This window comes from Croceifilum oryzae (genome assembly GCF_030814315.1).
Taxonomy (GTDB): Bacteria; Bacillota; Bacilli; order Thermoactinomycetales; family Thermoactinomycetaceae; genus Baia; species Baia oryzae.
Genome location: NZ_JAUSUV010000007.1, coordinates 1 through 57,671 on the forward strand (window position 1 = coordinate 1; position 57,671 = coordinate 57,671).

Sequence of the window (57,671 nt, forward strand, 5' to 3'; positions counted from 1 at the left end):
CACTCGTTCCCATCCCGAACACGACCGTTAAGCCCTCCAGCGCCGATGGTACTTGGACCGCAGGGTCCTGGAAGAGTAGGACGTCGCCAGGCATACATAATAAAACAAAGCATCCAGCTTATAGTTGGATGCTTTGTTTTATTATGTAAAGAACGATAAACATAGGTCCCCATATAAACGTATTTTATGATGCTGAATAAAGTAACGAAAAACAGTTTGTTGCTATTGCTCGGTAGATTTTTTTCCTAATGAGGGGGCTAGAGATCTATACGCGTAAAGAGACTGGATCTTATCGGATTCTAAAACAAACAAATTGCATGGTAGTGAATAAAGTAGGGAAGTTCTGAGCGACTAGGATAGTGTTATTCTAAAAGTTATTTTCATGATTGAAACATTCTACTTAAGCTCAAGATTTGTAGTGTCATATAGCTGACTTGTGGCCTGTGGGAAAATGAAGGTTTGTATATAATTAGATGTTTTATTCGATTACTAGCTTATAACGAAAACAATAGCTTGCTGCAGTCGTTTTTCTATCTTCTATAGTGCTTTACATATCGAATGTAGGATTAACTCAGTCAGAATCGCAAGCAAGACGTTCCTAATGATCCGTTCAGTGAAAAAGATATGGAGTTCTCTAGATAACTAGGATGTTGGCTTAGAAGCGGCTATGATTGATGATATGCTATTAACAAGCCGGTTTTTAGATGAGCTCTCTTGAGATAGTATGGTTGGTATGTTAATTCAGTTTTTGTAATTTCGATAAAGTAAATTAAGGACGTTGGAAGTGCTGAAAACCCTTAATTCATCTTACTGACGACATAGTAGAAGGACTCTCGGATAACTCGGATCCTGCATTTTTATATAAAAATTTCTATTTCTTGTTGACATTATCCTTAAATCGCAGTACTATATTATTTGTGAGTTGTTACTGGATTTCAATCAGAGCACAACAAACAGTTAAGATGAATATGATATTTGGAGAGATGTCCGAGTTGGTCGAAGGAGCACGATTGGAAATCGTGTAGGCGGGCAAAACCTGTCTCGAGGGTTCGAATCCCTCTCTCTCCGCCAGATGGTTCGGTAGCTCAGTCGGTAGAGCAGAGGACTGAAAATCCTCGTGTCGGCGGTTCGATTCCGTCCCGAACCACCATAAGAAATGTGCTGGCATAGCTCAATTGGTAGAGCACCTGACTTGTAATCAGGGGGTTGTGGGTTCAAGTCCTATTGCCAGCATCCTTTATAAGATTGTAGTAAACAGTAAGTGAAATGCACTTGTGTGGTGAAGTAATTTCAGCTCAATCACCATTAATAATGCGCTGGCATAGCTCAATTGGTAGAGCACCTGACTTGTAATCAGGGGGTTGTGGGTTCAAGTCCTATTGCCAGCATTTTCGTAGGGGTGTAGTTTAGTGGTAGAACAGGAGTCTCCAAAACTTCTAGTGTGGGTTCGATTCCTACCACCCCTGCCATTTTTTATTTGGCGACATAGCCAAGTGGTAAGGCAGAGGTCTGCAAAACCTTTACCCCCGGTTCAAATCCGGGTGTCGCCTCCAAATATAAAAAGCTTGCTTGTGGCTTTCAAAAAGTCGCAAACAAGCTTTTTTATTGTTTATACGGATAATACTTTCTGATATGAGGCGTTTAGTTTTGCTACCTGTTCTTGAAATAATGATACCAACTGATCAATTTCTGTAACTAATTGATCAGAGTTGTCAGTAGGAAGAGGATTACTCTTGATAATGGCTTGGATTGCCTCTGATTGATTTTGAAGGAGTTGTTCGTATTTTGTTGCAATGGATAACTCCGTCTGGATACTTGTTTCAAAATCAGTAAGGAATTGCTGAGCAGGTTTTTGAATAGAAGGATCTTTTAATGTAGTTGCTTGTTGTTTGACCTGTTGGAATTTCTCTTTGACGCTTTCTACTGCTTTTTTATATTCCGTAATTTGAGATTTGGCCTGATTCACTTTAGGGATCATATTTTGCTCTAGATCTGTTACTTTTTGATTGGATATGGTTTTTAGTTTTGCCTCCTCTACCGATGCAGCCATTTTTTGAAGCAACATATCATTTTGATTTTCTTGTTGGATCATTTCATTCATACTCGAAACAATCGGCTGTATAGAAGATTCCCTTTTCATTACCTCTTGGGCAGATTGGCTCATTTTACAGCTGGTCGCTGTGATAAGAATGATACTAAAAATGAGTAAAAGGAGAAGATATTTTTTCAATGTTATTCAGTCCCTTCTATATAATTTGTACTAAGCCTGTTGGGTGATTAGATATTAGATGTAAGATAGGGGAAGCACCGATAAAAAATCCAAGGATAGCAATTTTTCTATGTAGTGTGTCGTCAGTAGCATGAGATGTTCTTAATCTACTTGTTACTGTGTCTTTCGTGCCTTCCTATCTACGTAGATGTGAATGGACTGTGCCTCTGTATAGGTTTTCTAATGGGATTCAGTACATTTGATTCACGGTGGAGTAATTCATCCAACAAGCTCGATTCTGTACAATCAATCAGAACATCTTATCTACGAGTATATGAGCGCAAATCGAATAGATTCCTTTTTTATGAATAAAAGTACAGAAAGATATTGCATTGTGTTTTGTCATATGGTAAGATTATTTTCGTTGACAAGTTATATGTGCCCTTAGCTCAGCTGGATAGAGTGTCTGACTACGGATCAGAAGGTCGAGGGTTCGAATCCTTCAGGGCACGCCATTACTCTTTGAGTAGAGAGATTAAATTATATAATGAGATGTGCCCTTAGCTCAGCTGGATAGAGTGTCTGACTACGGATCAGAAGGTCGAGAGTTCGAATCTTTCAGGGCACGCCATTTACTCTCTTAGGGTAAGGAATTGAATAATGTAATTAAGATGTGCCCTTAGCTCAGCTGGATAGAGTGTCTGACTACGGATCAGAAGGTCGAGGGTTCGAATCCTTCAGGGCACGCCAAATGAACGAAACCCCGCTTACGCCAGAAACCCTTGGTATAAGCGGGGTTTCGCTATGTATGTAGGCTTGTAGATGTTGTGAGAATAGACTGGATAATTCATATTATTTACCTACTTCTGGATAAATGTGCTATTTAGTGTTATCTAATTCTATCTAATGTTATTAAGTGCGTGATCATTTTGTGATCGGGAGTGTGATCGAACCCGTGATCAATCGGTGATCGGTTTGGTGATCGGTTTGGTGATCACTCGACGGTCAGTCAGAACGTCACATGGATAAAGAAGCCATAATTAGCCCTAATGTGGGTGTGAATCGAGGCTAAGTTTTGTCTGAAGTTTGTCTGTTTGAAGCTAATTAGAGCTACTATGAAGGAGCCTTTCATGGAAGAGATATCTGATAAAAGGAGTATTGTACATCTTAATAGTTGAATACTATAATGTACGCATATCAATTATATGGAAAAGAAGGGTTAACACATCATGGAAGGCTCATTTTTTAGTAGGTATAGAGGATATTCATGGAAATATCTTCGAAAGGATCTCCTCGCCGGAACGATTGTAGGTATCATTTCCCTCCCGCTGGCTATGTCTTTTGCCATTGCTTCGGGAGTGAAGCCTGAGTATGGAATTTATACTACGATTATGGCGGGTGTGCTGATTTCACTGTTAGGTGGTTCGAGATTTCAAATTGGAGGCCCGACGGGGGCTTTTATTCCGATTCTCTTAGGGATTGTGCTCACATATGGATATGAAAACTTACTGCTTGCTGGCTTGCTAGCGGGAGTCATGCTGTGTTTGATGGGGATTTTTAAACTGGGTTCATTTATTAAATACATTCCACAACCAGTTATCATCGGATTTACTGCAGGAATTGCGGTTATTATCTTCACAGGGCAAATTGCCGACTTTTTGGGTTTGACGGGAATGGAAAAGCATGAGCAATTTATTGCAAATATCGCAGAAATCATTGATCATCTTGGCTCGATTAATCCATATAGTGTCACTACTGCTATGATTTGTTTGGGGATTATGTTGCTTACAACAAAGCTATTTCCCCGAGTTCCAGGGTCATTAATCGGTTTAGTCGTTTCCACCGCCATAGCAATGTTATTTTTTTCAGACCATGTTCCTACAATCGGTACTGTATTTGGTTCGATTCCGAATACTCTTCCATCATTCCACATGCCTGATATTACGTTAGAGCGAATTCAAATGTTGTTGGCTCCTGCTTTTGTGATTGCCATCTTGGGTGGAATCGAGTCTCTGTTATCTGCTGTTGTGGCAGATGGAATGACACACACAAAGCATAATAGTAATCGTGAGTTGTTGGGTCAAGGGGTCGCAAACATTATCACGCCTATGATCGGTGGAATCCCAGCTACCGGCGCCATTGCTCGGACAGCCACTAATATTAAAAGTGGAGCTGTGTCCCCCATCTCGGGAGTGACTCATGGATTATTTGTTCTTTTGACGTTGCTATTACTGGCTCCTTACACAGCACATATTCCACTGGCAAGTATGACTCCTATCTTAATGGTAGTGGCTTGGAATATGAGTGAACGAAAACATTTTATACAAGTGCTAAAAACAAAAACAGGAGATTCCCTTGTATTACTAGCAACCTTTTTCCTCACTATTTTCACAAGCCTGACTACAGCGGTCGGCATCGGGCTTCTTTTGTCCGTTCTTCTGTTTGCCAAGCGTATGAGTGCCATGCTTGTGATGAGTAAAGTGCTTCCTGACCATAATAACAATCATGAAAAAGTGTTGCCCCATGTTGTCAATGCCACTCATGATTGTCCGCAAATTAGCATTTATACAGTTGAAGGTCCTATTTTCTTTGGAACGGCTCAGTCGTTTGAACAGAATGTTGCGAAAGCGATTTGCTGTAAACCGAAAATCTTCATTTTGCGTTTGAGACAAGTTCCTTTTATGGATGTAACAGGGGAAGCATCTTTTCGGCTTTTTCTTCATTCATTACAAAAGCAAGGTGGCTTATTGTTAGTATCAGGAATGATCCCTTCCTTAAAAGAAACCTTTCAAAAAAATGGATTGGTCCACGAAATTGGAAGCAAACATTTCTTTGATCATACAGGAAAAGCCATTGATTATGCGTTAGAGAAAATCGAGATGAACAAATGTATCGGGTGTAAGCATTTTGTTTTTCATGAATGCGTAAATTTCTCTCGCAAGAAAGAGAATGCATCGTAACCATTATAAAATTAATAAAATGGATAACTGATATGCTCCCTTCCAGCCACGATTACATGGTAGTGATCGTGGTTGTTTTGCGTCTTAATCGATACAAGAGGAATTACTAATGTGCAAGAAATATAAAATGGAAGCCTATATTTAGTGGATAATATTCTGTTAAATCATATGGGCTTATTATTTAAAGAATTATATGATCATTCCATAAACTATTGAGGAGGTGATAGGAATGAGTATCAAATTGATTGCAGGTCAACTGGTCCGTGAATGTTGCTTTACTCCAAAATGCCAAGGGATCTGTTATGTAGAAGACGGTGTTACTTACTGCACCCAATGCGATGGACAAGAAGGAAAGCCAATTAAGTAGAAATAAGTTTTCTAGCACCTGTGTTATGCAGGTGCTTTTTTGCTATACTATTCTTACATCTGATTTTGGGAGTGGTAATGGTGATAGCTTCATATGAATCCTTTTTGAATGGACTAAAACCGTCTACGTATGTGAATCTGGACATCCTTTCTCAACCAGAGTTAATTCCAGCATTGAGAGAATATCCATCTTGGAATGAGTGTGAGAATTTCTGGATGTTTTTTCGGTCAGAAAGCCAAAGAGAGCAGTTTCTAAGCAAGTATCTTAATGCGAATGATTCAGAGCAACATCGGCTCTTGGGAATAGAATTGGGTTTTCCTCCGAAGGCAGTGGACTTCTATGTAAAAATGGCTTCACAGTATGCAGCGAACCCAATCGGAACTGATAGGTGGTATTTTGCGAATAAGGTAGGAGTTCACTACCATGGTTATAACTTTGCTAGTCGTATTGATGATCTAGAGGAAAATATAAAGTGGCTATGGGAGACTTACCAAATTGTTGATGTAGCGGAAGTTCGTTTTAATAAAGAAAGTTATTCCATTCGCTATTTGAGCGATAGTGATTTACATAAAGCAGTAGAGGAAATCGTGCATGAGAGAGTACCAGTATTAGAAAGTGCGATTTGAACAAATAAGACCTCTGTGAATTTAAGACCTCTGTGAATTCTAATAAAAGAGTAGCTGTGATTGTGATCACAGTTACTCTTTTTATGTTATTGCTACTTCTAAGTTGCTGTCTGAAAGGCATTACTAAAGTTCTTTGCTGCATCTTCCTGAATACTTTTCATTACATGGCTGTATACATCCAGCGTTATGCTTGTCTTACTGTGTCCGAGTCGTTCTGATACCACCTTTGGATGTTCTCCTAGAGTCAGCATAATGGTGGCATGTGTATGCCTAGTGTCGTGAAAGCGGATGCGTGGTACTCCAGCCTTTTCTATCGTACTCCAGAAGTGTCGTCGGAGGTTACTAGGGCCTATAGGAGTGCCTTTTTTGGTACAAACGACTAGGTTGTTTTCTTTATAAGCTTGTCCAAGCCAGTTTTTGTTTCGTTTCTGTTCCCGCTGTCGCTTTTCGAGTGCGTCCACTATGTTTTCGGTAATAGCGATTGCTCTTCGGGAGGCTTTGGACTTGGGGTCTTCAAAAATGGTTCCTTCGCTGGTACAGGACAATCCTTGTCGTATGCGAATCATCTTATTTTCTAAGTCGCAATCTTCCCACCGAAGTCCAAGTATCTCGCCCATCCGCATTCCCGTGTAAATGGCCAAGAGGTAAGCAATATGAAGGGGATGCTGTTCCGTATGTGTTAGAAAAATCTTAGCTTCTTCAATGGACCAAGTCTTTTGTTCCTTATGTGATATTTTTGGAGGACTGGTGATTTTTACAGGGTTGGAGCGGATCAGCTTCCATGATACCGCTTGATCGAGAGAGCTGGAGAGAATGACATGCATATGTTTTACGTATTCTGCGGAGAGTCCTTCTGCTGACTTTTTCGCATAGAAATTCTGGATGTGCATGGGAGTGAGTTTATCTAAAGGGATATTGCCTAACTCTGGAATGAGTTTGTTATCAATAATGTACTTATAGGAGTCGTATGTTTTCAGTCGTACTCGTTGCTTGGCGGTGCTTTCGATCCAATCCAGTAGGTAGGTTCCAAGTGTACATTTGGTTGGTTCTACATACGTTCCCTTGGATACTTGATGGATGATTTGATTACATGCTTCCTCGGCTTCTTTCCTCGTTTTGAAACCTCGTCGTGTAGCTTGTCTCCTCACTCCGCGTTCATCGAGTCCGATATCAACTCGAAACATCCAAGTATGTCCTTCTCGTTTGCTTTCTTTTTTGAAAGATCCTTTCACGAAATCACCTCTAAAATAAATATGATTAATTAGTCACATTATAAACTAATCATGACTAATTAATCAACTGTGAATAGAGGACACAAAAAAGTGTGACGTAATGGCCACACCTTCAACAAAATGATCCACTCCTTATTTATCTATTTACTCACCCAAATGGATTTAATCATTACCGTTCGGGTCAAACTCTACAGAAACGACTTTGGCTAACACCGAAAATGAATCATCTTGTGGCCGGATAAAAATAGGGGGGTATTTCGGATGATCGGCTGATAAAGTAATGGCTTGTTGTTCGTCCAAAAAAACCCTACGAATCAGCATGTGATCCTGATGAATAACAGCATAGATCTTCCCCGATTCAATCGATCCATCGCTCTTAGATCCATCTTCTTCCTTTTCGATCAGCTTACAGAGAATTTTTGACCCTTTTCCTATATTTGAGCCCGACATACTATCGTCGTTCGTGATGATATAGATATATTCACCATGTGTTAGTTTTTCTGCAGGTGTCCACTCATAATCGACAGTATCGTGTAGCAGATCGACAACCTTTGTTCGGATCAAGGGTAATTTGGTATAGCTATCAATTGAGTGATCAATGCCTTTTTGTGGAACTCCCCAAACATTCCCGAAGTCTTGGAAGATGTCTTTGCGGGCAGCTGCCATGCGGTTGAAATAATGAAGAACAAAATCAAACTTTTTCTCAAAAGGGAGAGTGTTAATTTTTCCATAAATTGAATCCATTTCTTGAAACAACTCATCATCCTCTTGATCTTGATTGGCAAAAAAGAATGCAACCATTTTTGCGTAGTTATCGATATGCTGAAAAAAATGTTCCAGAACCTTTCTTGCTTCCGCAGGAGCTTTTTCTACATAACCTGCAAATGCAAGTTTGTCAGGATCCCCCCCTGTTACTTCCGCTAGTAATCGATTCACCTCATCGGATGCAGGATATTTTGGATTGTTCCTCAACTTGGATAGATAGGATCGATCAATTTTGATTCCCCGTTCGTTCATTCGATTGGCAATCTCGCTTAAGGATAAGCCACTCCTTCTTATATACTCATCGACTAACTCTGAATAGCTCATTACACTTCCATCCTTATTTAAAATGCTCCTAGTAGAAGCATCATTTTATAAACATAGTATCATGATGTTGAAAATTAATTCAACACTTTTTGATTAAATGATCGTTTAGTCATTGACAGTCTCTTTTGTGAATTGTTATAGTCTATCTACATTCATTTTTTGTGACTATAAAATCACTAAAGATGAATTGATTATCACAAACACATAGGAGGATTACATGAAATATGATCAGATGTTAAGACAATCTATTCGGGAAGCAGATCTTTCTTTAGCTCAGATTTGTCGCCGGTTACAAAAGAAAGGAACGAGGTTGGATAAGGCAATTTTAAGTAAACTTCAAAATGGAAAGTGTCCACCAGCGAAAGACGAAGTGAATATTGCTTTAGCCGAAGTCTTGGAGATGGATCCAGTACCATTTCGAATTGCTGCGGTTCAGGAAGTGGTACCGAGTGAGCTCATCCATCTTATCAAGGAGACACACACTAGATAAGGTGAATTGGCCTCCATTCCATACAATGGATCACAGCGTACTGGATGATATTCGTTCCTTGATAACCAAATATTATGATGGAAAACAGGAGGATGTATGAATGCAACCAGATCAATATCCAGAGATCTTAAAGGTAGATCATATTGCGAAAATACTGGATATCTCCAAAAGGAGAGCATATGAAGTGATGGAGTATAAAGGATTTCCACTTATCCGAATAGGACGTTTGAAGAGAGTGGAGAGAGAAGCATTTTTTCAGTGGATCAAAAAAGAAGCGAGACAAGAGGAAGAAGTGATCTGGGTAAAACGAAAAAGAACCTGCTAGAAAAAAGCAGGCCACAGATCATAAATAAAAAATATGTCCATGCCAGCGTACCATGTCCGATTGGCTTCGTAAAGGAAACAATTATGGTATAGGAAGGAAGTTTACATTGAGATTGGAAAGCTCCGAAGTTCAAGTGTGGACGTGGAGCATTGTGAGTTGGATTGTAGCTGTGGTTTTACTGAACTCAATTTTGAGTTGAGTTATTACTGAGGTGGGACAGTCAGGAATTTAACATAGTATTTTCTAACCAAAGACGACTCATGTTTTTCGTATGAGGAGATATCTGGAAAACAGCAAACATGTCATTTGTGATATTGAATTTCTAGATTGTAACTCTTACTTCACAGAATCCAATTTTGGATTCTGGATCTAGTCAATAATAGGACGATTTATCGATTCACTTCTACAAATATCCAAGATGTGCGTGATATTCAAGAGCTTGAATGTAGCGAAAAATTCTCACTCCACAATATTGAGGAGTCAGATTATATGAAAGTAAGGAGAATCAAAATACCTCCGTGATATACGAGAAGTGGGCTGTATTCAGAGCTTTAACGCGCTCAACTTTGAGCCGGTTAACTATCTAGGCAAAAAGGCGAGTTCAGAGAAAGTATATTTTAGCAAAAACGGACTTATGTTTCTCGTAATAGGCTACCGAGGCTCAAAGTGGCGGATTTTAATCTCCTCAAAATTGAGGAGATCTCCCGCACAGATCTGAGATGGGTTACTGGAGTGTATATGAGAGATGAACCACAGAACGTGAAGAATTAAATACATCCCCATTATAGGAGGAAGATTGTATATGTATAATAACCAGATAGTATTTGTCGAAGATAACCAAATGGTAACGGATTCATTAACCGTAGCGGAGGTATTTGGAAAGCGTCATGACAATGTTGTGCGTGATATTCAGGCACTTGATTGTAGCAAAGAATTCTCGCTCCTCAATTTTGAGGAACGCGAAGACACTTATCATATCAACAACCGTCGTACTTTATATCATCTAACAAAAGACGGACTCATGTTCCTTGTAATGGGCTATCGTGGATCGAAGGTAGCCAAAATGAAAGAGAGATATATTCAAGAGTTTAACCGTATGGAACAGTACATCAAAAGTGGTGGCTTCCGTGTTCCTAATACCCTGCAAGAAGCCTTACTTCTGGCGGCCAACCTTGAAGAAGAACGCTTGTTACTGGAAGAGAAAGTGAACGAGCAGGCTCCAAAAGAGGAGTTTCACAACAAAGTCCTTAGGCCAGGAGAGCGACGAAAAGCGTGTGAATCTCTACATTGAATAGGAATGAAAGCCAGAGATGATGAGATCGTCAGAACCAGAGTAACTAGAGGAAAAGAAAATGTACATTTTATGTTGCAGGGCGGCTTCGGTCGCCTTTTCTCTTCCGTACATAAATCATCAAAGGAGATAACCGATGGAGACGGAGTTACAACTATATGAAATTAACACCCCTTATATCCATATCCCAAATGAATTAAAAGAGTTGGATCAATGGGTGCTCTATAATGACTCCAAAGCACCGATGCAAGTGGACAACACATTTGCGAAACCAAATGATCCGTCCACATGGAACGACTACTGGGCGGTACTAGAAGCTAAGAAAAATAGATCGCGTGATTTTCGGGGGATTGGCTTTGTTGTTCAGAAAAGCAACGGTTACGTTCTAATCGATATCGATCAATGTAGGGATCGAGAAACAAGTGCCATTCAGGATTGGGCAGTGGAGATTATCCAGAAATGTAATAGCTATACCGAGGTCAGTCCGAGCGGTACCGGCGTGCATATATTTGTCCGAGGAAAGAAGATAAGGAACGGCAATAAAAAGCGGCTACATAACGGAGCCATCGAGATATATGACGAGAGACGATATTTTACTATGACCGGACATCATGTAGCTGGGACACCGACGGAGATTATGAACAGGAGCCAAGAAATCGCAGATATTTGTAATACGTATCTAACGGATTCGTCTCCTGGAAAAGAAGTCCCAAATGGAATAACTCCTTCCTTAACGGATGCTGAAATTATAAAGAGAGCTTCGAATGATAAGAATGGAACCGAGTTTCAGCGATTTTTTTTCAGCGGTCATGGTGAGGATGAAAGCAGTTCCGAAATGATCGTTTGCAATCACTTAGCCTTCTATACCCAGGATCCTGACCAAATCTATCGCATTTTACAAAATAGCATGCTCGTACGCGATAAATGGGACAAGCCGATCCGTACCGGTGGAGAATCATACATCATGTACACCATCCAGAAAGCAATTGAGAGTACGACCCATCACTATGATCCAACCATCCATACCCATCCCCCTGTTTTGGAGGAAGAGGAAATAACCAGCCCACGCCAGGTTGAGGTATTGCCCTTTCCAGTTGATATCTTCTCAGCCCCTGTTCGAAACTTTATTGAGGAAGTGACTCGAAGTATTAATATTCCTACCGATCTTGTTGCCCACCACGTTACTCCTGTTTTGGGAACTGCTATTGGAAATGTAGCAGAGGTTCAGATATCCAATGGATTTGTTGGAAAGAGCAACCTTTATTCCCTGCTTCTTGCCCCATCTGGCTCAGCCAAGACCCCCGGATTTAATCATGCGGTTGCCCCACTTAAAAAAATACAGCGCAAGATGTATCAGAAATATCGAAATGAATGGGACTTCTATGAGATGGAGCTTCAACAGTACCAAACGGAAAAATCGCAATGGAAAAAAGGCGAAGAGATCCCCGAACCGCCAAAAGAACCCATCCTCCAAGAAATTTATGCAGAAGATACAACCACAGAGGGGCTAAAAGAAACTCTTTACAACAATAAGCGAGGCATCATTTTGCTACATGATGAAATGCGCGGACTTTTTAACGGGCTAAACCAGTACCGAGGTGGGAAGGGGAACGATGCCGACTTCTATCTCAAATTATGGAACGGTGATGATATCAAGGTGAACCGGAAGGGAGATCGTCCGAAATACATCACGGAACCATTCGCAGCGATGGCAGGAAGTATTCAGCCAAGTGAGTTTAATAAATTAGGAATTGTGAAGGATGACGGGGACGGCTTTTTATCTCGTTTCCTCATTAGCTACCCAGAAGTTCCGAAGATTCGTGATTTAGTTTGGACAAGCCCTGATCCAAAAACAATCGAAGAATACGAGGAATTTGTCCAAAAACTGGAAATGATTCCATATGGAGAGAAGCCAATCCCCATTTTGGTGAATTCAGAAGCCGAATATCAATTAAATGTCTGGCATTTTACTCACATTCGAGAGTCCCACGCTCATGATCCGGATACGCGTATGGCTTGGAATAAGATGCTAAATCATCTCTTGCGTATTCTCTTGATCATCCACGTCATGCGGCATGTAAATGGAGAAGTTGAATTAGAGCTCGCGGATGAAGAGAGCATGGATCGTGCGATTCGGCTTATTGAATACTACAAGAGTCATGCGATTAAGGTGTACGCGAAATCAAAGAATATTAACCCGCAAGATACCATCTTAGAAAAGATGGCAGAGTATGTGGAAGCGTGTGGTGGTCAGTTGAGCGCACGGGATGCCCAGCGGAACAAAGGAAACTTGTTTGGAAAAAAGAAGAAAACCGTTCTAGCTAACCTGCAAAAGCTAGTTGATGAAGGATATGGAACGATACAGAAAGAGAAAGCCGGAAAGAGCAATCGGGAAGTATGGATATTTCATTTGTCGTAGGTTTGTCGATCATTTGTCGGTGACCTTTTCGACAAGGAAACGCTTGGTATATCTAGGTTGAGGTCATTTGTCGATTTGTCGCTATCTAGTATATATATCTGTTTTTAAATATATATATACCCACACAAATAGAAAGGAAAGTCTTACTATATAGATCGACAAATGACAAATCGACAAATCGAGGGAAATCCCTTATATATCAAGGGATTTACTGAAAATGAATCTACGACAAATGAAATGACAAACGAAAATCCTCCCATATCAAAACAGCAGTAAACCTTACAGTATCAAGGCTTTGTGAGCTTTTACGAATGTTCGACAAATGAAAAATAGGCGGTGAAAAATGAACAAGGTACTGGAGAAAGAGCTACGAAAGATTGGATGGCTCATCTATCCAAATGATGAAGCCCTTCAAATTCAACTTAGCCGCAATCATCATATCTTTATCTTCAAGGAAGGTGAGGGGTGGATCGTGTGGACCACTACCTATCAAGACAGCCAACAACCGGTTAAAGAGAAGGTTAGGAAAGTTACGAGAGACATATACCTCGCGATCGAGGATGCGCATAGCTATATAGAGTGGTATCGAAAGAATGTGCAACACAAGGAATGGAAAGCTCCACAGATAGAGAGATTGGGGGAGTCAATTAATGACAGAGCTAGAGTATCAACAGGCACTTGCTAGACTCATCAAGGGAGCGGAGTACCTGGAGCGTACCGACCTTACACCCAAGCAACGTGAGCAAGCGGACAAGCTTTATGATGAGCTAACTAGGAAAATACTCATCTATCAGGGGATGGAGTGGGCCATTTATGATCCGAATAAAAAATAGGGATTCTACTTGACACTAATAGGATAGATATAGATATGAGGAATCACAACGAGGGATATATTAGAAATAACAAGGGGATCATAAAAATGAAATTTTGTCAAGTTGACAGATCTGACAGAATGGACAGTTTAGACAAAAGTGGTGATGATCTCTTTGATTCTGTTACAATGGGATCACGATCCGGAATATCGTATATGGGTGGGCCAAATGGCTCGCCTTTTTTTATTGTCTATTTGAAGGGTGATGAAAAATGGATATGCAAAAGATTTCTGTAGATCAGTTCAATCTAGCAAACAAGTGGAAGAATTTACAACTCCAAGGGTTCCCCGGTAGGGATTTTTACAGAGCGAAAGAAGAAGGAACTTCTGACATACGATTATTATCTCGGGAGGCTAGTGATGCAGTAAGACTGTTTATGGAACAGCAAAACGAATGAATATATAGAATAAGGAAGGTGAAGAGAGATGCCAGGTGGTAGACCAGAGAAGCTAACACCAGAAATACAACAGAAGATCGTGGATTCTCTTCGTATGGGAAATTACATTGAGACAGCCGCGGCGTACTCTGGGATAAGCAAGAGTACCCTGTATGATTGGTTGAAAAAAGGAGCTCGTGAGGAAAATGGAAAATATAAGAATTTTTCGGACGCAGTTCAAAAAGCAATGGCTGAGGCGGAAATGAGGGACGTGGCCGTCATCTCCCAGGCATCTAAAGAGAACTGGCAGGCATCGGCATGGAGGTTGGAACGGAAGTATCCGAATAGATGGGGACGGAAGACGCAACACGAGATCAGTGGCAAGGATGGGAAACCTATCGAGATTGCACCTAAACAACTATTGGCAGATAAGTTGGAGCAGTTGGCCAAGAAGAGAGAAGAAGAAAAGCCCTAGTCTATAAATGGCTAGGGCTGGTGTTGTGATAGTTTTAGATGGCGTGAAGGATTTCTCTAATAAGTTTTTCGTGGTTGCAAATTTCAGTGGTGTTAAATGCAGCTACTGGAGTAGAAACCCCGGATTTTAAAATTAACATGATTTCATGTTTTTGGTAGTAGAGGATGGTGATGTCTCGTAAGGTATACACCTCATGTTCTAATTTGTGTACAGCTTCGAATAGTTGATTGTAGCTTCGGCATTCTCGGATTTTAACTTCCAATTGGTATTCCTCCTCTTATGCCTATAGTGGCTAGCACTGGATCATTTCAGATCAATTCGTTGAAAGCGTATATACTGGTTTAGTACTTCTAAAGCTGCTTGATGAGTATCGCATTCAAAGGCTTCTTCAGCCATTTTCTTAGCTGTCGCTTCCAATCCAGTATTTTCTAGGGCGACCCGGGCCATATGGATCACCTTAGCGGTGTTACTTGGCAAATCTCGATTCAATAGGATTACAGTCGGTTGGTACAATGGTATCCCTCCTATATAGTGGGTATTTCATTCACATGATAGCGTGATTTCATATGTACATCAACTTATTAACGCATTAACGTAACAAAACACTCATTTTGTTACGTTAGATAAGATTATTTTTTAATTAATAACCTTAATAAGATTATTTCCCCTACGGTCTTAAGCTAATGCGGTGATGTAACCACTAGGAGGGACGAAAAATGCTAAACAAAAATGACGATCAATATGTAATAAATTGGGAACTTATGAGGAGCAAGTGATATTCTTAAACCTCTCCCAATGCCCGCAACTACTAGCAATAAACTTTGAAGAATCCTACCAGAAGTAGAAACTCCCTATCTGTACTTTGTCCTTCGATTAAGAATGGAGGGCTTTTGTGTGGATTGCTTGATTATGAGTTACACTACTTATAAACTGGGGATAAGAATCATCGCACGGAAAGGGGTGTCAGGATGGGGAAATCAATAAATGAGATGGAAACCTATACCTATGCGGACTTAAAGAAATTGGATTCCGCAGAAGGGGAGCATTGGGAGCTAGTGAACGGAACGCCATATTTGCAGGCAAGACCCTCATATCGCCATCAAGAGATTGCTGGGAACCTCTTCTTTGTCTTCAAACAATATCTAAAGGGAAAGAAATGTACGGTTCACCAAGAGTCTGAGGTGAATTTATCTCCCGCAAAAGAAGAGGATGAGATTATAACTCTTGTGGTTCCAGACCTCTTTATAACGTGTCATCCTGAAAAGATCGATGGCCAGAAATTTAATGGGGTACCTGAGTTGATCATTGAAATTCTCTCGAAGGATTATCGAAAAGACCGGTGGAGAAACTTCAATCTGTATCGAGATGCAGGAGTAAAAGAATACTGGATTGTGGATCAATACCGAAATAGTGTAGATGTTTTTGTTCTAAGAGACGGTGAATTCAAATTACATGGATACTATGGATTAGGAGAAGGAGAAGAAAATATCATTCGGGTAAACATCTTGGAAGACTTAGAAGTCCATGTAAGTGATATTTTTGCTCAGTAGGTGGATCATGAAAAAACACACGTGGGTACAGGGTCAACTACTTCAAACCAACAAAACATTCTCTCATCTGAAAATGAAGCAGAGAGAATGGATTATCAACACTATGAGAGAGAATTGTATGGCTGTACTTGAAAAGAAAAGGAAGCCACTCAGTAAGGGAGAGAAGGAAACGATTTTGCTAGAGGTGCTCGATTCCATAAAGCAACATGGCATCTGGATTCCGGAACATGAGGTAAGCAACGTTTTCTCGAAGAAAGTAGCAAGATATCAAAGGAAATTTTTGGGCGAGATTAGCGATGAAACCAATACCTGTTAGAGACGATAGAACGTTCTACTAGTATAGTAGCTAGATGGAGCGTTCTATTTTTGTTGGTTTTAACAGGGAGGTTAGACGTATTTGGATGAAAATTCAATCTCTCGCTCTTTCTATTAGTATTTTGTCGGGGGAAGAACAAGAACTCCTCGCCTCTCTATTGGCAGGAGGTGGATTTGGTAAGCTGAGTATGTCATCGATTAAGTACGATCAGGAAGGGTAAAGAGATTGGCTCTCGTTGCTTCTACTCCAGCCGATGCACGGGATGTGATGATTCAAGGAGAGAGTGGTATTCTTACGATTAGTCTTCCTCTGAGTGGAAGTATCCGCAGGAAAGATGGGATATATTAATGTTCGGCTTGCGATTCGACGTAAATCCATGGGCGGCGGTCATTACAATCGCACCGAAGCCAACTCATCTAATTCAATCTATCGTCAGAGTGGTGGCGATTAGATAAAAAAGAATGCCAAAGATTAAATTCGTAACCTTATAATTGATAACGTCTGCATTACTAGTTGGGTGTGGAGACAAAAGCAATCAGGCAGATTCAATAAAGAAGCCGGAAACCAAAGAAGTTACAGTTAAAGAGGTTATGAATCAAAAAATGAGTTCTGCCAAGAAAACAGATGATATGATAGTGGACATGAATGGGAAATATCATATAGAGATGCCAGGGGTTAATCTAGATGGGAATTTCAATGCTAAAGTTGAAAGTACTTCTAATCCGAAGGCTACCCATGTGAATGGGAGTTACGAAATAATGGGGAAGAAGTTAGATATGGAAGCATATGTTTTTGATAAAAAAGAAACTTACTTCAAGATGAGCGGCCTTCCTGATGCACCAGAGGGATGGCATAAATCAACCAATCCACCAAAAGAATTGCAATTTGAAGATGCGCCTAATCAATCAAAGAACAGCTTAGAAGCCATTGATAAATCATATGCCGCCTTTAAAGATGATCCAGATTCCTACACGATCAAGAAAGAAAATGGTACATATGTTGTTACATTTGATTCATCCAAGGTAAAGAATCCAGATCAATTGCGTGAGGTTTTAAATATGCAATTGATAAAGGACTTAAAGATGGAGGATTAAAGGACAAGATACAAAGAGATCAATTGAAAATTGACCATATTAAACAAGTATTCACTCTTGATGAAAAGACATTAGAGGTAAGAAAACTAGATGAAAAAATGGCAATTTCGATCGAAGATCAAGAACAAGGAATGAAGTGGGAGTACGATAATACAATGAACTTCAAAGGTGCTCCGACATCTCCGATTACCGTGCCGGAAGATGTGAAAAAGCAGGCCAAATCATTAAAAATATAACCATCTTGTGTAGGAAAGAAAGACTACTATGTCCAAAAAATAAACCTAATGTTCTATAAGCCACGCCCCTCAAGAGGGGTGGAGATCATCGAAATGGAAACGGTGGATGGTTTGATCATTCGTCTACCATTGCTAGACATAATGAGAGTAAGGATTGGCGACGATGTAACATTTTTTTGTGGCAAGAGCTACGATATTTTTTCAGATAACAAAAAAGGCCACCGCACATGACCTGAGTGAACCTAAAATCGTACGTAGGAGATAGACAAAACAGAGCATTTCTTAGTATACCATGGATATAAAAAATGAACTGCATCTCCAACACGGGTGCAGTTCATTTTCGTAGCTACTCTGTAATAACGACCGTTCCCCCACAATTGGCCGACACCTTTTTATTATCGCTCCATTCGCTTCTAACTTACTATTGTATATTTGATTGGTTATAATGGAGACAGGGTTGCGGAATCTTCAGACGTTGCGAACCAATGATTCGTCACTGAGAAATTCTCTCTTCACGAGAACGCGACTGTCTATTTTTATTGGATAACAACATACATTGTAAGAATACGCCAACAAAAGCAAGTACCGCAAAAAACGACCAAGATAAGGAAATATTTCTTGTTAATAAGTATCCTACAATGAAGGGACCGATTGCGTTACTGATTCCATAAAGGAGCTGATAACTCGAAATGCTTTGCCCTCTTTTCTCGGTGGGTCCCAATTCCCCCACAATCGTTGCAGACGCTGGATAAAAAAGTTGTTCTCCACAACTAAAGAGAAGAATTCCGACGAAAAGAAGTGGAACAAAAAAATTCAAGTGTACAGATCCTAAAAACGCACTTCCTAAGAAAATGGTATAAGATAAGCCTAAAATAGCCGAACCGACAATCATTTTTTGCAAATCGCTTAAGCGACGTGTAAAAAACAGCAAAGGAATCTGAAGGACCAGAACGGCAAGACTATTTACTGTAAATAACACACCAGAAATCCAGCTAAGGTCTGGACTTATTTCCTTTGTAAAAGCTGGTACTGTGAAAACTAAAGCAACGTACATAAAGGTAATCGGAGCAACTGCTACTAAAAAACGGATTAAGTTTGAGTCGTATGAAAATCGAATCGTCCAAGCTTTTTTGGGAGTTGGTTCTTTTTTTACAATTGGTTGGTTTTGTAATGGGATTTTTGCAATCAACACTGCTGCAATAAGAAAACTGATTGCATCTATGAATATTAACAGCTCATAAGTAAATGGTGTATTGAATACTGCTATGACACCTGTACCTAGGATCATCCCTAAAGAATTTCCTAAATTTCGTAAGCTCCGAGAACCTCCAAACCACATCGTTCTATTCTCACTGGGAACAAGTTGTGAAATGAGCGCTTGGTTCGCAATTGGCCATGCCCGCTGTCCCCAGATAATAATGGTCGCTGCGATCGTCACTCCCCAAACATTATGGAATATCAAATATCCAAGAGTTCCGATTCCTCGTAATACAAAACTTGCAAGAGCAGCAGGCTTTGTACCTAATCGATCCACGACCATACCGCAAACAGGAATGGCAAGTATTCCAGCCAATGCACTGATCGATAGCATTTGACCTACTTGTTCCAACGAAAGACCACTCGTCTTTAGAAAAAAAAGAACTAAAAATGGCATGGTTAATCCTGAGCCGAACGAATCTAGAAACAATGCTCCTAGAAGGGGTACACTCCAAGGTTGTGAATGAACTACTTTCTTTATTGTCGAATACTGAAACCAGGAACTCAATACGATTTCCTCCTACCCTAGTATCTTTTGCTCATCTGTAGAAGAAAGGGCTTTTGGCAGGACAATTTTAAAATCTGTCGGTAGGTTTTCATTTAACTCAATGCCAGCGCGAGCATAGGGACCTATTTCATCTTTTTGTCCAGCTCCTGTTACATACATAGGCACTTCATGTACACCATCAATACCAAGTTTTGATTCAACTAAACTTTCCTTAAAAGCTCCCGTCATGAATACTCCTAATTTATGTGCTGTTCCCGTTAATAAAAAGTTTTGAGCATAGTGAGTGGTCTCATAGTGCATAAGTCGATATATGCGTCCGCCTTTGTATTTCCATTTAAGTCGATCTATAACACTTGTATAAAAAATTGTTACTGATGCATCCAGAAAGTAATCTTGGCCATACAATGCTTCATTCAAAAATGATTTTACATCATCCTCCTTAGAAAGAAGATGTAGGGCGTGGTGTTTTTGGCAATAATGATAAATACCTCTTTCCAGACCTTCACAATTATTTATGACTGGATATAATTCCGTTGCATGCCGGCCTCCAGGCGAAGGAGCGACCTTCTTTGCAACTTGTCCAAAGAAACGAGTCGAATTTGTGAAGAGGATTCCGCCTGTATAATACAGAAGATCGGAAAGTTCATGTAGCTTGATTGATTCTGGCAAAAAGTTTCGATAGGATCTTCGAAGTGTTAAAGCATCAGAGAGGGTCATGTTTGACAAGGTGCTAGGTTTAGGTAAAGTGATATTTGATTTTTCGCAGTTGCATTTATATGTGGGAGGGGGTGGTTCGGAAGATTTCATAAATTCCTCCCCCAGTTCATCGGCCGACCTATATTTGGCATCACGGCTTTCCAGATGGGCAAACCAAGTGGATTCTCCCCACTCTGTCCATTCCCTAACTATTTCCGAGGCTTTTGATTGTTTTTGTTCGTTCGCAGGAATGAGAACACCGACATCAATCAATCTATTAACGATAGCTTGTATTGTATTTTTGGAAATGGTCTTCTCTAGTCTGGGCAAAGTCTCTTCAGGGTTTCCTGTGAATGCAGAGACGACACACATGACTTTTGAGTCAACCTTGAAACGACGGCGTTGAGAGGGTAGTCTCAATTGAGGCTTTCTATTGGAGTAAGTAATAACCAAGTCTGATGCAAGTTTGTATTCATGAATTTCTTCCATTGATTTCTCTTTCCCCTTTCGCTAGCTATGCTCCCCTATAGGGAGTCGAATCTCGATTCCTTCGGGTAGTACTTGTGCATATTCAATATCTGATCGTGTATTCTCATCAGGCACGATATGGCCGATACCGGAGACGTACATTGCAACTTCACGAATCCCACAAACACCCAATTTCTCTTCTATAACACTATCCTTGAAAGCTGCAGTAACAAAACAGCCCAAATCAAGAGCAGTACCAGTAAGTAAAAAGTTCTGCGCGTAATGGCCTGTTTCTAGATGCATGAGCCGATAGACCCTACTGGTCTTATATTTCCATTTTAAACGATCTAAAACACTTGTATAAAAAACTGTAACTGCGGCATTCAGGAAGTAGTCTTGCCCATATAGGACTTCGTTTAGAAATGGTTTCACGTCTTCCTCTGCCTCAATAAGATGTAAAGCGTGATGTTTTTGACAGTAATGGTATACACCACTTCGTAAACCTTCACACGCATTTACAATCGGATATAACTCTGTTGCATGTCGTCCACCCGGAGAAGGAGAGGGCTTCTTGGCTACGATTCCATAAGAGTGTGTGTCATTTGTGAAGAGAATCCCACCAGAGTAAAATAGAACATCGGCTAAGTTTTGTAATGAGATTGGTTTTTCAGAAAAACGTCGACAGCTTCTACGTTGCATAAAAGAATTGACCAAGGTTTGATCTAAAAGTTTACTGGGAGTCGGTAGTTTGGTGCTAGATGATGTACAGTTGCACTTGAAATATTGTGGTGGAGGAGATGATGTTTTTCTGAATTTATCAACGTTTTGCAAGCGACCTTCTTCAGTGGTTTCAAATTTTGTATCTTTTGTTTGCAGATGAAGGAACCAAGAGGATTCGTCCCAGTCTTGCCATTCCGCTACGATTTGCTCAGTGGCCAAATTGTGATCTGTTTCCCTGTCGATGAGAATTCCATTTTTGACTAAATGGTCGATAATACTTGTTACCATTGATTCTGAAAACATCGGTTGCAAGCTTGTATCTTCACTTGAAAACATGGAGATAATCTCGCATACCTTCCAATCAACCTTAAAAGTGCGTTTTACAGACGGTAGAATCAATTGCGGTTGCCCATCTGGATAAGTGATGACTAAATCAGGTGCTAAATAATAACGGTTCGATCGTGACATTTTCTCAAACCCTTTCCCAGAATAGTGAGAACCACCTGACATCAATCAGGTGGTTCCGCTCATGCCAACCATTAGTCGGACGGATGCATATTAATGTCCAGTTCTTTCTGTTCGTCAAAAACAAATGTCTCTTCGTTTACTGTATTTACTGTATTATCCAATTTTTTCACCTCCTATAAATTACTTGATAATTATATTAACTAGATGGTAGTATTAAGTCAATATAAATTATAATTTTCTACTAAATTACTGTGAAAATATATATATATCGATCACATAGTTTGTTGTGTCCGATAAGAATTAGTCTCGGTGTGTCGGGTAATGGGAGGAACATCTATGATGAATTTGGTTCGAATGAACGAAGAACAATATAAAAAGTTCTTCGAAGAGACAGTCAGAGAGTATGCTGAAGAAAATGTAAGGGAAGGCAGATGGACGCCATCAGAGTCGATTGAACGAGCGACCAAAGAAACAAATGAACTATTACCTAAAGGGCTCCAAACAAATGGACATTTTCTGTGTTCATTGCATCATGAAGTAGTAGGTGTAATAGGTACGGTTTGGTATGCAGTTAAAGAAAACAAGGGCGAGAAATCAGCTTTTATATACAGTATTCAGATATATGAAGAATTTCAAGGCAAGGGATATGGAAAGCAGGCGTTTACTGCACTTGAAACTGACTTTGCCTCGATGAATGTAAGTTCAATCGGGCTACATGTTTTCGGACACAACAAACGTGCGTATCAGTTATATACCAAGATGGGATATATTCCAACAAGCATTAGGATGAAAAAACATCTCGGACGCAAGTGAAAACTAACTCGTATTTACTAGAACGATAGCAAATCGGGAACAATCACTGGTCTATTAAGTAGTCTTCCGAAATTTAACTATGATCCATAATTAGCACTTTGAGAATCTTTTATTATGGATTCAAAAATTTTCGATACTATGACAATGGCGAGGTTTTATCCTTGGGAGAGGAGTATAGCGATGAACATGTTCACACATTGGTGGCTGTTCGAGTTGGCACCGGTGTCCGGAGTACTTCGGACGGTCTTCTACACTGGGTTGCTTGTGTTGTGTATCGTTGACTTTCCGTCGCCTCTGCAGGCGGCGAAGATCATGGGTAGCACCGAGCGCGCCTTTTACACCCCGGTTCTGGCGTTGCGGCTGTTGGGCCTTAGCTGGGTTAGTCCCCAGATGTTGTCGGTCGTGGCTAAGCTGACGATTGCAATGTGGATTGCGGCCGCGACCGGGTTCGCCCAGCCGGTCGCTGGGATACTGACATTCTTGGGTTTCGCATTCCTGCACATGGTCAATGCTGGTGCGCTAGGCGCCCACCACTCGAAGCACTCGGCACTGTACGCGTTGCTAGCCATGTGTTTCTCGGTGTCCTATGACTTCTCCCTGGACGGTCTGCTCGCCCATTACGTGAACTGGCCGCTACTGGTGCCCGATCAATCGGCGTTCACTTCGGGATTCGCCCCGCTATTATTGCTATTATTCCTTTCCTACACGATGTTCGCCGGCGGCGTGTCCAAGCTTCTCTACGGTGGTCTAGGGTGGTTAAATGGTGGTGCATTGCGGTTCTATATCAAGTACTCGCCATCCCGCTGGCCTCTCATGACCAGACTACTGGTGGGGAACTCGGGGCTGTGCCGGGCGCTAGCATCTTTGACTGTGCTGATCGAACTGTCGGCGCCAGTGGCGATCTTCATTCCCTCGTGGCGGGTTCCGTTGATCGTATGCTGGATTTGGTTGCACGTCGGTATCCTGTGCGTGATGCGTCCCAAGTACTGGGTGCAAATATGGTGCTATCTGCTTCTGATCGTGCCGAGTCTAACTGACCACGCGAGCATCGCCCCCGCTGACCCCATGGCGGGCTTGTTCACTGCTGTGGGACTGCTTGCGTGCGTGGTCCTGATCACGGTGTTGATACGACAATCCGAGGAGTGGCCGTTCACCTCCGTACCAATGTACTCCAATGGCTTGACGACGAATGGAGCTGTGCGAGCACCCACCGAGTTCGAGCTGTACGAGCGTGCCGTACGTGCTCATCGAGGTCAGCACTGGGTGTGGCGCCGAGCGTGGTTGCCTGTGGAGGTCATGGAGGACATCTTGGTTCGGTCGACAGATGGTGGCAAGCGGCATAGGCTGTTCCAACTGATGCTTGAGAACAAGGTAGCCAAGTTCGTCCGATGGCCCCAATACACCAAGGTAGTGCGAGCTACCGCGATCGCCGATCTAGTGGCGAAATCTTCGGACCAGGTTGAATTAGGTGTGTGTGGCATGGACTACCAAGCGACCCGCCTGCTGCACGAGGTTGCGTTGATCATCAAGAACGTGTTGCCAGAATGGGAACAGTATGACCGCATCGAACTAGTGTGCCGCACCGACTCGGGTAGTGTAGTGATTGCTTGGGTGTCGCTTGGCACGCAGGAAGCCCTGCAACGAAGATCCGAAAGCAATGCGACTACAGTGATACGGTGAACCGTATCACAAATGGTGGTAAAACGGATATAGAATATCAATGTAGAGACAACAATATTAAGGGCTTGAGCTTATGCATTTGCCACTTGTGAGTGCGTAGCAAGAATAAAAGATAAAAGCCTAGTATAATGGCGAAAAAAATGAGTAACCCTCTTGATGGTAGAGAGGATTACTCATTTTGCGTTGGGATAAACTTAATCAAATTTTTGACAATTGATGTAGCTATGATCATACACAAAAGTGGATAGAAGAATGGCGATCGGTATTAGAGAAGAATCGTCCACACCGTTATGATGGATTAGCTAAAGCACATCAGTGGAAATCAAACTTCATTAAACAGATGAAGGAAGAAGGCTGGTTGGACTTAGTGGATGCTGCTCGCAGGACGGGATTATCTTATAGTCATATACAAAGATGTGCAGGAGATGGAAAGCTCCGAACCATTACGAAAAGGAGATTACGATTTACTACTGAAGAATGGGTGGATACATGGAAGACTTTATTAGAGGAAAGTAAGAGAACCATATTCTGATATTGTACAGAAGAAAAGACAGTCGATGGCTTGATCATCCGTTTGCCATTGCTATGAGAGTAAGGATTGGTGATGATGTAACGTTTTTTTGCGGGAAGAGTTACGACATTTTCGCAAACAAAAAAGGCCATCGCACATGACCTGAATGAACCTCTAAACTGAAATAGTGATTAAATGCATAGGAGGGGCACAATGCTTCACCTATGCATTTAATCAAGTATAGCACGATCATTATTTTTTGATCTACTTACGACTTTTAAAATCGTGTCTAGTCTACGTATTTGTACATGCCGTTAAGCAGGCTATCGCTTACTGCAAGCGGTCCACCTTGAACAAAGATCTGGTCAATCTTTTTCCCTGCTGTTTTTTGAGCATTTAAGTATTCCATTGCATAAGTACTTAATTCGGTTGGATGAGTAAGCAGTATAGCTCCGTTATGCTTCGCCGCGAGAGGAGCACCGACCACCATATCAGAGTATATTTTCCCAGGACTAGATGTGTACTCATTACCGTTTCCAATGACAACCGTTTTGATATCAAGGCCGAAGCGCTCGATGAGTTTGATATTGGTTTCATATTTCCCGCCCAAGGTAGCGATTCGCTCCACCTTATTTTGGGAAGAGTAGGATTTTAGTTTATTCGCAACGGTCTCCGAGACTTGACCCGTACCACCTAGAATGACGAAGTTTTTGTACTGTGGATATTTCTTCAGGAAAGAATCGACTGAGCTTGAAATTTCATCTTTATTTACATATAGAATTGGATACCCTTTCGAAATCGAAACACTTAGTGCTGATGCGGAATCATGCAGACCCACACTCCAGTTTGTAATAAATACCGTATCGGAAGGAGTATCCCGTTTGTTGCGCTCCTGTGTGAGATAATCTGCAACTTTGGCGGATGTATCGCTTGGTTCCGATCCTGCAAATCGAACTGTATTCGCTCCGAGTTCTTTTACTTTTTTCTCAACGGTTTCCGTAATAGCCATCGCTCCACCTATGATATAGACAGTTTCTGGTTTTAATCGTTTGATTTCATCTGCAACGTTAGTTGGTAGATTATCTGCTTCAGTAAGTAAGATCGGAGATCCATCTAAGCCAGATAATGCTGCACCTGCAACTCCATCAGGCATCGCACTTGAACGAACGAGAATGACCGATTTTACGGTTCCTTTATGTGTTGCATAACTGGTATTGACCGATGTGCCAATTGCATCAGCTCCGCCATTGCGGTAGATGCCAGGATAAACGACTTCATACTTGCTGTATACGCTGTTTCCTATACTGTTAGTAGCGAGGAAGCCATAATAGTTATAAGTTGATAAGCCCTTGGTAGAAATCGTTTCTACAAATGGATTGGAAAGAGGCTTTAGTTCTTGAGAGCCATTTACACCAAAGGAAAGATCCATTCCACTAAAAGATCCCTCGAATGTAAAGCTTGTACTACTACTTGGGATGCGATAGGAGTCTTTTGTAGGCTTTGTTAAGTGAAGAGATGGTAAGTCTACCTGCGGTTCGAGGTCATAAGTCAAGCCGCGAAGAGAAACAGAGAAGTCACCATTTCCTTCTTTTACTACGATTACGTACTCTCCAGCAGGAACGGAATCATCAGAACGGTATACTTTGGAGCCATCTTTCGTCGTAATAAAAACAGTTGGTGTTTTGGTATTTGCGGTAGTGGAGATTTTCACTTTTCCTTCTGTTGAAGAGATAAAGCGGTGGTAGTGGATTTCATTCGGTAAAATCGTTGATTTAAGTGTAACGATATTCTGATCGTCAGTCGATCGTTTGGATCTATTTTTCTTCGATTCAGGTGTTGGAGTTTTGATTAGTTTTTTTTGAATACTTTCTTTCTGATAGTTACCTAATCCCACTTTCCAATCCATTTTAGAAGCAGGCTCTTTTTCTGAATGTTTATATTCGATTTTGTTGTGATCGACATCAATTACTTTGATCTTTGCATTTGTAGCAGACGCTAACAAAGGCGTAATCAAAAGGGTTGTGGCAATTGCTACCGATGAAAGGGTTCGTAATATGTGTTTTTTTCGCAAAATCTCATCTCCTATTATTTTTTTGATAAATCCTCAGCATTTAATATTTAAATACTAATTTTCGATTATGTAAAGATATTTTGTCCATTTGGGGAAATAAAATATTTTTTATAATTCCATCTAAAAATGGACTAAAAAATAATTCTATTTACGATTACATATAGTAGTGGTTTATTTACGAATTATTTATTATGATGTTTTAGTATGTTCGAAAGAATGAATTGGAGGCACAGAATGAAGAAAATAGGTAACAGATGTTGGATTATATTGTTTGTTCTCATGTTTTGGTTTGTCGGACTGGGTCCTACTCCTGTCATGGCAGCAGAAGCATGGAAAGAGTGGAGTTATCAACGCTCTTTACTAGTGACACCTGCTAACGCGAACCAAGAAAAAGGATTTTTCGATAAGGTAGCCGATTTCTTTACAGGTGATGACGAAGAAAAGGATTCTAAATCTAAGAATCCCAACATTCCCGTTCATACGAATTCACTACCAAATGGAAAAGTAAAAGAAAAAGCAAAAAGAGTGAAAGAATTAGTAGATGAAAGGAGACCAAATGCGAAGTTCCATCAACTATCAGATGGAAAAATAGAAGCGGAGATTAGCCCTACTCCGATTCACTATAAGGATTCGTCCGGGAAGTGGCAGGATATTAAAAAAACGATTACCACTTCCAAACAAGATGTATCCTATGGATTTGCCAATACGACGAACTCGTTCCAAACTTACTTTGGAAACCAAACTTCCGGCTCACTCGTAAAAGTAAAGTCTGGTGCTCATCAGTTAGAGATGGGATTGCTTGAAGGCAAAACAATCGAAAAGCAACCAACTGTAAAAGAGAATCAAATTACCTACCCAGAAGTGAAACCAGATATGAAGGTAGAGTATCAAATGCAAGAGGACGCGGTAAAAGAAAGCATCATTTTCGATCGTGTACCTGATACATTTACTTATCAATTCAAACTAAACCTAGAAGGATTAACTGCTACACAACAAAAGGATGGATCGATCAAGGTCGAGAGTAATAAAGATGGCCGAATCGTCTTTACGATTCCAAAACCATTTATGATGGATAGTAAACCAAACCAACAGTCTCCATATGGAAAAGAATGGAGTCCAAACGTTACTCAAACCATCGAGCAAAAAGGTTCTGAAGCAACACTTACCATCCAAGCGGATGAAAAATGGTTGAAGGATTCAGCACGCCAATTCCCCGTAATCTTGGATCCGACGATTATCGTTCAGCCACCGCCCACAGGCAATACCACGAATAGCCAAGATACGATGATTACGAATGCGTCACCCGATTCTAATTTCTATAGCAGTTGGAACTTGGCAACAGGAACGGATAAAGAAAAAATCTCTCGTTCTCTAGTCAAGTTTGATCTAAGCTCAATTCCAGCCGGAACCTCGATTGACGCGGCAAGAGTGGAGTTGTACTACGATCAACAATTCGGTGGAGATAACGAAGTCGATTTCTCTATGCATCGGATGATGCAAGACTGGGATCCGAAAACCGCCACATGGAACCAAGCCCAGACGGGTGTTCCTTGGAATAAGGCAAATGGAGTGGATACCGGTTCGTATCAATCCAGCTTAGAGCACAACACCGAAGTAGTGGATGACCACGACTCTAGCAACAAGGCTGTCATGAATGGTCAATGGGGCTCGATGCGGAGTGATTCGTCCCACGACGGAAGTTTCTTCATGAGTCCGAGTGGCTCGGGATCCGATACCTTTACGTGGATTCCCAAACTAACCGAATCCGGGAAATACGAGCTACAAATGTGGTATCCCGCTGGATTTGCGACCAATGCTCCGTACACCGTCCATCACGCTAATGGGACGACGAATCTCTCCGTCGATCAGTCTAAAGAGGCGGGTAAATGGAGTACCAAAGGAACATTCGAATTCCAAGCCGGCAACAGCAATAAAATTGTGTTAAACAATAAAGCGGATAACGCCGTGTATGCAGATGCTATGCGTCTCATTAAATACAGTGTGGATACGAAGAAAAAAGCAGTTGGAAATCAGACGCATAGCTTTACCGCACGTTCCTTAGTACAAGATTGGATCAATGGAACCCAACCAAACTATGGAGTGATGGTAAAAGCAAAGGATGAATCCAAGAGACTAGGTGGTGTAAACTACACAGCTAGTTCAGACGACTTCTTTGGACAAGATCAAGATCAGATTCGCCCGAAGCTTGTTGTAACCTACGGAAAACCGGGTGTTGTGTTGGATCAACCTACGAAATTACATGCGACCGGTGCAGAATTATCATGGAGCAAATATACCGGTGGAGACTTCGTTGAGTATCAAGTTCACCGTAGCACCGAGCAAAACTTTGTACCAGATGAAACGACCCTGATCGCTCCGATTGAGAAACTAGATCAACTAGCTTATACGGATACGACCTCTCCTGCGGTTCCTGCAATGAGTGATAACAATCGGGTCAATCGGGATCCGGAGTATTATTACATGATTGCCGTAAAGACCAGCGATGGAGACCTAGTCGGAACCGATACCAAATTTGTCCGACTCCCAAAAGCAGGTCAGATTCGCCAGATTGTGAAAGCAGGCAAAGATACCTCTATATCGAGCGGGAAACCGACCGAAGCCTTGGATAGCATTTGGGGGAATAACTGGCTGGTAGCGGGTAATCATCATGCAAGATACGGAGATATTCGTTCCCTCGTACATTTTGATACCTCTGAGCTCCCGACTGGAGTGAAGGTAACCAGCGCTAGAATGGGACTTTGGTCGTGGCTAATGGAATCGGAGGACCCGAAGGCAAGTCCTGCAAACTACCGAGTTCATCCTTTACAGAGCGACTTTACAGAGGATACAACTTGGAATACATCTGGAAAAGGTGGAAATTACGGCCCCCATATTGACCAACAAAAAGCGAATAGCGAAGTCATACCCAACGCTCCTCACTGGACCTATTGGGACACGACTTCCACTGTGCAATCTTGGTTGAAGGGAACGACTGTCAACAAAGGGCTCCTAGTGAAAAGCGCCGATGAGCTCCGAGAAAATGGAGAGATCGTTTACTTTCTAAGTAGCGAAGCATCTGCTCGCTCGCTCCGTCCACAACTAGAAGTAACCTATACAGATGAGTCCGCGGGAAGTAGCTATTATGCACCAAGTACGCCAAGCGTTATGTCCCCGGGCAATGATTATGAAGTCTTTGTTACCGTCACGAATACGACAGAGGAAACATGGCGTGGAGGAAGTAATCATCTTTCTTATCACTGGGTTGATTCTACGGGCAAAGAGGTAAGTATTTCAGCGAATCAAGCGAAAACCACCTTCCGCCCCGTTGATGAAAATGGGATCGAGTATCCAGATCCAGTGGATATCAAGCCGGGTCAAAGCATCAAAGTGAGGGCAAAGGTAATCGCACCAACGCTTAGCTCTTCGAATCTACGTGAAGAATTTACTTTGAGATGGGATATCTTGCAGGATTCAAAGAATTGGTTATCTCAAAGTGAGAAGCCAGTGGCTACGTTGAATCAGAAGGTGGCTGTTGAGAAGGATAAAACGGAGAAGAACCTTGGAGAAGCAGCGACCCATATTAAAGAAAATTCAGGTCCCAATAGTGTAGTGGGAGCCAACTTATTTAAAGGGAATTTTGCTTATAGCTTTACACCGTTTAAACATGCTACTAAAGGTTTTACTACTTACGCAACTCTTACCTATAACAGCTTGAATGATCAGTCTACCATTATGGGCAAAGGTTGGTCACTTGATACTAACTCGATGATGAGTATAGGTGCACCGATGAGTAACGTGGCTCAGATTGAGACGAAAACGGATAAAATCGTCTCTGGATCTGTTGTCTTGATCGATGATGAAGGAAGTAGCCATACTTTTACCTACGATAAAAATAAGAAAAAGTTTGTGCCTCCATCTGGAACCAATCTAACGCTACAATACCAGAGCGGTAAAGGTGGGAGTATCGAACAACGGAAGTGGATTGTTTCTGGATCGGATCAGCAAAAATATTACTTTAACCGGGATGGATACGTAACGGAAGTAGTAGATCGGAATGGAAATAAATCAACTTTCACCTATGAAAAGAAAAAGATTGATAATAAAGATACACATGTATTGAAATATATGACTGACACATCTGGTCGCCAAGTCTTAACGTTTACCTACACATCCAAGAATCAGCTTCAATATATCGATGATTTAGTAGGGGGACGAACAGCTCTTCACTATGATAGTGATGGCCGTCTCGTGAAAATCGTAGATGGTATTGATAAAAGCAATGGTTCCGAGTCACTTGCGAGAACCTATCAGTTTACCTATCATGCTACCAAGAAAAATATGATGACAGGCGTTATTGATCCAAGAGGAAATAAAACCTCTGTGCAATACATCGAATCGGGTACTGATGCCAATAAAATCGGCGAGTGGATCAATCGGGATGGAAAGTCGACTTACTTCAACTATAATGGCAATGAAGTAAATGTGACAGATGCGAAGGACCGCAAAACTCGATATCTATTTGATAGTCGCGGACGGAACACTTCCTTTACGAATGCGATGAATCAGACTACGAAATATGCTTATGATGACGATGATAACCTCATCCGGACTGAGGAGCCAAACGGTGCAGTTTCGACTACGACCTACGATCCTCATAATCATGGACTACCTGTTACCAAGATGGATCAAGTGAATAATGCTCTAACAGATTCATCTGCACGGAAAGCATCGAAAAATGAATATAAGTATTCGGATGACTACACATCGGCACTATTGACGAAGACCACTTCACCAGAAGGAAAAACGATTACCTATACCCATGATAAAAATGGGAATGTCATCTCTGAGAAAGATAGTATGGGGAATGAAACCAAAATCTCCTACTACATCACAGATGCAAAAGGAAAAGCAATCGATACCACCGATCCAAATGCAGCTGGGACGAATACAGGACTTCTGAAAACGAAGACCGATGCAAATGGAAAAGTAACCACCTATGGAGATCCAAGTGCAACCGATCTAGGCTATGATCCAAACGGGAAGCCGAAGAAAGTAAAAGACCCATTGGGGAATGTCACTACCTTTACCTATGGACCTCTTGGAGAAGTTCTCACCACGACAGATGCCAAAGGCAATACCACAACTGTTACCTATAATCTCTTAGGAGATGTCGTCAAGACAGTAGCACCAAAGGATCAGTTAAATAGAGAGTTCATTACAACACCAGGTCCCGTCTTAGATAAAAATGGAAACGTCTTGTCTCAAACGACACCGGCAGGCGCGGAAACGAAGTCTGAGTACGACAAGATGGATCGCGTGATCAAAACCATATTGCCGAAAGATGATAACTCGACTACTGAACGCGTAAAGACCTTTACCTATAATGAAGTAGGAAAGCTGGTGAAAGAAACAGAGCCTAACGGCAATGTAACGCCAGATAACGCAGACGACTTTTCCACTTCGTATGAACATAACGCATTGGACCAAGTTACTACGATTACCAATGCCAAAGGGGATCAGATTAAGCAGGAGTATGACAACGTTGGGAACTTGATAAAAGTAACCCAACCACTCGGTGTACTTACAGCTGACCCAGATGATTACTCTGTGAAGAAAGAATACGACCTGAATCATCGTGTGATCAAAGAAACCGATGCGAAAGGGAAGTATGTTCTAACTGAATACGGTGCAGATGGTCAGGTGACACGTACTCGCGATAAGGAAGGAAACTTCAAGTACAACTACTATGATGCGAGAGGATTACTTACCGAGAGTCGCTATCAACACGATAAAGATAAGGTTCGGATTACCAAGTATCGCTATGATAAAATGGGGAATCAAACGGAAGTAGAGACTCCACGTGGAGTGGAAACGCCAAACGAAGGAGACTTCGTACTCAAAAAATCATACGATGCGTTGAACCGAGTCTCAGAAACATTCTTCTCCTATGATCCAACGAGCGTAAATACGCGCTTCCGAGAGCAACACAGCATCCGATATAAGTATGATTCAACAGGCAATGTGGTCGAAGTAAGTACGCCACCGACAGAAGGAAGCAACACACGTAACACCGCAACCTTTACTTACTACGAGAATGGCTTGATCAAGCAAATACAAGACCCTTGGAAGACAAAGACTAATTATCAATACAACGGTGCGACACGTTTCTAGATAAGTGCCTCAAGCACGAAACTAGACCGTTTTAGAAAACTAAAATGAGAACTGATTTACCGAGGGATGGAATGAAAGCCGTCATGCTGAGCTGAAACGTCCCCTCTGATACTCCTGCATGCGTAAGAAGATGACAGTCTTACTATGTGTGAAGCCAGGTGAAGTCGGTTGAAGATTGTCCTACAGGTAAACTGAGGAAAGCTGTTCGGAGGCGGACGGTGCAATCGATAGACCGGGAGGCTGAAAAGCGATCTATGGTAAGAATGCTCTACAGAGAGCTGACGAAGTGGCGAATGTACAGATCTAGAATTGGACAATGTCGAAAGGCATTGCCTGCCTTGCGCAGGGTGGGTTACCGTCGAGTAAGAATCGTTGTTATGAAAGACGGGATAGCAAGCGAAGATGCTATAAGCTCACAGGTCTATAGTCACTACCTAAGGATCGAATGGATAGCTAGGTAAAGTGGAACGTGGAAATCAAAGAACTCCCAACCAAACGACTGTTATCGGGGAGGTTGATGGTAACATCATTTGTCTTTGTGAGAGTAGGGTCACAGTACCAATGAAGCACTTAATCAGTGTGGAGGGATAGACCCAAGTCTAGTACCTTGAAAACCAAATAACCTTACAGATGAAGTTCAAGCTTCGAGTAGGAACTGGGGGTTGTCTCGTAAGAGACATGCCATCTTGAACACATTCTTACGAGCAGCTGAATATTACGGGATGCAAGAAGTCTTTGATAAATTGTTTGCTAGAAGCAAACAGGGGAATAAGTTCCATCGTTTATACCATCTCATTATTTCGGATGCGAACATCCGGCTTGCCTATCGCATGATCAAGAGTAACAAAGGTTCGAAAACAGCAGGAACGGACGGGATTACGATTAAACATCTTGAACAATACACAGAGAAGGAGATCGTAACACTCGTACAATCTAATGTGAGGGAATACTCCCCTCAATCAGTGAAAAGGGTATGGATACCAAGGCCTGACGGAAAGAAACGTCCACTGGGGATCCCTACCATGCTGGATCGGTTGATCCAGCAGTGCATTCGGCAGATACTTGAACCTATTATGGAAGCGAAATTCCATAAACATAGCTATGGATTTCGCCCACTGCGTAGTGCTCATCATGCCTTGAGTCGATCCCACTTTCTCGTTAATGCTATAAACTGCTACTACGTAGTAGATATCGACATAGCTCGTTTCTTTGATGAAGTGAATCATAAACAATTGATGAAACAGTTATGGAACGTGGGAATTCGAGATTTGAAAGTCAGAGCTATTGTAGGGAAAATCCTTCGCGCTTCTATTGACAAAGGAGGGGTCCCTAACAAGGGAACTCCACAAGGTGGGGTTTTATCACCACTCTTAGCTAATCTGGTGCTCAACGACCTCGATCAGTGGGTGAGCTCTCAATGGGAAACATTCCCCACACGTCATATGTACACGCATAGGTGCTATGGATACCGAAGACTTAAGAAAACAAAGCTAAAATGTGGATTCATCGTCCGATATGCGGATGATGCGAAGGTGTTTACCGGATTCAAACAAGAGGCACAGAGATGGTTCTACGCGATAGAAGGATTTATAAACAAGCGCTTAAAACTAGAAATTTCACTAGAGAAATCAAAGATAGTAAATCTTAAGCGCTGTAAATCAACTTTCCTAGGGTTTGAAATCAAGGCAATCCGAAAAAGGCGTACCTACGTAGCCCGATCACATATAGCAGAAAAAGCAAGAGATAGGATCGTAGAGCAGATAAAACGAGCCATTAAGCTAGTATCAGAAAAAAGAAATCGAAAACAAGCATATAAGCTAAATGCGATCATTATGGGAGTACATAATTATTTCCAATATGCTACTTGTGTATCTACTGATTTCCACAAAATTGCCTATCGATTAAATCGCTATATGTATCAACGACTACAAGGTAAATTCATACGAGCGAAGCCATTCGGACAAGTCAGTTACACATATACATCACATTACTCGATGAACTATAAGACTTGGAAAGTAGACTCAGTGTGGATCTTCCCTATTGTGGACATCCAAATGAAAAGGTTAACAAACTTTAACCCTGAAATGAGCTTATTCGTGCCGTCGGCACGATCCAAGATTCATTCTAGATTGGATGCCAACATGCAAAGAGAAGTAGCCAGATTGATGAACAGAATCTCGGAATTCAGGTCAGTAGAGTATACAGACAATCGGTTATCGAGATATTCCATGGCAAAGGGACGATGTGAAATATCGGGTTTGCCTCTCACCGCGGAAGAGGTACACTGTCATCACGTTATTCCTCGATCATTAGGTGGGAACGACCAGTACAATAACTTGATGATCGTTCATAAGGATGTGCATAAACTGATTCACGCCACTGATAAGAACAAAGTTTTGAAAGGCCTAAGCCTATTCAAACTCAATCAAAGACAACTTGATAAACTAAATTCACTGCGTAAGAAATGTAATCTGGAGGTTATTGGTTAGTAGAAATACTAGATGGAACGCCGTATGACGGGAAACCGTCACGTACGGTGTGGAGTGGGGGAAAAGCTGGAGATGACCTCAAAAGCTTACCTATCACTATATATTGGCCTTGAAACCGAACGTCTCGTACAAAGTGCCGACGCGAAAATGCAACGGAAAATGACATGGGATTACCATCCAGATGGAAAAGTGAAGAAAACCTACGATGCAGGACTACGTACACCCGACTCACAAGTGTTTGATTATAAGCGCTTAGAGTATGCTTACGATGCAAATGGTAACTTGGTTGAGACGAAGGACCAGAGCACAGGAGCCAAACTGGATACGTACCGCATGTCCTACACATCCATGAACCAAGTAGCCAAAATCGAAGATATCTCGAAAGGCGTCGTCAAGAATAAACGAGAGTTCGAATACGACCGAAACGGAAACATCGACTCGCAAGAAGATCCGCTCACTCGTTCCATGTTCTACTATGACACCATGAACCAAGTCGAGCAACTTGCGAGTAGAGAGGCTGGTACAAAAGAGTATCAATGGACGAAGTACGAGCGTACGCCAAATGGTCAGATCTCCAAAGTAACGAAACCAAACGAGATGACCACGAGCTATACGTACTATCTCGATGCTCTACTTAAAGAGATGGAGACCAAGAAGAAAGACGGTACCACCATCCAAAAGCATGCTTTAGAATATAATGCAAACGGACACCGTACCAAGGACATCTATACCGGAATCGATGCAGATAAGAAAGCATTTAACTATACCTATACGTATCAATACGATCCACGCGATCGCCTAGTCGAGTACAACAAAACAGGTACTTCTTCTTCCAAGGAGCAGTACGTACTCGATGCGAACAGCAATATTATTTCCAAGACCAGAGATGGTGTAGCGACCAATTATCAATATGATAGAGACCGACTCATCTCGGAAACGACATCTGGTAAGACCAAGAAATACGAGTACGACTCCATAGGCCGTGTCTCTCAAATCAAAATGGATGATATTACTCAAGAAGAGTACAAATACGACGTATTTGATAACATCAAAGAGCATCAAAAACTGAGTCAGAAAACACAATATGAATACGATGCACTCGATCGTACCACGTCCAAAACGGAGAATGCAGGCACATCTTCTGCGAAGAAAATCAAATACAACTATCTTGGAACAGGTGGACAAGTCATCTCGGAAGAAGTAGATGATATCATCGCTCGTTCGTACACCTACTCTCCATGGGGTGAACGACTCTCGATGACCAAAAAGGTTGCCCAAGGTAGTGAAACATCCTACTATCTCAACAACACCGATGTCGATGTAGAGATGCTCCTAGATGAACAAGGTGACGTCCGCGCCACATATGGGTACACCCCTTATGGTGAAAACGATGACGCTCTCTTCTCAGGAGTAGACAAGCCTGATCCGAAGAATCCGAATAAGGAAATGTACAACGCGTACCGTTACTCCGGTAAGCCATGGGATCCGAATACGAAATCCTATGACCTCGGATTCCGAAACTACTTCCCAGAACAAGGTCGATATCTAACAGCAGACTCCTATACTGATTCAGAGAAGTATAGAGGACTCCTCATGGATGCACAGAATTACAATGTGTATGGATACACGGGTGGAAATCCAGTCTCCAATCATGATCCAGATGGACATGAATACCAAGGAATTTATATGGGGCTCACCGTAAGGGATTTTCTTTCATTTGCCACAGGAGGAGAAGAGAGTAAGCCTTTAGGAGCACCTTATGATCCTCGTTATCGTAAACGTGGTTACATAGTGTCTGGGACTGGTGGGAAATATGGTGGTGGAGGTAGCAGTGGTAGATCTGGTGGTGGATCTAGCAATTCGAGGAGTAAGAATGCTTACAAGCAAAAGAGGCAAACTAGTTATCCTCCATATCGAGGTAAGTTTGGAGCCGAAAGAGGATATGTAGAGGAAATGCGCTCTACGCTAACTTTGGAAGAGAAGCAAGTAGCCCAAAATATATTTGATGGTGTTCTATTTGGAATTGGGCTCTTTTTAGCCCCAGAATATGAAGCATCTAGTGGCTTTCGTTTTTGGTTATCCACTACTCGTTTTGGGAGAAGTGCTGGTAAATATATTGATAAGGTATCTGCTTCTATTGCAGGATTTTTTGGAGGGAAATCTTCTACACCAACACCTACACCAACACCTAAACTACCACTGAATCTGCAGGCTTTTAGTAAGAAACCTAAAGTGATGAGTGAAGTATCAGCATTAAAAGAAAACGCAGTTCATCATATTTTGCAAGATAAACATGCTTGGGGTCGTGTAACAAAAGATCCAAAAAACTGGGATTCAGTTGCACCTATAGTATCTAAGGTAATGGAAAAGGGAGTAGAAAGCCGCTATAAAGGTGTTAGACAAAAGTCGTTAGATATAGGAGGAGAAACCGTTGAGGTCATATTTGCTAGAACACCGGCAGGTGAAATAAAAATTGGGAATGCGTGGGTGAAGACAGAATGATGATCGAGCAAATGAAAAAAGAACTTTTAAAAGGTAATATGGAAGAGGCTAGAGAGCTTGCTTTTCAGGTTGATTTTGACGATTTACATGAATGTCTCATAGGACTGTCTCACGAAACTGGAAGTATGTTTATATATACCTTCGGATATAGCCTACTCTTGAAACAGGAAAGTGCGAAATTACATGAGCTTTTGTACGTCATGTTATCTATATCTCTCCCTTATATTGAAGGTGCTTATGAGAGCTCACTTTACCATGCGAGGAGAGCAGCTGCACTAGATCCTGATGATGTAGAGTACAAATCCTGTATCCTGCTATTTCACGAGATTCCTGATCAGCTTGTTTCCAAAGAAGAGGCTGTGGAGATAGCGAAAGAGATCATAACCGTTGATCCTACAAATTCTGCTGCTACAAAGATATTATTAAGGTATGGCATAGCGTAGATTTGCGTATCCGGTCTTCATATAAAAATGTCGTGATACACCTGACGTAAGTGCATATATATTAGGAATGCAACTACCCCAATATCTCCTTAGGGTGGTTGCATTTTTATATCCTAAAATTGCTTGAAAGGGTCATGGAAGCATACGGGCAGATCTAGAAGAGGGCAATAACCAAGTTCGACATTTGAAGCAGTGATGGCGTGGGTTGGGAAAGATTACAAATTTACTCTTGATCCGAAAGGAAACTTTATTTATTCTAGTGCAGATAAGATGAGGGCCATTCGTATGGGGTATAAGCCAAAAGAAGAGATGATCAGAGCTAACTTCACAGAAAATACTGGATCGCCTTCAGGGAGAAGAACTGAGGTGATTGTATGATTAAAATACTTTCTTTGATTAGGGATTATGAAGATTGGGGCGAGGGAGAAGATGATTTTGTAGTGCAGTATGAGTTGCAAATCGGGCTGGAGAATTCGGCGGATTATTCAAACTTTTCCTTTGATGTGATTAGCCCTAAAAGGTTAGAGAGAAGTATTTGTGATAAAGATATTGAAATTGGCTATGGACTTATGATCATGACTGATTTTAATACTAAATTGGTTGAGCATACTGTGGAGAGGCTAGTTCGTATGTCTTTTGGAAAAGATTATGACGAAACTGTATGTCAATTGTCTAGGTATTTTAGAAGAAGGATGGATAGGGACGATTAATACAGATGATACAGTAGAGGAAGTATAGAGAGTCATGCGCTGGTAAATATAGCTGTGTAAACTAAATCTGATCATTGTTATATCCGGTTTAATTGTATATATTTGATAAGCAGTCTGGAACGCAACCATCCTGATGAGACATTTGGATGGTTGTGTTTTATATAATTTAATACGTAATATTGAGGTTTTTAATTACTAGAGGCTATTTCAAAAGTACCAATTGCATGAAAAGCATATAGAATTAAGTCATGAGCAGACATAACTTAACTGAACAACAATGGCAATTAATAGAGCCATTACTACCTAAAAGAAAAAGTTATATGGGTCGACCGCCGGTCGACAATAGAAAAGTAATGAATGGAATTATTTATATCCTCAGAACAGGTTCTGCTTGGGCAGATTTACCTAAAGAATATGGCTCCCCCACTACATGCTGGAGAAGATTACGAGACTGGCAAAAAGTTGGGATATGGGAGCGAATATGGAGAAAGGTGTTACAATCTTTACACCAAAAAAAGAAAATAAATTTGGATTGCGTGTATTTAGATGGGAGTTTTGTTCGATCAGTTAAAGGCGGAAATGAAATTGGTAAAACAAAGGTTGGGAAAGGTTCAAAACTGATGATGGTAGCGGATCAAAGTGGTTTGCCTATTGGCTTACATCTTTCTAGTGCTCAGCCACACGAAGTACGTTTAGCAAAGAAAACTCTTGCGACTACGTATACCCAGTAATCGAGGGAGGTCTATTTGTCGCTTCAAAGAGTTAATAGCAGATAAAGCTTATGATAGTACTTCATTTCGGCACTTTCTTCGAAGGCGTGGAGCCAAACCTACTATTCCCGAACGAAAAAATAGGAAAAAAAGAAAAGGTCGCCCACTCGCACTGGGCAACCAGTATCGCCAACGCTGGAAAATCGAGCGTTGTTTTGCTTGGTTAGACAATAGTCGGAGACTAATTGTCCGTTATGAACGATACATTCAACATTATAAAGCATTTTGCCTCGTTGCACTAATTCTTTTATCGGTAAATCGACTTTTGAAATAGCTTCTAGTCAGAGGAGAGAAGAGTCCCTAGAAGGATATCCGACCAGAAATGGTTATGATCGAGATGAATGGCCAATGGCGATGTGTTTGGAGGGTGGACACGGCGCAGATATTCGTTATATTTCACCTGCAGACAACAGAGGGGCTGGTGCATGGGTCGGAAATTCAAGTGGAAGACTATCCGGATGGGACTCGAGTATTGTTCAAGGTTAAATAACTAATAGGCTTCGTCATAAAAATATCGCTTTATATGGTGAATGATGATTTGAAGAATTTAGAAAGATGATATACAAGATATACATTTCTTCTTGAGGTTATCTATAAATAAGCTATATACTAGAAAGGTAAATCTAAATTTATTTTAGGGAGTTATTTGGTATGATTACAGGAGAAATCAAAGCAAAAGTAGATCGGATTTGGGAGATATTCTGGACTGGAGGAGTTACAAATCCTTTGTCTGTTATTGAACAAATTACATATTTGCTTTTCATGAGAGAACTAGATAAATTACAAACGATTCGAGAGCGCAAACAGCAACTTGGAAAATCAGAGAAGATGATTTTTACAGAAGAGCAGAAACATTTGCGATGGAAGGAATTCAAAAGCTATGACCCTGAAAAAATGTTTCAGGTTGTAAGTGAAGAAGTATTTCCTTTTATTAAAAAATTAGGCGGAGATGAGAATACTTCATTTGCTAAATACATGTCTAACGCTGTTTTTTTAATTCCCACTGCAAATCTTCTTGAACGTGTTGTAACATTGCTAGATGATATTCCAATGGATGATCGAGATACAAAAGGAGATCTTTACGAGTATTTACTTTCCAAAATTTCTACTTCTGGTACAAATGGACAGTTTCGTACTCCGCGTCACATTATTCAAATGATTGTCTCTATGATGAAGCCAAAACCATCAACGGATGAAGCTATTGTTGATCCAGCAGCAGGATCAGCTGGATTTCTTATTAGTGCAACAGAATACCTTCAAGAAAGTCATTCTGAGATCCTCTATGATGAACAATTGAGAGAGCATTATAATTCATCTATGTTTTATGGATATGATACGGATAGTACCATGCTTCGAATTGGTGCAATGAATATGGTTTTACATGGTATTGAAAATCCAAATGTGGAGTATCGTGATTCGCTTTCAGAATCTAATCCTGATACTGAACGTTATACAATGATACTAGCAAATCCACCGTTTAAAGGGTCGCTTGATGAAAGTAGTGTGGCTTCTAGTTTGAAAAAGGTTGTAAAAACGAAGAAGACAGAGCTTCTTTTCTTAGCACTTTTCTTACGAATTTTAAAAACTGGTGGGCGCTGTGCTTGTATCGTTCCAGATGGTGTTCTGTTTGGTTCTTCTAATGCTCATAAACAGATTCGTAAAGAAATCATCGACAACCATCGTTTAGATGCAGTTATCTCTATGCCATCAGGTGTGTTTAAACCATATGCTGGAGTCTCCACAGCTGTCCTCATATTTACAAAAACCAATATAGGTGGCACGGATAAAGTTTGGTTCTACGATATGAAAGCAGATGGTTACTCCTTAGATGTCAAACGTATTGAATTAGATCTTAAAAACCATGAGCAAAATAACATCCCAGACATTATTCAACGCTTCTCTAATCTAGAAGGAGAAAAAGAGAGGAAAAGAACAGATCAATCTTTCTTTGTATCAGTAGATGAGATTAGAGAGAATGGTTATGACATAAGTATTAATCGCTATCAAGAAGCAGTATATGAAAAAATAAATTATGCTCCTCCAAAAGAAATTATTCAGTCTCTTAAACAGTTGGAGAAAGAGATCCAAGAGGAGCTAGAAGAGTTGGAGGAGATGTTAGGGTGAAAAATGCTTTTTTAGAAGATATTTGTCACATAGTAATAGGTAAAACACCTTTAAGAAGTCAAAAAGAATATTGGGGAAAAGGAAATAAATGGCTATCCATTTCGGATATGCAAAATAAATACATCTATGAAACTAAAGAAGAGATTACAGACAAAGGAGTAATGGATTGTAATTGTAAGTTAATACCTGAAGATACCTTATTATTAAGCTTTAAACTTAGTATTGGTAAAATGGCTTTTAATAAAGTGCCTTTATTTACTAATGAGGCGATTGTAGCCTTAACTATTAAAGATGAAAATATGCTTAATAAGCATTATTTGTATTACGCATTAAAAAGTGTTGATCTTCTTGCTAGTACTGATCGAGCAGTTAAAGGAGCAACATTAAATAAAGAAAAGCTCAGAAGAATAAAAGTACCAATTACTGATTTAATTGTTCAAGAGCGTATTGTCGGTATTTTAGACAAAGCTCAATCCCTCATCGATAAGAGAAAACAAACAATAGCTGAGTTAAATAAGCTAATAATGTCAGTCTTTTATACTTCTTTTGCTGATAATAGTCTGGCTGATAGATTTGAACTAAAAGAGTGCATAGAAATACCTTTAAATGCAGGATGGTCTCCGGTGTGTTCCCAAAACAATCAAGGCATACCGGTATTCTCTTTGGCTAACTTAACAGGAGAGGGTTTGTCTACAAAGATAACAAAGTTTTATGATGAAAATTTACCAACTAAGGGTTCTGACCTTAAAGCAGGTGATATTGTAATATCAAGATCTAATACTAGAGATTTGGTAGGTCGAGTAGGTCTTTATGAAGGGACACCCTCCCGGGTTATCTATCCTGACTTAATGATTAGGATAAGAATAAAACAAGATTATTTAAATTCTATTTACTTTTTTTACTATTTGATTAGTATTTCAAAAGTTATTCGAAATTTAGCTCATGGAAGTAATGAGAGCATGGTTAAAATTTCACAATCAAAACTTCTATCAATACCTGTTATTATTCCCCCTAAAGCTCTACAAGATAAATTTGCCGAACAAGTTCAAAACATTAAAGATCAAAAACAAAGAGTACAAGAACATCTAGAACAACTAGAACAAAACTTTGATTCCCTACTCCACCGTGCATTCACTGGACAGTTAAACATCAATGACCCTATTACAATAGGCAAATAAGAGGTGATATCATGGCATATAATTTCGATTTTATCAAAGAAGACTGGCCTCTGATTCATGAATCGGCAGTTGAAGCAGAGAAAAGTGTGTATGTTGCCCCACGTACTTCTGCTTTTTACAGTCGTCTAACCTTAGAATTTTCACTCAAGTGGTTGTTTCGAAATGATCAATCATTGCGTTTGCCTCCAAATAGAGATTTAGATAAAGAAAGCCTAAATTCTTTATTATATGTACCAGCATTTAAAAACCAATTTGATGATAGAGCGTTCAAAGATATCAATCTTATTCGACAGATTGGAAATAAAGCAGCACATAAAGAGGATGCAAAAATACGTGTCCAAAATTCATTGCTAGCATTAGAACACTTATTCCAATTTATGAAATGGATGAATCGGTCTTACAGTGCTAATCCTGTAAGACGTTTAGATTTTGACTCTAATTTATTGATTCGTGAATCGCCAGAACAAATCTTAGAAATAACCCTTACAGAGCTTGAAACTTTGGAACGAGAGCATAAAGAAAAAGAGATGAAATTAAGAGAAACAGAAGAAGAAAATCAAAAATTGAAGGCAGAAATTGAAGCAAACAAAAATAGAAATAAACAGATTGAATTTGAAGACGACGTATTTGTTGACCCAGATGGCTTTTTGGAAGCAGAAACCAGGAAATATTTTATTGATGAGATGTTAAAAGAGGCCGGATGGGACTTATCAAAACCAAATGTAAAAGAGTACTTTTTAAAGGGAGTATCTGGTCAGTCAGAATACGGTTATGCAGATTATGTGTTGTGGGATGATGATGGTAAGCCATTAGCTGTTATCGAAGCTAAGCGTACGGCTAAAAGTGCCCACAATGGAAAGAAACAAGCAGAACTCTATGCAGATGCCTTACAAAAACAGACCAGTCAACGACCTGTTATTTTTTACACAAATGGCTATGAAACATGGATTTGGGATGATCTCCGTTATCCTCCACGAGAAGTACAAGGTTTTTATACGAAAGATCAACTAAGACTCATCATCCAACGCCGTACTGGATTACAATCACTAGAACATGCAGTCATTAATACAAACATAGTGGAGAGACCTTACCAAATGGAAGCAATTCGTGCAACTCTTGATACTTTTGAAGAGAAAATGAATCGTGAAGCTTTGTTGGTAATGGCAACTGGATCGGGAAAAACAAGAACAGCAGTAGCACTAGTTGATGTTTTGATACAGGCGCATTGGGTCAAGAACGTTCTCTTTTTAGCTGATCGACGTGAGCTGGTTAAGCAAGCAAAAAATGCTTTTGTAGAACATTTGCCTCGCGTTTCTACGGTTAATTTGTTAGACAAAAAGGAGAGTAGAAAACACTGGTCAGCTCGAATAGTATTTTCTACTTATCCAACAATGGTGAACCATATTGAACAGAAAACGGCTAATAAGAGAAAGTTTGGAGTGGGTCATTTTGACTTGGTGATTATCGATGAGGCGCATCGTTCTGTATATGATAAGTACAAGGGAATTATTGAATATCTTGATGCCCTAGTAGTCGGATTGACAGCAACACCTAGGACGGACTTAGATCGTAATACGTATGAATTATTCCGTTTGGAAGACGATGTACCTACATTTGCTTATGAGTTAGATGAAGCTGTGGCTGATAATTATCTGATTCCTCCTACTAAAATTACGGTTCCTCTGAAATTTATGAAAGATGGAATTACGTACAGTAAGTTGCCCGAAGATCAAAAAGAAAGATATGAATTGGAGTTCAAGGATGAAATTACAGGGGAACTGCCTGATAAAATCGAAGCAAAAGCGTTAAATGAGTGGTTATTTAACGAGGATACGGTAGATAAAGTGTTGGAATTTTTGATGGAGTTTGGAATACGGGTAGCAGGTGGTGAGAGACTAGGCAAAACTATTATCTTTGCCAAAAATCACGACCATGCTGAATTTATTATGGAACGTTTTGATAGGTTGTTCCCTGAATATAAAAGTAAGTTTGCACAAATTATTGATTCCAAGGTAGATAAGCATGATCAGTTATTGGATGATTTCAAGAATGCATACAAAGAACCTCATATAGCAATATCTGTAGATATGTTAGATACGGGCATTGATGTTCCGGAAATTGTAAATATCGTATTTTTTAAGAAAGTATTTTCTAAAGTTAAGTTCTGGCAAATGATTGGTAGAGGGACAAGGACGTGCAAGGATTTATTTGGACCGGGCCAGCACAAAAAGGAGTTTTATTTGATGGATTTTTGTGGGAATTTGGACTTTTTTGGCCTGAATCCAGAGGGAAAAGATCCGAAGCCTATTAGATCTCTTAGTGAACAGATCTTTCAACATAAAGTTCGTATTATCTCCCTTTTACAACAAACAAAGTATCAAAGTCGCAAGCAAATGAGAGAATGGTATCAACAACTAGTTGAAGAGTGCTATCAATTGGTTTTGCAAGTGAATCTAGATCATTTTATGGTAAAGCCAAAGCGAAGATATGTTGATCCATTTCGAATTCAATCAAATTGGAATGCATTGAGTGAGAACGCAATTAGAGCCTTAATAAAGCATGTAGCCCCATTAATTAAAATGGATGAATCAGAAATTGCACTTAGATATGATCTAATGGCTTTAAAGTTGCAAATGGACAAGCTAGGTGATGACAAGAAAAGCAGTCATTTAATTAATAAGATGAGAAAAACAGCTGCTGAGATTGAGAAAAAAGGAACGATCCCAATCGTTCAACAAAATAAGAAACTACTTAGAGATTTGCAAAGAAAAGGAATGCTGGAAGGTTCAACAGTAGCAAGATTAGAAAAAATCCGTACTACAATGCGTGAGTTGGTTCAATTTATGGACAGGGAAAAAAGAGAACTAGTTTATACTGATTTTACAGATGAAATAGGAGAGTTTAAAATTGAGGAGTTTTCCAATCGACTAAAAGATGATAATCAGAATTTAAATTCTGATTATGATTTAGTTGAATATAAAGAGAAAGTAGTAAGCTTACTACAAAGCTTATCCCAGCATCCGACTGTACAAAAGTTGAGAAGAAATCAATTAGTTACCAAAGGAGATCTATGTGATTTAGGTATAGATCTATTTTCAGAAGACGAAAGTTTAAAAGAACGATATGTTGAAGCTTATGGTGAAGAACCACTAGGTGTACTTGTACGTAGGACACTTGGGATGGATGTAGTATTTATTCGGAAAGAATTTGCTGATTTATTTTCACAATTCGATGCGTCGTCACAACAAATCCGATTTCTTGAAATGATCCTCAAATATTTTGAAACAAACGGTGCAATGTCTCCAGACAAATTATTGGATTCTCCTTTTACTGATTTAAATGATGAGGGGATTTTTGGGTTGTTTGATGAGAAATTAGCAAATCGTATCATCTCAATTGTACACTCCATTAATGAGAGAGCAAAAAGATAGTGTGAATTTTTAGAGGAAGGCATCTTATGATAGTAAAAAGCCTCCAAAGACAGTAGACACCGAAGTTTATGGAGGTCATCGGATTTGCACTATACAAGATAGGTATTTACTCCTATCTTGTATAAATTAATCAACCACTACGGATACGAGTCCTTTTACCAACTTCCGTTGTTCTGGAGAAAGAATCCGGTCTCCCCACTGTAGAGCCTCTGCATTTTCCAACACTCTCTGTAGATCTACCATAGGTAGTGTTTCTGTGTCTAGATGGGGGGAAGGTGTGGAGGTTACTCCTAAAATGAAGTCGGTGCTGGTATTTAAAACTCTTGATAGGTTAACAAGTTGGATAGGTGTGGGCAAAGTGGCTCCAGTTTCAAGATTGGTTACCACTTGCCAAGATACCTCGATTTGAGTAGCTAGATCTTTTCTTTTCCAGCCTTTGGTTTTTCGCAACAATACAATTCGTTCTCCGACTGCTGTCTTATCCATTGTTTTTTCCACATAAACACATCCTAATGACATATTTAAAAATCATCTTAATATATTGATCTAATTATAGTATCATTGAGTAATAAGATCAATAGAATATGGTCGGATAAATCCAAGCTTTGCGAGTTAATTGAACGTATAAAGACTAACCTTTGTAGTGTTATCTAATGTCATTAAGTGCGTGATCAATCCGTGATCATTTGGCTATTTTTAAGCGGATTCCATTTATCTACAATCGTCAAACCCTATATGTAGTAAAGGATTCAGCGATTGCAGATAATAGAGATATGAAAAAGGCACTCTGACTACGGATCAGAAGGTCGAGAGTTCGAATCTTTCAGGGCACGCCAAATGAATGAAACCCCGCTTACGCCAGGATCCCTTGGTACAAGCGGGGTTTCGCTATGTGTAGTTAAAAGAATAGACTGTAAACTCTTTTTCATTTCCCTTTTTCTGGATAGGTGTGCTATTTAGTGTTATCTAATTCGATCTAATGTTAGAAGTGCGTGATCATTTCGTGATCAAGAGTGTGATCGAACCCGTGATCAGTTTGGTGATCAGTCAGAAGGTCATCATGCTTATTTTGTATAGAGAAATCAAAAACAGCCCTGATTACAGGGCTCAAGTGTGTCTGTTATGCGTCTGAATTCATATCTATGGAGTAATCTTGATGAACTGTTTTGAGTACTCAGCACGTTTTTCTGTGTTGTTAATAAAGGGCTCAATGATTTTTTGGTCCATGCACTGTTCTCTGTGATTTCGTTTAACTTGACTCCAAAGTATTGCTCTATTGCTGAACGAGTGAGGTCCACTGTGTGGAGTTTGTTTTGAAGTGGAATTCGATGTGTACCTTATTGAAACTACCTACACGAAGATAGCGGGGTGGATTGGACATCAGATTTTTTGTAATGGCATCGTTTGTACCCCAGTATTCTTCGTATTTCTTTTTATCTTTTTTGCCTTCTTTATATGTAATGGTTAAGGTGTCATTTTCGATTTTAACCTTATTGAGAAATGGACAGCCACCAATCTCAGCTTTAATTTTCTCGATGAGTTGTTTGTCAGAACTTTTCCACCTTCGGAATAGTAGAAGCCTCGACTTGAGCTGGAGGAGTATGCTCTTAACGTATATAATCGTTAAAATGCTGGCTGGTCCCCTAAGTTTGCCTCTCCTGTACTGACACAGTTTTTCTTTCTGCTACCTCTCTTCTCTATCAAATGTCCCGATCTCTCCTAGCCCCACAGTCCGGCCCTCTGTTTGATTGAGCCTCAACACTTGGTAAATAGCTTTTTACGATTTGATTATAGATATATTGTACATACTATGTTATAATTACAGATTTGATAATTTTAAAAGAATGTGTTATCCTGAGTACATAGAGGTGAGGATATGTTTCAAGTCGGTGATCGATGTGTGTATCCATTGCATGGAGTCTTCAGTGTAGAAGCAATCGAGGAACGAGAGTTTTTAGGGGCGAGCCAACTGTATTACATTCTAAAAGAGACGGTTAAATCACTCAATGGAATGTGCCTGATGATTCCCGTCAAGATGAAAAGTGAGAAAAAGGTTCGTCTAATTGTAGATACAGTGACGATGAAACATGTGTTATTGACTCTTTTTAGTCATGAAACAGACCGATCCATTTCGTGGCGTGAAAGATCTCGTATTAATACAGAGAAAATGGGAAGTGGAGACATTTACCAAGAAACGGAAGTCATTCGTGATTTGACTCGATTAAATGAAATTAAAAAATTAGGAATGGCTGAAAAGGATATGCTCCAAAATGCCATACACGCTCTGATGAGTGAACTCGCTTTAGTCAACAACATAAATGAAGAACAGGCAAGTGATCTTCTTCAACGCACGATCAATGAACACTAAGAAATGTTCTGTCATACAATTCGATCTCCATGATATCCATCCATCGCAGAGCAGGGCCATCGTTTTATCAAAAGGAAAATGCGGTCCATGATGGGTTCAAGTCGTTTCGAATTTTCATCTTTCTTACTTTTCGCACCAGAACCAATTTGAGAAATGACAGTTTGTATAAGTGTGCTTTGTCACTTTCGTTTCTCAGATATTTTACCTACGTAAAAACCACACTAAATATAATAGTTTTATAAAAAAATACATACTTGTTTCATGAGTTGTTTCCTCTAATATATGATATGGACAGAGTTGAACTTGGAGGTAAAAAAATTGAAGTCTCGTTTTGATGTATTTAATGCTAATGAACTCGAAGCCCTGCAACAAGCTATGTACCTGTTTTTAAGAGATACAGACTCCAGAAAATCACTTGGTGTTGCTGGTACTCTTCATGCAGAGCTTTTTGTTGCTAGAGCTGAATCAATAGCAAAAAATGAGAGCCGCTGTTAAATTAGCAACTCTCATTTTTTTACAGGAAAAGACAATATGGAGAAAGAACTATACAACTCTTTCTCTTTCCTATGTAGCTACTGGAATATTGGTTCGATTATGATGCTACTACGATTTCTCTGGAAAAACTATTTCATGATTCTCAACTTTCATAACTGTACAACCCCGTGAATCCTCAAGGATGATCTCTGCATAAGTTTCTTTTTTTAAAATTACATATCGAATGGCTTCATCTTCTCCTACAATCTTAATATGTGGTAGACGATTAATACCATTAGAACAATGAGCCTTGAATATTTCAGCCATTATTTTCACTCCCTTCTTATGTGATCATTTGCTTCCTATCTAAGTATAAATCACTATTCCCCTATTTTGGGTATGGCAACCATCGAGCAGAAAAGAGAGTAGAACTCGAACCGTTCTGGGCAGGTCGCATGAATGATGAAGAGTGGATTAAGTCTGGAAAAAGAGCTTGTTGTTTTGCAAACAACAAGGAGGATGATATCGTGACGGTCAAGAGAACAGATGAGCAAGTTGAAAAGCTACTAGATCATATTGCGAAAATACTGGATGTCTCAAAAAGGAAAGCATACGAAGTGATGGAGTATCGAGACGCTGGATCAGAAGGTGGCTGTTGAGAAGGATAAAACGGAGAAGAACTTGGAGAAGCAACAACCCATTAAAGAAAATTCGGGTCCAAATAGTGTAGTAGGAGCGAACCTATTTAAGGGGAATTTTGCTTATAGCTTTACACCGTTTAAACATGCTATCAAAGGGTTTTCTACTTATGCGACTCTTACCTATAACAGCTTGAATGATCAATCGACTATCATGGGCAAAGATTGGTCACTTGATACTAACTCGATGATGAGGTATTGGTGCACCCATGAGCAATGTTGCTCAGATTGAGACAAAAACGGATAAAATCGTATCTGGATCCGTTGTTTTGATCGATGATGAAGGTAGTAGTTACACCTTTACCTACGATAAAAATAAGAAGAAGTTTGTGCCGCCATCTGGAACGAATCTAACATTACAATACCAGAGTGGTAAAAGTGGAAGTATCGAACAACGGAAGTGGATTGTTTCTGGATCTGATCAGCAAAATATTACTTTAACCGGGACGGTTACGTAACGGAAGTAGTAGATCGGAATGGTAATAAAATCAAACTTTTACCTATGAAAAGAAAAAGATTGATAACAAAGATACGCATGTATTGAAATATATGACTGACACATCTGGTCGCCAAGTTTTAACTTTTACTTATACATCTAAGAATCAACTTCAATACATCGATGATTTAGTAGGTGGACGAACGGCTCTTACCTATCGAAAACTTCTTCGTCTTATAAAGAAAAAGACTGGATTGTTCCGCGCCCATTTTTGTGAATGTTTGCAGTTAATGATTAATAAGTATTATTTTTTATATTATAATAATTTTATTATGTATGATTAGATTGTATCAAATTGTATCACTTTATCAATATTAGCTGAGAATGATGTCGTAATCGTTCTTTATTGATAAAACAGCCGTCTAATTATAGAATAAAAAGAAAATTAAGGGGAGTGGATATATATAAAACGTTTTAGGTGGTTAGTTATTATTGCGATCTCGATCGTTACTTTTGGGTTTTTAGAGTATAAGGGGATCATATGGCATAATGCGTTGTTTGCAGTAGGATATGAAATGAAAGGTTTAGATGTATCACACCACCAAGGACGCATTAATTGGAAAGTAGTCCAAGAAGACGATGATTTTAAATTTGTATACATGAAAGCGACGGAAGGTGATGATTTTATCGACCCCCAATTTGAATACAATTGGGTAGAGGCAAAAAAATATGGATTCTTAACAGGGGCATATCACTTTTTTTCCATGGGGAGTTCTGGAGAAGAACAAGCGATCCATTTCATCAAAACGGTACCTAAGCAGCTGGATAGTTTGCCACCAGTCATCGATGTGGAGATCCATTTAGAACATGATCCAGATAAGGTAAGAAAAGAGCTAAGGGAACTAGCACTTAGAATGGAGCAAGAGTATAAGACGAAGCCTATCTTATATGTTACTTATGATACATATCATACCTATATCAACGGTCACTTGAATGAGTTTGATATTTGGATTAGAGATATCTTCAAATTCCCTACACTTGGTAGCCAAAAGTGGGCATTTTGGCAATACAGTAATAGAGGGAGGGTTAGTGGGATTGATCGTTATGTAGACATCAATGTATTTAGTGGAACCTCGGAACAATTTAAACAGCGATTTAAGTGATCGAAAGTGGATTCATTCTCCTGACGAGAATGAGTTCGCTTTTTTATAACGCTCCATATAAATTGATAGCTTATCAAGATTCCCGATATGTTAACTTCTTGGAATAAATACGAAATTAGATCGTGATTTAATTCATGATAGAATAATGAATGTGAAGGTCTTTTCTTAATACAACAGGGAAAAGACCTTCAAGTAGAATGATAAGATATGTTTGATGTGGAGTTAGCAGATTTGAGTAAGGACTCCACAGATGTACTTTTCTTGACTAAGGAATGAAAAAACACAGTACTGGTTGGTAGTCCAGTCCATTAGTTCCTATAGGCTCTAATGAAGTAACCTTGCCTCCTCGGGCCCGTCCATCATTCCTCATTGTTGCATGTGTAAATAGAGGGGGAATTTCAGATGAAGTTAAAAGTGTTTCATGATGGTCAATTTTGGATTGGTGTGGTTGAAGAGGTAGTGGATGATCAATTACGTGCTGGTAAGGTGATGTTTGGAACAGAGCCAAAGGATACTGAAATATTAGAATTTGTAAACAACGAAATGCTGGTTTTTATGGAGAAACGTAAATTTCAACTTGAAATGAAAGTGAAGGAAAAGAAAATAAATCCCAAGCGTCTCTCTCGACAGGTATCAAGGGAAATGCAAACAGAGGGCGTTTCTGCCTATACTCATCAAGCCCTACAATTGGAGCTTCAGGCACATAAAAAAGAACGTAAAAACTTGACAAAAGAAGCGAAAGAGGCACTCGCCGAGAAAAAGTGGGAGTTGAAAAAAAACAAGAGAAAAGCGAAACATAGAGGTCATTAGGAGGAAAGAGATAGCGTGTACTTTCTTTCAAGGCACTCAAATTACAAGTTTTGAGAGATATACACAAGCGGTAAAATCAAAATAAAGAGGTGCCATTGATTTGGTGCCTTTTTGTATCTATGGTAGTGATTGATAAAATACCATCTGGAGGAAAAGGGATTGAATCGTATCATCCTGAAAGCGGAGGGCGTTCTTGTTTTAATGGGTAGTGTGACACTATATTTTTGCGCCTACCAAGGAGACTGGCTTTTGTTTTTCATTCTCTTTTTGTTCCCTGACTTGTCGATGATGGGTTATTCCATAAACGAGCGTATAGGAAAAATAGCATATAATCTGGGACATACATATATTTCTGGAATTCTACTGTTTATAGGCTGGCTGAATCATTGGGATTTCGTACAGCAGGTCGGACTAATCTGGATTGCTCATATTGCAATGGATCGGATGATTGGTTTCGGATTGAAATATGACACATTTCAGGATACGCATATACACCGATTGTGAATGGAGGGTTATGGTGCACAGGGGAACAACAGCAGCCACGATTACAAGTATCAATTGTGGCTGCTGTTGTGCGTGTGTATAGGTGGCGTATGGAGTTGTTTGGTTTGCGGATGAATCTACTGTTGATTAAACCAACCTTTGCGTTTAAACCAGGCAAGCATCCCTAAGCCTACGATCGTCATAAATCCAAGAATCATAAAATATCCATATCGCCACTTCAACTCTGGCATATGTTCAAAATTCATCCCATAAACTCCGACGATAAACGTCAGCGGGATAAAGATGGCGGAAATGACGGTTAGTGTTGTCATAATGGTATTCATCCGATAAGAGTTGAGAGACAAATAATTATCTCGAATATCAGAAGTGACTTCTCGACTTGATTCAATCACATAAGATAGCTTGATTAAATGATTGTAGATGTGCTGAAAATGGACTCGTTGGTCTTTTCCCTGGATAAATCGCTCTGAATTAATCACCCGGTATAATAAATCACTCATGGGAACTACTGTGCGACGTAGCTTAGACAAGTCCCTTCGAATTTGGAAAATCTGGTCGATGAGAGCTTTTGTGGTAGAACCTCTAGGCTTACTCTCGATTTCGTTTAACTGGTCTTCCGTGCGATGTGCAAATGGAAAATAAGCATCTACTAATTTATCAATTAACTTGTATGTAAGGAATACAGGCCCTTTTTGAACTAAATCTGGATGTTGAATGATCCTTTCCCAAATGCAATCGATTTCTTCTAAATTTGCATAATGAAACGAAACGAGAAAGTTCTCTGCTACAAACAGATCCACTTCTTCTAACTTCATATGAGGACCTTTCAAGGCATGAATGATGAGAAATTGATACCCTTCGTAATAATCGAGTTTGGGGCGTTGTAAGTGGTGCAAACAGTCCTCTATGGCTAGAGGATGAAAGCGAAAATGGTCTGTTAACTTAGATGTTTCCTCCATACTTGGAGCATTAAAATCAACCCAGTACCATTTAATTTGCGGATCGTTTAATTGTTGGAGTGGGATATCTAGTAGAAGTGTTCCATCCTTTTTTATAGCTAATGTGCGAATCAACATAATCACCCTCTATTGTGCAACATGATATCCCCCTATTTTACCTCATAATTCTACTGAAACCGAATGAAATGAGAAGAGTTGTTTTCTGTCTATCCAAAACAGCCGGGTATATGGTCAGGTCCACTTTGGTTTTGCACTGCCAGTGCGACGTCCTCACAGCTGAGCTGATGCCCCTTGAGTAATCAAGGATAATAAATTGACAGGAAAAAGCAGGAATATTTTATTCCTGCTTTTCTTATAGTCTATAGTAAGAAAGATAGACTAAGTTACTTCTTTTTCTAATCTGGATAAAGATAGGCCTTGAGTTACCTCTATCTGATCTATTTCTCTAAAGCCAAATTTCTCGTAGAGTTTTTTTGCAGGTATATTTTCTGCACCTGTGTGGACGATATATTTTGTTGTTCGAGTATGTTCGGTAAGCAGAAAGCTGAGTAGTTTTGCTCCAATCCCTTGGCGGAAATAGAAGGGACTTACTACTAGTCGATGAATGTCTACTACATTGCTCTCTATAATGAAACTAATGCTCCGGCTAGATTTTCTTCTTCCCAGTAGCCGAAAAAAATTTCTCTGCTAGACTGGATTTTTTCTACGGTGTCTTGTAGATGAGGGATCTCAGTAGATCCGATAATCTTTGCTTCTACCTGATAAGCAGGAATTTGGATATCTAATAGCTTTTGAACTATCTCTGGATTATGTACGTCTAGTTGTTGGATCATGACTTTCTCCTAGTCTAATTATCTTCGCAAGCAACGCCATTTTTATTACGATCTAGCTTGTACACTTTATAAGCATTCATATAAGCGGTAGCTTCTGCGCTAGAAGAGAAACTGCTACATGTTACTCCTTTTCCACGATAGGCTGGCTTGTTGCTAGGAGTGGAATTTTTTTGCGGGGATACACTTGGTTTATTTGTTGTCTGGTTTTTCTTTTGGCTTTCTTCTTGTTTTCTTTTATTTTCCTTTGATGTTTTCTCTATTTCAACGTTAGCTTTTTGCTTCTCTGTCTCCACTTTGGCTAGTTCTTGCTTCAGCTTGTCTGCTTCTACTTTAGCTAGCTCTTCCTGTTTCAGCTTATCTGCTTCTACTTTAGCTAGCTCTTCCTGTTTCAGCTTATCTGCTTCTACTTTAGCTAGCTCTTCTTGTTTCAGCTTATCTGCTTCGGTCTTAGCTAGCTTTTCTTGTTCATCCTTCTTAGAAGCGGTCACTTTACTATTATTTGGAGTTAGCGCTACTACGATTATGAAACATAAGAATAGAAGTGCTATGTTCCAACTTCTTTTGCCTAGTGTGGCCTTGCGGTAGGCTACTTTTTTGTGCCACTTTGTGGGATAAATGATCCCGATAAATAAAAATACACATAATAAACTGATAATAAACAGCATACTTGTCCTCCTCGAAATTGAATTTACATTCCCAATATATCAGACTTTGTGTCGCAATTGCGAGAGATTTACATTTTTATTCTTAATCTTCAGAGCACGCTAAGCGGTCTATCTAATGTAGAGCTTTTTCATAGGTGCAAAAAAGGAGCCCTGGAGAGATTTCCTTTCAGACTATGGAGATAGTCTGAAAGGAATCTCTGGGCTCTTCTTTGTTTATTCGTTTAGATTAGGGAGTTGCTCGTTTTGGATGTTAAATGCTTGTTTTACACTCCACGACTGTATTGTTTTCACAAGGGGCGGTGTGGTTATTAGATTCAGCTTTTTACCAATTGTGGTAATGGGCTCGACCTTGGTGGAGAATTGAAGTCCATCCACATGTTCAAGGAGTGGAAAATAGGATGGCTTAGATTGTGTAGTGGGTTTATGTAGGATTAGCTTCTTGTTTGTTTGTTGAGTTGACTGATGAATGAGGGAAGTCAGAATGGTCGGGATGTTATTCTTTGCTTCTGTTGTCCCTAATTGCTCATTTTGCTCAATCAAGCGAATGTGAATCTCTGGGGAGGCAGTTTGAGTGATGAATTCTTGGATACTCTGTATTTGTAAGAAAAATACATCTAAGCGAGTGGGTGATTCGATTTGAATCAAAGGAATCAAATTGCTTTTTAATGGATCTTTTGGCTCTGTTGCTTTTGTTGAAAGCAGGGGTAAGATTTTGCCTTCTTGGTTTAGTAAGTAGGGCTCTAGTTGAAAGGTGTTTTTTGGTTGATTGGATGGGTTTTCTTCTGGGTTGCTAGGTACAATCCATTGAACAGATTTATCTGTAGCGTTCTTAGACGGTGAAGCTTCTTTTTCAATAATGGCTGGTTGGCTTTGATCATCTGACAGCATCTGTTGCATGATGTTCGGCTGGATATTCGTTTGCGGTGTTAGTGTTTTTTGAGTGTGTGTAGCAGAGACTTGCTGTTTTTCTGGAGTTGTAAATGTTTGTTTGATTGGGGGCTTCTTGGCTGGATTGGCTTGATGTTTTTGAGTTGGAGAGACTGTTTGTTTTTCTGGATTTCCTGCTTTTTGTTTGCCTTTGTTTCCCTTCGCTGGATCGCCTTGTGTATTAGAGATTTTTTGTTTGACAGGGTTCATGGCTGTCTGTTCAAGTTTGTTTTCTTTGCTTAACGGATTTTTTTGCTTGGATGTATCAGGCATCTTTTGCTTGTCAGGTACTGTCATGCTTTGATTGGTGTTTTGTTCCTTTGCTTGCTGAGTTTCTTTGTTCACATTTGAAGTATCGATAGGGGTTTGAGCAATCAATTCGGGAAAGCCAGCTTGATCTCCTCGATAGGGCTCAACCACAGCAGGTTCAGATGGCTCTGTCTGGCTACTTTGGTCTGCTATCGGTTCCTTGGTCGCCTCTGGTTGTGGATTCGGAGTGGCTTGGGCTGTAAGTGAATGAGAAGTTGGCTGAGTCATGAAATACGTGATAGCAGAGCCTCCAGCGATCAAGAGGATGATGAGTAGGAAGGTCCAGCTCGGTCTCCATCTCCGGGATTTCGGTGTATGTTCAAATAGGTCTGGGTCTTGATCGTTATCTTCTAGATAAAATTCATTTCGCAAATTCTGATCCTCCTCGACAATATTTGGTAACATCTTACTATAATTTACAAAATTATGAAAGATAAAATATAAGAAAGAGATAGCTTGATTAGCTACCTCTTCGAAATTGTATCCTGTTCTTTTACACATAAATTGAGTCAATAATACCGCCACCGAGGCAGACTTCACCATCATAAAATACTACCGATTGACCAGGAGTGACAGCACGTTGTTTTT

At 40.1% G+C, this 57,671-nt stretch carries 56 protein-coding genes, 10 tRNA genes, 1 rRNA gene and 1 pseudogene (1 of these 68 running past the window's edge); 51 read left to right on the forward strand and 17 right to left on the reverse strand.

Annotated elements, in window-relative coordinates; genetic code table 11:
- From rrf to J2Z48_RS08575, 7 genes are all read left to right on the forward strand, one after another.
- Positions 1–92 (forward strand): 5S ribosomal RNA (gene rrf, locus J2Z48_RS08545); the annotation flags it as partial.
- 885 nt (positions 93–977) lie between these two features.
- Positions 978–1,071: transfer RNA gene (locus tag J2Z48_RS08550), tRNA-Ser, on the forward strand.
- Between the two features lie 3 nt (positions 1,072–1,074).
- Positions 1,075–1,150 (forward strand) — tRNA-Phe (locus J2Z48_RS08555).
- Positions 1,151–1,160: 10 nt separating this feature from the next.
- Positions 1,161–1,233: transfer RNA gene (locus J2Z48_RS08560), tRNA-Thr, on the forward strand.
- A gap of 82 nt (positions 1,234–1,315) precedes the next feature.
- A tRNA-Thr gene (locus J2Z48_RS08565) sits at positions 1,316–1,388 on the forward strand.
- Positions 1,389–1,395: 7 nt separating this feature from the next.
- A tRNA-Trp gene (locus J2Z48_RS08570) sits at positions 1,396–1,469 on the forward strand.
- A 10-nt stretch (positions 1,470–1,479) separates the two neighbouring features.
- Positions 1,480–1,553 (forward strand) — tRNA-Cys (locus J2Z48_RS08575).
- Between the two features lie 56 nt (positions 1,554–1,609).
- On the opposite strand, the gene J2Z48_RS08580 is transcribed toward J2Z48_RS08575, so the two are convergent.
- Positions 1,610–2,140, reverse strand: coding sequence for a hypothetical protein (locus tag J2Z48_RS08580; RefSeq protein ID WP_307252693.1), 531 nt, complete (start codon positions 2,138–2,140; stop codon positions 1,610–1,612).
- A gap of 507 nt (positions 2,141–2,647) precedes the next feature.
- Here J2Z48_RS08580 and J2Z48_RS08585 point away from each other — a divergent pair.
- From J2Z48_RS08585 to J2Z48_RS08610, 6 genes are all read left to right on the forward strand, one after another.
- Positions 2,648–2,724, forward strand: a tRNA-Arg gene (locus J2Z48_RS08585).
- A 39-nt stretch (positions 2,725–2,763) separates the two neighbouring features.
- Positions 2,764–2,840, forward strand: a tRNA-Arg gene (locus J2Z48_RS08590).
- Positions 2,841–2,882: 42 nt separating this feature from the next.
- Positions 2,883–2,959, forward strand: a tRNA-Arg gene (locus tag J2Z48_RS08595).
- A gap of 479 nt (positions 2,960–3,438) precedes the next feature.
- Complete coding sequence (locus J2Z48_RS08600; RefSeq protein WP_307252695.1) at positions 3,439–5,169, forward strand: SulP family inorganic anion transporter; 1,731 nt, start codon at positions 3,439–3,441, stop codon at positions 5,167–5,169.
- A 229-nt stretch (positions 5,170–5,398) separates the two neighbouring features.
- Positions 5,399–5,536 (forward strand): hypothetical protein, encoded by a 138-nt coding sequence (locus J2Z48_RS08605; protein ID WP_307252697.1) that lies wholly within the window; start codon positions 5,399–5,401, stop codon positions 5,534–5,536.
- Positions 5,537–5,613: 77 nt separating this feature from the next.
- On the forward strand, positions 5,614–6,162 hold the full coding sequence (locus J2Z48_RS08610; protein ID WP_307252699.1) for a hypothetical protein: 549 nt from the start codon (positions 5,614–5,616) through the stop codon (positions 6,160–6,162).
- Positions 6,163–6,260: 98 nt separating this feature from the next.
- On the opposite strand, the gene J2Z48_RS08615 is transcribed toward J2Z48_RS08610, so the two are convergent.
- Together J2Z48_RS08615 and J2Z48_RS08620 are read right to left on the reverse strand one after the other, a co-directional pair.
- A complete protein-coding gene (locus J2Z48_RS08615; RefSeq protein WP_307252701.1) occupies positions 6,261–7,394 on the reverse strand; it encodes a tyrosine-type recombinase/integrase in 1,134 nt (377 codons plus the stop codon).
- 162 nt (positions 7,395–7,556) lie between these two features.
- Positions 7,557–8,483, reverse strand: coding sequence for a LexA family transcriptional regulator (locus J2Z48_RS08620; protein WP_307252703.1), 927 nt, complete (start codon positions 8,481–8,483; stop codon positions 7,557–7,559).
- 217 nt (positions 8,484–8,700) lie between these two features.
- On the opposite strand from J2Z48_RS08620, the gene J2Z48_RS08625 reads away from it, so the two are divergent.
- The 8 genes from J2Z48_RS08625 (at position 8,701) to J2Z48_RS08660 (ending at position 14,731) form a co-directional block, all read left to right on the forward strand.
- Entirely contained in the window at positions 8,701–8,973 is a 273-nt protein-coding gene (locus J2Z48_RS08625) for an XRE family transcriptional regulator (protein WP_307252704.1), read from the forward strand.
- A gap of 100 nt (positions 8,974–9,073) precedes the next feature.
- Positions 9,074–9,298 (forward strand): helix-turn-helix domain-containing protein, encoded by a 225-nt coding sequence (locus tag J2Z48_RS08630; protein ID WP_307252705.1) that lies wholly within the window; start codon positions 9,074–9,076, stop codon positions 9,296–9,298.
- An 802-nt stretch (positions 9,299–10,100) separates the two neighbouring features.
- Positions 10,101–10,589 (forward strand): Rha family transcriptional regulator, encoded by a 489-nt coding sequence (locus J2Z48_RS08635; RefSeq protein ID WP_307252708.1) that lies wholly within the window; start codon positions 10,101–10,103, stop codon positions 10,587–10,589.
- Positions 10,590–10,725: 136 nt separating this feature from the next.
- A complete protein-coding gene (locus J2Z48_RS08640; protein ID WP_307252710.1) occupies positions 10,726–13,008 on the forward strand; it encodes a phage NrS-1 polymerase family protein in 2,283 nt (760 codons plus the stop codon).
- 343 nt (positions 13,009–13,351) lie between these two features.
- Positions 13,352–13,693: a hypothetical protein gene (locus tag J2Z48_RS08645; RefSeq protein ID WP_307252711.1), complete on the forward strand. Its 342-nt coding sequence runs from the start codon at positions 13,352–13,354 to the stop codon at positions 13,691–13,693.
- A complete protein-coding gene (locus tag J2Z48_RS08650; RefSeq protein ID WP_307252713.1) occupies positions 13,659–13,841 on the forward strand; it encodes a hypothetical protein in 183 nt (60 codons plus the stop codon). Before J2Z48_RS08645 ends, J2Z48_RS08650 begins: the two co-directional genes overlap by 35 nt.
- A gap of 250 nt (positions 13,842–14,091) precedes the next feature.
- Positions 14,092–14,277 (forward strand): hypothetical protein, encoded by a 186-nt coding sequence (locus J2Z48_RS08655; RefSeq protein WP_307252715.1) that lies wholly within the window; start codon positions 14,092–14,094, stop codon positions 14,275–14,277.
- Between the two features lie 28 nt (positions 14,278–14,305).
- Positions 14,306–14,731: a hypothetical protein gene (locus J2Z48_RS08660; RefSeq protein WP_307252717.1), complete on the forward strand. Its 426-nt coding sequence runs from the start codon at positions 14,306–14,308 to the stop codon at positions 14,729–14,731.
- Between the two features lie 34 nt (positions 14,732–14,765).
- On the opposite strand, the gene J2Z48_RS08665 is transcribed toward J2Z48_RS08660, so the two are convergent.
- Entirely contained in the window at positions 14,766–14,993 is a 228-nt protein-coding gene (locus J2Z48_RS08665; protein WP_307252719.1) for a hypothetical protein, read from the reverse strand.
- Between the two features lie 41 nt (positions 14,994–15,034).
- Positions 15,035–15,244 (reverse strand): hypothetical protein, encoded by a 210-nt coding sequence (locus tag J2Z48_RS08670; protein WP_307252721.1) that lies wholly within the window; start codon positions 15,242–15,244, stop codon positions 15,035–15,037.
- 455 nt (positions 15,245–15,699) lie between these two features.
- Here J2Z48_RS08670 and J2Z48_RS08675 point away from each other — a divergent pair, with 455 nt between their 5' ends.
- The 6 genes from J2Z48_RS08675 (at position 15,700) to J2Z48_RS08700 (ending at position 17,927) form a co-directional block, all read left to right on the forward strand.
- Positions 15,700–16,281, forward strand: a complete 582-nt coding sequence (locus tag J2Z48_RS08675; RefSeq protein ID WP_307252722.1) for a Uma2 family endonuclease — start codon at positions 15,700–15,702, stop codon at positions 16,279–16,281.
- A gap of 7 nt (positions 16,282–16,288) precedes the next feature.
- Positions 16,289–16,597, forward strand: coding sequence for a transposase (locus tag J2Z48_RS08680; RefSeq protein ID WP_307252723.1), 309 nt, complete (start codon positions 16,289–16,291; stop codon positions 16,595–16,597).
- Positions 16,598–16,682: 85 nt separating this feature from the next.
- On the forward strand, positions 16,683–16,817 hold the full coding sequence (locus J2Z48_RS08685) for a hypothetical protein (protein WP_307252725.1): 135 nt from the start codon (positions 16,683–16,685) through the stop codon (positions 16,815–16,817).
- Between the two features lie 5 nt (positions 16,818–16,822).
- Positions 16,823–16,945, forward strand: a complete 123-nt coding sequence (locus J2Z48_RS08690; RefSeq protein WP_307252726.1) for a hypothetical protein — start codon at positions 16,823–16,825, stop codon at positions 16,943–16,945.
- Between the two features lie 242 nt (positions 16,946–17,187).
- On the forward strand, positions 17,188–17,691 hold the full coding sequence (locus tag J2Z48_RS08695; RefSeq protein WP_307252728.1) for a DUF6612 family protein: 504 nt from the start codon (positions 17,188–17,190) through the stop codon (positions 17,689–17,691).
- 23 nt (positions 17,692–17,714) lie between these two features.
- Positions 17,715–17,927, forward strand: coding sequence for a DUF6612 family protein (locus tag J2Z48_RS08700; protein WP_307252729.1), 213 nt, complete (start codon positions 17,715–17,717; stop codon positions 17,925–17,927).
- Positions 17,928–18,420: 493 nt separating this feature from the next.
- Here J2Z48_RS08700 and J2Z48_RS08705 read toward each other — a convergent pair whose 3' ends face one another.
- The 3 genes from J2Z48_RS08705 to J2Z48_RS08715 are packed head-to-tail and all read right to left on the reverse strand — an operon-like array spanning position 18,421 to position 22,044.
- A complete protein-coding gene (locus tag J2Z48_RS08705; protein ID WP_307252730.1) occupies positions 18,421–19,692 on the reverse strand; it encodes an MFS transporter in 1,272 nt (423 codons plus the stop codon).
- 12 nt (positions 19,693–19,704) lie between these two features.
- Positions 19,705–20,877 (reverse strand): SagB/ThcOx family dehydrogenase, encoded by a 1,173-nt coding sequence (locus J2Z48_RS08710; RefSeq protein ID WP_307252731.1) that lies wholly within the window; start codon positions 20,875–20,877, stop codon positions 19,705–19,707.
- Between the two features lie 21 nt (positions 20,878–20,898).
- Positions 20,899–22,044 carry a SagB/ThcOx family dehydrogenase gene (locus tag J2Z48_RS08715; RefSeq protein WP_307252732.1) on the reverse strand — a complete coding sequence of 382 codons (1,146 nt, stop codon included), beginning with the start codon at positions 22,042–22,044 and terminating at the stop codon, positions 20,899–20,901.
- Positions 22,045–22,380: 336 nt separating this feature from the next.
- Here J2Z48_RS08715 and J2Z48_RS08720 point away from each other — a divergent pair, with 336 nt between their 5' ends.
- The 3 genes from J2Z48_RS08720 (at position 22,381) to J2Z48_RS08730 (ending at position 25,069) form a co-directional block, all read left to right on the forward strand.
- Positions 22,381–22,857 carry a GNAT family N-acetyltransferase gene (locus J2Z48_RS08720; protein ID WP_307252734.1) on the forward strand — a complete coding sequence of 159 codons (477 nt, stop codon included), beginning with the start codon at positions 22,381–22,383 and terminating at the stop codon, positions 22,855–22,857.
- A gap of 180 nt (positions 22,858–23,037) precedes the next feature.
- The gene (locus J2Z48_RS08725; RefSeq protein ID WP_307252736.1) at positions 23,038–24,537 is read left to right on the forward strand and encodes a hypothetical protein; all 1,500 of its coding nucleotides are present in this window, start codon (positions 23,038–23,040) and stop codon (positions 24,535–24,537) included.
- 358 nt (positions 24,538–24,895) lie between these two features.
- Entirely contained in the window at positions 24,896–25,069 is a 174-nt protein-coding gene (locus tag J2Z48_RS08730) for a hypothetical protein (RefSeq protein ID WP_307252737.1), read from the forward strand.
- Positions 25,070–25,337: 268 nt separating this feature from the next.
- On the opposite strand, the gene J2Z48_RS08735 is transcribed toward J2Z48_RS08730, so the two are convergent.
- On the reverse strand, positions 25,338–27,119 hold the full coding sequence (locus J2Z48_RS08735; protein WP_307252739.1) for a cell wall-binding repeat-containing protein: 1,782 nt from the start codon (positions 27,117–27,119) through the stop codon (positions 25,338–25,340).
- Between the two features lie 234 nt (positions 27,120–27,353).
- Between J2Z48_RS08735 and J2Z48_RS08740 the strand changes: the two genes are divergently transcribed.
- The 11 genes and pseudogenes from J2Z48_RS08740 (at position 27,354) to J2Z48_RS08785 (ending at position 46,937) form a co-directional block, all read left to right on the forward strand.
- Positions 27,354–33,290 carry a DNRLRE domain-containing protein gene (locus tag J2Z48_RS08740; RefSeq protein WP_307252741.1) on the forward strand — a complete coding sequence of 1,979 codons (5,937 nt, stop codon included), beginning with the start codon at positions 27,354–27,356 and terminating at the stop codon, positions 33,288–33,290.
- 662 nt (positions 33,291–33,952) lie between these two features.
- A complete protein-coding gene (ltrA, locus tag J2Z48_RS08745) occupies positions 33,953–35,779 on the forward strand; it encodes a group II intron reverse transcriptase/maturase (RefSeq protein ID WP_307252743.1) in 1,827 nt (608 codons plus the stop codon).
- A 12-nt stretch (positions 35,780–35,791) separates the two neighbouring features.
- The gene (locus J2Z48_RS08750; protein ID WP_307252745.1) at positions 35,792–38,281 is read left to right on the forward strand and encodes an RHS repeat-associated core domain-containing protein; all 2,490 of its coding nucleotides are present in this window, start codon (positions 35,792–35,794) and stop codon (positions 38,279–38,281) included.
- An 11-nt stretch (positions 38,282–38,292) separates the two neighbouring features.
- A complete protein-coding gene (locus tag J2Z48_RS08755; RefSeq protein ID WP_143187885.1) occupies positions 38,293–38,724 on the forward strand; it encodes a hypothetical protein in 432 nt (143 codons plus the stop codon).
- Positions 38,725–39,098: 374 nt separating this feature from the next.
- A complete protein-coding gene (locus J2Z48_RS08760) occupies positions 39,099–39,434 on the forward strand; it encodes an Imm8 family immunity protein (RefSeq protein ID WP_307252746.1) in 336 nt (111 codons plus the stop codon).
- Between the two features lie 248 nt (positions 39,435–39,682).
- Complete coding sequence (locus J2Z48_RS08765; protein ID WP_307252747.1) at positions 39,683–40,165, forward strand: IS5 family transposase; 483 nt, start codon at positions 39,683–39,685, stop codon at positions 40,163–40,165.
- Positions 40,143–40,478, forward strand: a complete 336-nt coding sequence (locus tag J2Z48_RS15745; RefSeq protein WP_370872917.1) for a transposase — start codon at positions 40,143–40,145, stop codon at positions 40,476–40,478. Before J2Z48_RS08765 ends, J2Z48_RS15745 begins: the two co-directional genes overlap by 23 nt.
- 2 nt (positions 40,479–40,480) lie before the next feature.
- Positions 40,481–40,694, forward strand: a pseudogene (gene nucB, locus J2Z48_RS08770) (sporulation-specific Dnase NucB); the annotation flags it as partial.
- A gap of 161 nt (positions 40,695–40,855) precedes the next feature.
- Complete coding sequence (locus tag J2Z48_RS08775; protein WP_307252748.1) at positions 40,856–42,328, forward strand: type I restriction-modification system subunit M; 1,473 nt, start codon at positions 40,856–40,858, stop codon at positions 42,326–42,328.
- Positions 42,325–43,506: a restriction endonuclease subunit S gene (locus J2Z48_RS08780; RefSeq protein WP_307252750.1), complete on the forward strand. Its 1,182-nt coding sequence runs from the start codon at positions 42,325–42,327 to the stop codon at positions 43,504–43,506. The genes J2Z48_RS08775 and J2Z48_RS08780 overlap by 4 nt, the downstream gene beginning before the upstream one ends.
- 11 nt (positions 43,507–43,517) lie before the next feature.
- Complete coding sequence (locus J2Z48_RS08785) at positions 43,518–46,937, forward strand: DEAD/DEAH box helicase family protein (protein ID WP_307252752.1); 3,420 nt, start codon at positions 43,518–43,520, stop codon at positions 46,935–46,937.
- Positions 46,938–47,063: 126 nt separating this feature from the next.
- On the opposite strand, the gene J2Z48_RS08790 is transcribed toward J2Z48_RS08785, so the two are convergent.
- Positions 47,064–47,435 (reverse strand): helix-turn-helix domain-containing protein, encoded by a 372-nt coding sequence (locus J2Z48_RS08790; RefSeq protein ID WP_307252754.1) that lies wholly within the window; start codon positions 47,433–47,435, stop codon positions 47,064–47,066.
- Between the two features lie 269 nt (positions 47,436–47,704).
- Here J2Z48_RS08790 and J2Z48_RS08795 point away from each other — a divergent pair.
- The 3 genes from J2Z48_RS08795 to J2Z48_RS08805 all read left to right on the forward strand — a co-directional run bounded on the left by J2Z48_RS08795 (position 47,705) and on the right by J2Z48_RS08805 (position 49,800).
- Positions 47,705–47,773: transfer RNA gene (locus J2Z48_RS08795), tRNA-OTHER, on the forward strand.
- A gap of 1,040 nt (positions 47,774–48,813) precedes the next feature.
- Positions 48,814–49,305 (forward strand): CarD family transcriptional regulator, encoded by a 492-nt coding sequence (locus J2Z48_RS08800; protein ID WP_307252755.1) that lies wholly within the window; start codon positions 48,814–48,816, stop codon positions 49,303–49,305.
- 318 nt (positions 49,306–49,623) lie between these two features.
- The gene (locus J2Z48_RS08805) at positions 49,624–49,800 is read left to right on the forward strand and encodes a hypothetical protein (RefSeq protein WP_307252756.1); all 177 of its coding nucleotides are present in this window, start codon (positions 49,624–49,626) and stop codon (positions 49,798–49,800) included.
- A 108-nt stretch (positions 49,801–49,908) separates the two neighbouring features.
- Here J2Z48_RS08805 and J2Z48_RS08810 read toward each other — a convergent pair whose 3' ends face one another.
- The gene (locus tag J2Z48_RS08810) at positions 49,909–50,106 is read right to left on the reverse strand and encodes a hypothetical protein (RefSeq protein WP_307252757.1); all 198 of its coding nucleotides are present in this window, start codon (positions 50,104–50,106) and stop codon (positions 49,909–49,911) included.
- A gap of 200 nt (positions 50,107–50,306) precedes the next feature.
- Here J2Z48_RS08810 and J2Z48_RS08815 point away from each other — a divergent pair, with 200 nt between their 5' ends.
- From J2Z48_RS08815 to J2Z48_RS08845, 7 genes are all read left to right on the forward strand, one after another.
- Positions 50,307–50,438 carry a hypothetical protein gene (locus J2Z48_RS08815; protein ID WP_307252758.1) on the forward strand — a complete coding sequence of 44 codons (132 nt, stop codon included), beginning with the start codon at positions 50,307–50,309 and terminating at the stop codon, positions 50,436–50,438.
- A complete protein-coding gene (locus J2Z48_RS08820) occupies positions 50,428–50,709 on the forward strand; it encodes a hypothetical protein (protein ID WP_307252759.1) in 282 nt (93 codons plus the stop codon). Before J2Z48_RS08815 ends, J2Z48_RS08820 begins: the two co-directional genes overlap by 11 nt.
- Positions 50,687–50,935: a hypothetical protein gene (locus J2Z48_RS08825; RefSeq protein WP_307252760.1), complete on the forward strand. Its 249-nt coding sequence runs from the start codon at positions 50,687–50,689 to the stop codon at positions 50,933–50,935. Before J2Z48_RS08820 ends, J2Z48_RS08825 begins: the two co-directional genes overlap by 23 nt.
- Positions 50,936–51,017: 82 nt before the next feature.
- Positions 51,018–51,257, forward strand: a complete 240-nt coding sequence (locus tag J2Z48_RS08830) for a hypothetical protein (RefSeq protein WP_307252761.1) — start codon at positions 51,018–51,020, stop codon at positions 51,255–51,257.
- Positions 51,258–51,488: 231 nt separating this feature from the next.
- A complete protein-coding gene (locus tag J2Z48_RS08835) occupies positions 51,489–52,076 on the forward strand; it encodes a GH25 family lysozyme (protein WP_307252762.1) in 588 nt (195 codons plus the stop codon).
- Between the two features lie 402 nt (positions 52,077–52,478).
- Positions 52,479–52,886, forward strand: a complete 408-nt coding sequence (locus J2Z48_RS08840; protein WP_307252763.1) for a YjdF family protein — start codon at positions 52,479–52,481, stop codon at positions 52,884–52,886.
- Positions 52,887–53,045: 159 nt separating this feature from the next.
- Complete coding sequence (locus J2Z48_RS08845; RefSeq protein ID WP_307252764.1) at positions 53,046–53,390, forward strand: DUF4260 domain-containing protein; 345 nt, start codon at positions 53,046–53,048, stop codon at positions 53,388–53,390.
- A 116-nt stretch (positions 53,391–53,506) separates the two neighbouring features.
- On the opposite strand, the gene corA is transcribed toward J2Z48_RS08845, so the two are convergent.
- The 6 genes from corA to mnmA form a co-directional block, all read right to left on the reverse strand.
- Positions 53,507–54,463: a magnesium/cobalt transporter CorA gene (corA, locus tag J2Z48_RS08850; protein WP_307253053.1), complete on the reverse strand. Its 957-nt coding sequence runs from the start codon at positions 54,461–54,463 to the stop codon at positions 53,507–53,509.
- Between the two features lie 264 nt (positions 54,464–54,727).
- Positions 54,728–55,015, reverse strand: coding sequence for a GNAT family N-acetyltransferase (locus J2Z48_RS08855; RefSeq protein ID WP_307253055.1), 288 nt, complete (start codon positions 55,013–55,015; stop codon positions 54,728–54,730).
- Positions 54,973–55,182: a hypothetical protein gene (locus J2Z48_RS08860; RefSeq protein WP_307252765.1), complete on the reverse strand. Its 210-nt coding sequence runs from the start codon at positions 55,180–55,182 to the stop codon at positions 54,973–54,975. Before J2Z48_RS08860 ends, J2Z48_RS08855 begins: the two co-directional genes overlap by 43 nt.
- A 14-nt stretch (positions 55,183–55,196) precedes the next feature.
- Complete coding sequence (locus J2Z48_RS08865; RefSeq protein WP_307252766.1) at positions 55,197–55,847, reverse strand: excalibur calcium-binding domain-containing protein; 651 nt, start codon at positions 55,845–55,847, stop codon at positions 55,197–55,199.
- Between the two features lie 213 nt (positions 55,848–56,060).
- Positions 56,061–57,455, reverse strand: coding sequence for a hypothetical protein (locus J2Z48_RS08870; RefSeq protein ID WP_307252767.1), 1,395 nt, complete (start codon positions 57,453–57,455; stop codon positions 56,061–56,063).
- 121 nt (positions 57,456–57,576) lie between these two features.
- Positions 57,577–57,671, reverse strand: partial view of a tRNA 2-thiouridine(34) synthase MnmA gene (gene mnmA, locus J2Z48_RS08875; protein ID WP_307253056.1) — the 3' end only. 1,009 nt of this gene lie beyond the right edge of the window; the window shows 95 of its 1,104 coding nt (coding positions 1,010–1,104); the start codon falls outside the window, past its right edge; the stop codon is at positions 57,577–57,579.

What these genes read in the sequence shown, in the direction of transcription:
- J2Z48_RS08580 (WP_307252693.1), bottom strand. Translation starts at nt 2,140, where the DNA reads ATGAAAAGGGAATCTTCTATACAGCCGATTGTTTCGAGTATGAATGAA.
- J2Z48_RS08600 (WP_307252695.1), top strand. Translation starts at nt 3,439, where the DNA reads ATGGAAGGCTCATTTTTTAGTAGGTATAGAGGATATTCATGGAAATAT.
- J2Z48_RS08605 (WP_307252697.1), top strand. Translation starts at nt 5,399, where the DNA reads ATGAGTATCAAATTGATTGCAGGTCAACTGGTCCGTGAATGTTGCTTT.
- J2Z48_RS08610 (WP_307252699.1), top strand. Translation starts at nt 5,614, where the DNA reads ATGGTGATAGCTTCATATGAATCCTTTTTGAATGGACTAAAACCGTCT.
- J2Z48_RS08620 (WP_307252703.1), bottom strand. Translation starts at nt 8,483, where the DNA reads ATGAGCTATTCAGAGTTAGTCGATGAGTATATAAGAAGGAGTGGCTTA.
- J2Z48_RS08625 (WP_307252704.1), top strand. Translation starts at nt 8,701, where the DNA reads ATGAAATATGATCAGATGTTAAGACAATCTATTCGGGAAGCAGATCTT.
- J2Z48_RS08630 (WP_307252705.1), top strand. Translation starts at nt 9,074, where the DNA reads ATGCAACCAGATCAATATCCAGAGATCTTAAAGGTAGATCATATTGCG.
- J2Z48_RS08635 (WP_307252708.1), top strand. Translation starts at nt 10,101, where the DNA reads ATGTATAATAACCAGATAGTATTTGTCGAAGATAACCAAATGGTAACG.
- J2Z48_RS08640 (WP_307252710.1), top strand. Translation starts at nt 10,726, where the DNA reads ATGGAGACGGAGTTACAACTATATGAAATTAACACCCCTTATATCCAT.
- J2Z48_RS08645 (WP_307252711.1), top strand. Translation starts at nt 13,352, where the DNA reads ATGAACAAGGTACTGGAGAAAGAGCTACGAAAGATTGGATGGCTCATC.
- J2Z48_RS08650 (WP_307252713.1), top strand. Translation starts at nt 13,659, where the DNA reads ATGACAGAGCTAGAGTATCAACAGGCACTTGCTAGACTCATCAAGGGA.
- J2Z48_RS08655 (WP_307252715.1), top strand. Translation starts at nt 14,092, where the DNA reads ATGGATATGCAAAAGATTTCTGTAGATCAGTTCAATCTAGCAAACAAG.
- J2Z48_RS08660 (WP_307252717.1), top strand. Translation starts at nt 14,306, where the DNA reads ATGCCAGGTGGTAGACCAGAGAAGCTAACACCAGAAATACAACAGAAG.
- J2Z48_RS08675 (WP_307252722.1), top strand. Translation starts at nt 15,700, where the DNA reads ATGGGGAAATCAATAAATGAGATGGAAACCTATACCTATGCGGACTTA.
- J2Z48_RS08680 (WP_307252723.1), top strand. Translation starts at nt 16,289, where the DNA reads ATGAAAAAACACACGTGGGTACAGGGTCAACTACTTCAAACCAACAAA.
- J2Z48_RS08685 (WP_307252725.1), top strand. Translation starts at nt 16,683, where the DNA reads ATGAAAATTCAATCTCTCGCTCTTTCTATTAGTATTTTGTCGGGGGAA.
- J2Z48_RS08695 (WP_307252728.1), top strand. Translation starts at nt 17,188, where the DNA reads ATGAATCAAAAAATGAGTTCTGCCAAGAAAACAGATGATATGATAGTG.
- J2Z48_RS08710 (WP_307252731.1), bottom strand. Translation starts at nt 20,877, where the DNA reads ATGGAAGAAATTCATGAATACAAACTTGCATCAGACTTGGTTATTACT.
- J2Z48_RS08715 (WP_307252732.1), bottom strand. Translation starts at nt 22,044, where the DNA reads ATGTCACGATCGAACCGTTATTATTTAGCACCTGATTTAGTCATCACT.
- J2Z48_RS08720 (WP_307252734.1), top strand. Translation starts at nt 22,381, where the DNA reads ATGATGAATTTGGTTCGAATGAACGAAGAACAATATAAAAAGTTCTTC.
- J2Z48_RS08725 (WP_307252736.1), top strand. Translation starts at nt 23,038, where the DNA reads ATGAACATGTTCACACATTGGTGGCTGTTCGAGTTGGCACCGGTGTCC.
- J2Z48_RS08740 (WP_307252741.1), top strand. Translation starts at nt 27,354, where the DNA reads ATGAAGAAAATAGGTAACAGATGTTGGATTATATTGTTTGTTCTCATG.
- J2Z48_RS08750 (WP_307252745.1), top strand. Translation starts at nt 35,792, where the DNA reads ATGGAACGCCGTATGACGGGAAACCGTCACGTACGGTGTGGAGTGGGG.
- J2Z48_RS08755 (WP_143187885.1), top strand. Translation starts at nt 38,293, where the DNA reads ATGAAAAAAGAACTTTTAAAAGGTAATATGGAAGAGGCTAGAGAGCTT.
- J2Z48_RS08760 (WP_307252746.1), top strand. Translation starts at nt 39,099, where the DNA reads ATGATTAAAATACTTTCTTTGATTAGGGATTATGAAGATTGGGGCGAG.
- J2Z48_RS08765 (WP_307252747.1), top strand. Translation starts at nt 39,683, where the DNA reads ATGAGCAGACATAACTTAACTGAACAACAATGGCAATTAATAGAGCCA.
- J2Z48_RS08775 (WP_307252748.1), top strand. Translation starts at nt 40,856, where the DNA reads ATGATTACAGGAGAAATCAAAGCAAAAGTAGATCGGATTTGGGAGATA.
- J2Z48_RS08785 (WP_307252752.1), top strand. Translation starts at nt 43,518, where the DNA reads ATGGCATATAATTTCGATTTTATCAAAGAAGACTGGCCTCTGATTCAT.
- J2Z48_RS08800 (WP_307252755.1), top strand. Translation starts at nt 48,814, where the DNA reads ATGTTTCAAGTCGGTGATCGATGTGTGTATCCATTGCATGGAGTCTTC.
- J2Z48_RS08810 (WP_307252757.1), bottom strand. Translation starts at nt 50,106, where the DNA reads ATGGCTGAAATATTCAAGGCTCATTGTTCTAATGGTATTAATCGTCTA.
- J2Z48_RS08825 (WP_307252760.1), top strand. Translation starts at nt 50,687, where the DNA reads ATGAGCAATGTTGCTCAGATTGAGACAAAAACGGATAAAATCGTATCT.
- J2Z48_RS08835 (WP_307252762.1), top strand. Translation starts at nt 51,489, where the DNA reads ATGAAAGGTTTAGATGTATCACACCACCAAGGACGCATTAATTGGAAA.
- J2Z48_RS08840 (WP_307252763.1), top strand. Translation starts at nt 52,479, where the DNA reads ATGAAGTTAAAAGTGTTTCATGATGGTCAATTTTGGATTGGTGTGGTT.
- J2Z48_RS08860 (WP_307252765.1), bottom strand. Translation starts at nt 55,182, where the DNA reads ATGATCCAACAACTAGACGTACATAATCCAGAGATAGTTCAAAAGCTA.
- J2Z48_RS08865 (WP_307252766.1), bottom strand. Translation starts at nt 55,847, where the DNA reads ATGCTGTTTATTATCAGTTTATTATGTGTATTTTTATTTATCGGGATC.